At 68.1% G+C, this 57671-nt stretch carries 40 protein-coding genes and 1 tRNA gene (2 of these 41 running past the window's edge); 21 read left to right on the top strand and 20 right to left on the bottom strand.

Features of this window, described 5'->3' with window-relative positions:
* A protein-coding gene (locus tag AC0T5L_RS11410; RefSeq protein WP_476165397.1) for a SigE family RNA polymerase sigma factor crosses the window boundary here: on the top strand, window positions 1–381 show its 3' portion. It extends 147 nt beyond the left edge of the window; 381 of the gene's 528 nt are visible here — the last part of the coding sequence; the start codon falls outside the window, past its left edge; it ends in the stop codon at window positions 379–381.
* 239 nt (window positions 382–620) lie between these two features.
* Window positions 621–707: transfer RNA gene (locus AC0T5L_RS11405), tRNA-Ser, on the top strand.
* Window positions 708–1239: 532 nt separating this feature from the next.
* Here AC0T5L_RS11405 and AC0T5L_RS11400 read toward each other — a convergent pair.
* Window positions 1240–2310, bottom strand: coding sequence for a cytochrome P450 (locus AC0T5L_RS11400; protein ID WP_476165396.1), 1071 nt, complete (start codon window positions 2308–2310; stop codon window positions 1240–1242).
* A 374-nt stretch (window positions 2311–2684) separates the two neighbouring features.
* On the opposite strand from AC0T5L_RS11400, the gene AC0T5L_RS11395 reads away from it, so the two are divergent.
* The gene (locus AC0T5L_RS11395; protein ID WP_476165395.1) at window positions 2685–4283 is read left to right on the top strand and encodes a DUF885 family protein; all 1599 of its coding nucleotides are present in this window, start codon (window positions 2685–2687) and stop codon (window positions 4281–4283) included.
* Window positions 4276–5184 (top strand): formylglycine-generating enzyme family protein, encoded by a 909-nt coding sequence (locus tag AC0T5L_RS11390; RefSeq protein ID WP_476165394.1) that lies wholly within the window; start codon window positions 4276–4278, stop codon window positions 5182–5184. Before AC0T5L_RS11395 ends, AC0T5L_RS11390 begins: the two co-directional genes overlap by 8 nt.
* A gap of 595 nt (window positions 5185–5779) precedes the next feature.
* Here AC0T5L_RS11390 and AC0T5L_RS11385 read toward each other — a convergent pair.
* The 9 genes from AC0T5L_RS11385 to AC0T5L_RS11345 all read right to left on the bottom strand — a co-directional run bounded on the left by AC0T5L_RS11385 (window position 5780) and on the right by AC0T5L_RS11345 (window position 28634).
* Window positions 5780–6838 (bottom strand): cytochrome P450, encoded by a 1059-nt coding sequence (locus tag AC0T5L_RS11385; RefSeq protein WP_476165393.1) that lies wholly within the window; start codon window positions 6836–6838, stop codon window positions 5780–5782.
* A gap of 194 nt (window positions 6839–7032) precedes the next feature.
* Window positions 7033–8826 (bottom strand): non-ribosomal peptide synthetase, encoded by a 1794-nt coding sequence (locus AC0T5L_RS11380; protein ID WP_476165392.1) that lies wholly within the window; start codon window positions 8824–8826, stop codon window positions 7033–7035.
* Between the two features lie 18 nt (window positions 8827–8844).
* Window positions 8845–11232, bottom strand: coding sequence for a penicillin acylase family protein (locus AC0T5L_RS11375; protein ID WP_476165391.1), 2388 nt, complete (start codon window positions 11230–11232; stop codon window positions 8845–8847).
* Entirely contained in the window at window positions 11219–16204 is a 4986-nt protein-coding gene (locus tag AC0T5L_RS11370; protein WP_476165390.1) for a condensation domain-containing protein, read from the bottom strand. The genes AC0T5L_RS11375 and AC0T5L_RS11370 overlap by 14 nt, the downstream gene beginning before the upstream one ends.
* The gene (locus tag AC0T5L_RS11365) at window positions 16201–16452 is read right to left on the bottom strand and encodes a phosphopantetheine-binding protein (RefSeq protein WP_476165389.1); all 252 of its coding nucleotides are present in this window, start codon (window positions 16450–16452) and stop codon (window positions 16201–16203) included. The genes AC0T5L_RS11370 and AC0T5L_RS11365 overlap by 4 nt, the downstream gene beginning before the upstream one ends.
* Window positions 16453–16485: 33 nt before the next feature.
* Window positions 16486–19647 (bottom strand): amino acid adenylation domain-containing protein, encoded by a 3162-nt coding sequence (locus AC0T5L_RS11360; protein WP_476165388.1) that lies wholly within the window; start codon window positions 19645–19647, stop codon window positions 16486–16488.
* The gene (locus AC0T5L_RS11355; RefSeq protein ID WP_476165387.1) at window positions 19644–26408 is read right to left on the bottom strand and encodes an amino acid adenylation domain-containing protein; all 6765 of its coding nucleotides are present in this window, start codon (window positions 26406–26408) and stop codon (window positions 19644–19646) included. Before AC0T5L_RS11355 ends, AC0T5L_RS11360 begins: the two co-directional genes overlap by 4 nt.
* A gap of 3 nt (window positions 26409–26411) precedes the next feature.
* On the bottom strand, window positions 26412–27401 hold the full coding sequence (sbnA, locus tag AC0T5L_RS11350; protein ID WP_476165386.1) for a 2,3-diaminopropionate biosynthesis protein SbnA: 990 nt from the start codon (window positions 27399–27401) through the stop codon (window positions 26412–26414).
* 45 nt (window positions 27402–27446) lie between these two features.
* Window positions 27447–28634: a class-II aminoacyl-tRNA synthetase family protein gene (locus tag AC0T5L_RS11345; protein ID WP_476165385.1), complete on the bottom strand. Its 1188-nt coding sequence runs from the start codon at window positions 28632–28634 to the stop codon at window positions 27447–27449.
* 415 nt (window positions 28635–29049) lie between these two features.
* Here AC0T5L_RS11345 and AC0T5L_RS11340 point away from each other — a divergent pair, with 415 nt between their 5' ends.
* The 6 genes from AC0T5L_RS11340 (at window position 29050) to AC0T5L_RS11315 (ending at window position 33520) form a co-directional block, all read left to right on the top strand.
* Window positions 29050–29265: an MbtH family protein gene (locus AC0T5L_RS11340; RefSeq protein WP_476165384.1), complete on the top strand. Its 216-nt coding sequence runs from the start codon at window positions 29050–29052 to the stop codon at window positions 29263–29265.
* Complete coding sequence (locus AC0T5L_RS11335; RefSeq protein ID WP_476165383.1) at window positions 29262–30209, top strand: ABC transporter ATP-binding protein; 948 nt, start codon at window positions 29262–29264, stop codon at window positions 30207–30209. Before AC0T5L_RS11340 ends, AC0T5L_RS11335 begins: the two co-directional genes overlap by 4 nt.
* Window positions 30206–30973 (top strand): ABC transporter permease, encoded by a 768-nt coding sequence (locus AC0T5L_RS11330; protein ID WP_476165382.1) that lies wholly within the window; start codon window positions 30206–30208, stop codon window positions 30971–30973. Before AC0T5L_RS11335 ends, AC0T5L_RS11330 begins: the two co-directional genes overlap by 4 nt.
* A 109-nt stretch (window positions 30974–31082) precedes the next feature.
* Complete coding sequence (locus AC0T5L_RS11325; RefSeq protein ID WP_476165381.1) at window positions 31083–31760, top strand: ABC transporter permease; 678 nt, start codon at window positions 31083–31085, stop codon at window positions 31758–31760.
* A 63-nt stretch (window positions 31761–31823) separates the two neighbouring features.
* Window positions 31824–32306 carry a DinB family protein gene (locus tag AC0T5L_RS11320; protein WP_476165380.1) on the top strand — a complete coding sequence of 161 codons (483 nt, stop codon included), beginning with the start codon at window positions 31824–31826 and terminating at the stop codon, window positions 32304–32306.
* Between the two features lie 551 nt (window positions 32307–32857).
* A complete protein-coding gene (locus tag AC0T5L_RS11315) occupies window positions 32858–33520 on the top strand; it encodes a TOPRIM nucleotidyl transferase/hydrolase domain-containing protein (protein WP_476165379.1) in 663 nt (220 codons plus the stop codon).
* 5 nt (window positions 33521–33525) lie between these two features.
* Here AC0T5L_RS11315 and AC0T5L_RS11310 read toward each other — a convergent pair whose 3' ends face one another.
* The 4 genes from AC0T5L_RS11310 to AC0T5L_RS11295 form a co-directional block, all read right to left on the bottom strand.
* Entirely contained in the window at window positions 33526–34236 is a 711-nt protein-coding gene (locus AC0T5L_RS11310) for a thioesterase II family protein (protein WP_476165378.1), read from the bottom strand.
* Window positions 34237–34378: 142 nt separating this feature from the next.
* Window positions 34379–34531 (bottom strand): hypothetical protein, encoded by a 153-nt coding sequence (locus AC0T5L_RS11305; protein ID WP_476165377.1) that lies wholly within the window; start codon window positions 34529–34531, stop codon window positions 34379–34381.
* Between the two features lie 1223 nt (window positions 34532–35754).
* Window positions 35755–36591: an ABC transporter permease gene (locus AC0T5L_RS11300; protein ID WP_476165376.1), complete on the bottom strand. Its 837-nt coding sequence runs from the start codon at window positions 36589–36591 to the stop codon at window positions 35755–35757.
* Window positions 36588–37571 (bottom strand): ATP-binding cassette domain-containing protein, encoded by a 984-nt coding sequence (locus tag AC0T5L_RS11295; protein WP_476165375.1) that lies wholly within the window; start codon window positions 37569–37571, stop codon window positions 36588–36590. The genes AC0T5L_RS11300 and AC0T5L_RS11295 overlap by 4 nt, the downstream gene beginning before the upstream one ends.
* A gap of 303 nt (window positions 37572–37874) precedes the next feature.
* On the opposite strand from AC0T5L_RS11295, the gene AC0T5L_RS11290 reads away from it, so the two are divergent.
* The 5 genes from AC0T5L_RS11290 (at window position 37875) to AC0T5L_RS11270 (ending at window position 43273) form a co-directional block, all read left to right on the top strand.
* Window positions 37875–39437: an MFS transporter gene (locus AC0T5L_RS11290; RefSeq protein WP_476165374.1), complete on the top strand. Its 1563-nt coding sequence runs from the start codon at window positions 37875–37877 to the stop codon at window positions 39435–39437.
* A 68-nt stretch (window positions 39438–39505) separates the two neighbouring features.
* The gene (locus AC0T5L_RS11285) at window positions 39506–39676 is read left to right on the top strand and encodes a hypothetical protein (protein ID WP_476165373.1); all 171 of its coding nucleotides are present in this window, start codon (window positions 39506–39508) and stop codon (window positions 39674–39676) included.
* A gap of 2 nt (window positions 39677–39678) precedes the next feature.
* On the top strand, window positions 39679–40665 hold the full coding sequence (locus AC0T5L_RS11280; protein ID WP_476165372.1) for a hypothetical protein: 987 nt from the start codon (window positions 39679–39681) through the stop codon (window positions 40663–40665).
* Window positions 40649–42958 carry a heavy metal translocating P-type ATPase gene (locus AC0T5L_RS11275; protein ID WP_476165371.1) on the top strand — a complete coding sequence of 770 codons (2310 nt, stop codon included), beginning with the start codon at window positions 40649–40651 and terminating at the stop codon, window positions 42956–42958. The genes AC0T5L_RS11280 and AC0T5L_RS11275 overlap by 17 nt, the downstream gene beginning before the upstream one ends.
* A gap of 48 nt (window positions 42959–43006) precedes the next feature.
* Window positions 43007–43273, top strand: a complete 267-nt coding sequence (locus tag AC0T5L_RS11270) for a hypothetical protein (protein ID WP_476165370.1) — start codon at window positions 43007–43009, stop codon at window positions 43271–43273.
* A 260-nt stretch (window positions 43274–43533) separates the two neighbouring features.
* Here the strand turns inward: AC0T5L_RS11270 and AC0T5L_RS11265 are convergent, their stop codons facing one another.
* Together AC0T5L_RS11265 and AC0T5L_RS11260 are read right to left on the bottom strand one after the other, a co-directional pair.
* Window positions 43534–43770 carry a CDGSH iron-sulfur domain-containing protein gene (locus AC0T5L_RS11265; RefSeq protein ID WP_476165369.1) on the bottom strand — a complete coding sequence of 79 codons (237 nt, stop codon included), beginning with the start codon at window positions 43768–43770 and terminating at the stop codon, window positions 43534–43536.
* 34 nt (window positions 43771–43804) lie between these two features.
* The gene (locus AC0T5L_RS11260) at window positions 43805–44017 is read right to left on the bottom strand and encodes a heavy-metal-associated domain-containing protein (protein WP_476165368.1); all 213 of its coding nucleotides are present in this window, start codon (window positions 44015–44017) and stop codon (window positions 43805–43807) included.
* Window positions 44018–45087: 1070 nt separating this feature from the next.
* Here AC0T5L_RS11260 and AC0T5L_RS11255 point away from each other — a divergent pair.
* From AC0T5L_RS11255 to AC0T5L_RS11230, 6 genes are read left to right on the top strand one after another with little or no spacing between them, the layout of a single operon-like run.
* Window positions 45088–48120: an amino acid adenylation domain-containing protein gene (locus AC0T5L_RS11255; protein WP_476165367.1), complete on the top strand. Its 3033-nt coding sequence runs from the start codon at window positions 45088–45090 to the stop codon at window positions 48118–48120.
* Between the two features lie 7 nt (window positions 48121–48127).
* Window positions 48128–48937, top strand: coding sequence for a leucyl/phenylalanyl-tRNA--protein transferase (locus AC0T5L_RS11250; RefSeq protein ID WP_476165366.1), 810 nt, complete (start codon window positions 48128–48130; stop codon window positions 48935–48937).
* Window positions 48934–49701 carry an N-acetyltransferase gene (locus tag AC0T5L_RS11245; protein ID WP_476165365.1) on the top strand — a complete coding sequence of 256 codons (768 nt, stop codon included), beginning with the start codon at window positions 48934–48936 and terminating at the stop codon, window positions 49699–49701. Before AC0T5L_RS11250 ends, AC0T5L_RS11245 begins: the two co-directional genes overlap by 4 nt.
* 39 nt (window positions 49702–49740) lie before the next feature.
* The gene (locus AC0T5L_RS11240) at window positions 49741–50778 is read left to right on the top strand and encodes a methyltransferase (protein ID WP_476165364.1); all 1038 of its coding nucleotides are present in this window, start codon (window positions 49741–49743) and stop codon (window positions 50776–50778) included.
* Between the two features lie 37 nt (window positions 50779–50815).
* Window positions 50816–52657: an acyl-CoA dehydrogenase family protein gene (locus AC0T5L_RS11235; RefSeq protein ID WP_476165363.1), complete on the top strand. Its 1842-nt coding sequence runs from the start codon at window positions 50816–50818 to the stop codon at window positions 52655–52657.
* Entirely contained in the window at window positions 52647–53333 is a 687-nt protein-coding gene (locus AC0T5L_RS11230) for a hypothetical protein (protein ID WP_476165362.1), read from the top strand. The genes AC0T5L_RS11235 and AC0T5L_RS11230 overlap by 11 nt, the downstream gene beginning before the upstream one ends.
* A gap of 7 nt (window positions 53334–53340) precedes the next feature.
* Here the strand turns inward: AC0T5L_RS11230 and AC0T5L_RS11225 are convergent, their stop codons facing one another.
* The 4 genes from AC0T5L_RS11225 to AC0T5L_RS11210 form a co-directional block, all read right to left on the bottom strand.
* Complete coding sequence (locus tag AC0T5L_RS11225) at window positions 53341–53898, bottom strand: pyridoxamine 5'-phosphate oxidase family protein (RefSeq protein ID WP_476165361.1); 558 nt, start codon at window positions 53896–53898, stop codon at window positions 53341–53343.
* A gap of 111 nt (window positions 53899–54009) precedes the next feature.
* Window positions 54010–55296 (bottom strand): cytochrome P450 family protein, encoded by a 1287-nt coding sequence (locus AC0T5L_RS11220; RefSeq protein ID WP_476165360.1) that lies wholly within the window; start codon window positions 55294–55296, stop codon window positions 54010–54012.
* Window positions 55297–56082: 786 nt separating this feature from the next.
* Complete coding sequence (locus AC0T5L_RS11215; RefSeq protein ID WP_476165359.1) at window positions 56083–56412, bottom strand: ArsR/SmtB family transcription factor; 330 nt, start codon at window positions 56410–56412, stop codon at window positions 56083–56085.
* Between the two features lie 64 nt (window positions 56413–56476).
* A protein-coding gene (locus tag AC0T5L_RS11210) for an MFS transporter (RefSeq protein ID WP_476165358.1) crosses the window boundary here: on the bottom strand, window positions 56477–57671 show its 3' portion. 164 nt of this gene lie beyond the right edge of the window; only the last 1195 of its 1359 coding nucleotides appear in the window; the start codon falls outside the window, past its right edge — the gene reads right to left on this strand; the stop codon is at window positions 56477–56479.

Below are 57671 nucleotides of genomic sequence, written 5' to 3'. Positions count from 1 at the left end.
GTCAAGACCTTCCTCTCCTGGGACCGGATCACCAATCCGAAGGCCATCGACGGGTACGTGCGCCGGGCCATGGTGAACACCCAGATCTCCGAGTGGCGACGCAACCGGCTGGAGATCTACCCGACCGACGAGATCCCCGAACAGCGTGTGGACGACCCCACCTGGCGCAGCGACCTGGCCGACGTGGCGAAGCGAGCCATCGACCGGCTGCCCGACCGGCAGAGGACCACGGTGGTGCTGCGCTACTACGACGACCTCACCGAGGCGCAGATCGCCCAGCGGATGGGAGTAACCCTGGGGACGGTCAAGAGCACGCTGTCACGCGCGGTGGAGAAGATGCGCCTCGACGCCGACCTCATCATCGAGCGCACTCTCGGCTGACCCGGCGAAGCATGGGCGACCCAGACAATATGAGTGATCCAGGACACACCAACCTTGCGAAACCGGACAGCCGCTCCCGTTCGAGGGGCCGGAGCCCTCGAAGGCGGAGGCCCGAAGCCCCCGCCTGACCGCATGAGCAGCCCTGTTGCGGCTCCAGCGCCGGCTTCACCGGCCGGGACACCCGCGCGGGCATTCGTTTTGCGCAACCGTCCATGGTGTCTGTAGGCTGGTTCAAGCCGGGAGGATTCGCCTAGAGGCCTAGGGCGCCGCACTGCTAATGCGGTTGGGGAGCAATCCCCTCCGGGGTTCAAATCCCCGATCCTCCGCGCTCTGGCCTGGGGCTTCTCGCATCGCGAGGAGCCCCAGGCCTTTTCATGCCCAGGGGCCCGCCGGCACAGGATCCGCGCCGGCCACACACGCCGGACGCCCCACGGCCCGCCGCCCCTGGCCGCTGAACCGCGAGGACGAGCCCTCCGGGCAGCCTGAGACCGAGGGTGCCGCCAAAGGCATGCGGTGGAATCCAGCTCTTCAGAGTCTCGAATCCAGGCCGAATCCGGGCGACCTTGCATCAAGCGAGAGTGGCCTGCACCACAGCCAGGATGGACACGCGTCTAACCAATGTGCGTGGCGGCTCTCGAAACTTCGAGCATCCGGCCGCACGGCGAGACACGACCCTGGCCAACGAGCGAGGCGGCTTGCCGCTTGCAGGCGACCTCGGAGGCGAACCTACGGGTCAGCCAGGACCTGCGGGCCTCTGGACGCACGAAACGCCCGCCCACTCCTGGCGTGGGCCTCACCAACGCGGGCCACCGGCTGCACGCTGATCTGCTGCCGCGGACTGGCCACATGAGACGGGCCCTAAGGAACCCGGTGCGAAACAGAGTCCGCGCGCGTTCCGAGGTGCAGGGGAAGCGCCTCGACGCGCCAGGTGCCCGGATCCCTGACCCGGCGGACCTGGGATGGCGAAACTGCGAGCGCCAGCTCGGGGAAGCGTTGCAGCAGCGCGGTGAGCGCTACATCGATCATCACACGGGCAAGGGCCGCGCCGATGCAGATGTGCGGCCCATGGGCGAACGTGAGGGACGTGGGCGTTCCTTGGGGGCGATCGAAGTCGAGCCGGTCCGGGTCCGGGAACTCCCGCGGGTCACGGTTGGCGGAAACCAGCGCCGCGACGACGGCTTCGCCGGCCCGGATCGACACCCCGTGCAGCTCGACGTCCTCCCTCGCGTAGCGGGGGATGCTGAACACGTTCAGTGAGCACCATCGCAGCAGCTCCTCTACAGCGTTGGGGACCCGGCTGTAGTCGGCGCGCAGCTGGGCCGTCTGTTCCGGATGGGTGAGCAGCGCGAGCACCGCGTTGGCCACGAAGTCCGCGGTCGTGGAGGACGCCACCATCAGTAGCCAGACCAGACCGGTGATCTCGGTATCGCTCAGCCGGTCGCCGTCCTCGGCCTGGATCTGCACCAGGTCCGTGATCAGGTCCGTGCCCGGCGAAGCGCGACGACGGGAAATCGCTCGCTGCGTGCTCTCCAGCACCCCGGGCATCACGTCATGCCACCTGTGGCCTTCACCAGACGAGACCGCCGCACCGTAATCGCGCCACGAGTCCCGGTCTTCGCTCGGGATACCCATCAGGGCACACAGCACGTCCATTGGCAATGGGCGCGCGAAGTGTTCCAGCAGGTCTACCCTTCCATCAGCGACGTGGGAGACCATTTCCTGGATCAGGGTGTCCGTGACGGCCTTAATCACCGGGCGGAATTCCCGGGACCGGCGGGGGGTGAAAGCCGGAGCGACCAGGCGGCGCAGCCGCCGGTGCTGGCCTGGATCGAGCAGAATCGACTCGAGGTAGGGAAGTCCGGTGTCGGGTAGGTCCGGACGTACGGTCAGGCTCTCGACGGTGAAGCCGAACTTCTGGGAGTTGAGCATCTCCCGCGCGTCCTGGTACCGGGTCAAGGCCCAAATCGGGGCCATACCAGGAGCTAATAACCGTGCCACCGGATATATCTCTCGCGCCGCCCCGTAGGAAGCGAAGGGGTCTTTCAGCACTACGGGATCAACGAGGAGCATCCGCGGAACCGGGCTGCCTGGTACGACGTTAATGCCTGCCGCTGTGGTATCCATCAGCCGCCAGCCTAATACGTTGGGTCAGGATTGACTAGAAGCGGAAATAAAAAAACTAGATGATTGCATGCCCATGTTGGTCGGTGCTAACATGCGGCGAAGTTCATCAGGTGCTTGGTTGACGATTACAGGGTGGATGTCATGGTGTTGGCACGGTCCTCGACAGTCCTTAAACACCTATGAGCACGGGTGCACTGTCCGAGGTCCTCGAATCCTATTTCGAGTTTTATCCGAGTTCGGCCCGTGACATCGGCAGGGACGACTACGACGCCCGGTTCCCCGAGGTGCTCCGACCACCGTTGGAGACCCTCCGAGATCTGCGCCTGCGGGTAGCCCCGTTGGAGTCCGCGACCGATCCGGAGGTGCGGGCCGACGCCCGCACCCTTCTGGCCTGGCTGGACCGGGAGGCATTCCGGAGCGGCGTCGAAGGACGCGAGCACCGCGGTCCGCTGGAGAGCCTGAACGAGGCGGACGTCTGGAACTACATCAAGAAGCCCTACGCTACGGTCCAGGCGAAGTACGCCGCGATCGAATCGCACCTGTTGCGCGTGCCCGAGTTCCTCAAGCAGGCAGGTCAGCTTCTTGAGTCGAGCCTGCCAGCGGGTGAACGGCTGCGCAGCATGGAGTATGCGAGCGCGCTCGCCGCGGACCTGCGGGCCGTGGTCCCCCTGCTAGCGAGCGAGCATCCGGACTCACCGCCAGCCGAACTGGCGACACCCGCGCACGCCGCGGCGCAGGCATGCGAACAGTTCGGGAAGACCGTTGGCGAGACCGCATCCGAGACGGGGGTGCTCGGTCCGGAACGCCTGCGCGAGTGGGTGCGTGTGTCCGAGGGTATCGACATGTCGCCGTCGGACATGGTCGAAGAGGCGCAGGCGGAGTTGGACTCGCTTATCGCGGAGCTGGACTCACTCGCCGCGCGGTTCGGGGTCCAGCGCCGGCAGGACCTGTACGGCCTGATGGAGAGTCTGGCGCCGGATGACACGGCTGTCGGGTACATGCGGCGTACCGTCGCGCACCTGCGGGGATTCTGGAAGGAGCGGGACACGGTCGGGGTAGAGACGGTCAATCCGTTGGAGTTCCGGCTCCGACCGCGCATGGCGGCCGCGGCTCAGTTCAGCCTGTCCGGCCCCTTCGACCAAGCCGGCCCCCACCCGCACTACCTCTACCTTCCGGAGCGTGCCGATTCCCCCAACGGGGTGAATGGCGAACAGCGGATCGGCCTGCCAGTACTGGAAATGCTGGCTGTGCACGAAACCTACGCAGGGCATTACCTGCACACGGAGGCGGTGTTTCGGGGACGGCGTCATGGACCGCGCACACACGTACGCATCTGGGCGGGCTTCGTGGAGGGGTGGGCGCACTACGCCGAGGAGCTGGCCATCGAGCACGGGCTCGGCGAAGGAAGGCCCCTGGTGTACGCGGCCCAGCAACTGGCCGCGCTGGAGGCGGCGACACGGCTGCTTGTCTTCGTTTCGGTGAATTCCGGGAGATGGACCTTCGCGGAGGCGGTTCAGCGCGTTTCCGATATCCGTGAAATACCGAGCCACCGAGCGGCCCGAGAAGTCCTGGGCGCGGCGTCGGACTGGCACGCGAGTCTCTACACCTTCGGCAAGCTCAGGATTCGCCAGTGGCGCCGGTCGGCGGGTGTGGGCAGCTCACCGCCGGAGCAGAAGGCTTTCCATGATCGCCTCCTCCGGTGCGGTTTCGCACCGTTGGGGATCGTGTGGCAGTACTACCAAGACATCGAACGTCACGAGGGAGCGAGCCATGCCTGATCCGACCCAGCGAACGTCGAACGTCGCGGAGAGCGACCGGGGTGTGGTGAATGTACCGGACGAGTCGTCGTCTTGGGTGAGGATCGACGGCGGCCCTTTCACCATGGGCGCCGATGAAGTGCGGCGTGATGGCCGCCCCCGCTCCTACGCACCGGCCCACACCGTGCACGTCGACACCTTCCACATCGCTCGTCGGCCGGTTTCGGTAAGCCAGTTCGCCGTGTTCGTCGACGCCACCTCATACGTGACAGTGGCTGAGCGCGTAGGACACAGTTGGGTGTGGACCGGCACCGAACCAGAAGAGAAGTTTCCGGGCAATGACGAACTGTGGACCGAGATGGAGGGGGCCCACTGGCGTGCCCCGCGCGGCCCGGGCTCGGACATTGACGGCAAAGCCGATCATCCGGTGACCCATGTGTCGTACGAAGACTGCATCGCCTACTGTGCCTGGTCGGGAGCCCGGTTGTGCACGGAAGCGGAGTGGGAGAAGGCGGCACGGGGAACGGACGCGCGCAGGTTCGCGTGGGGTGACGAGCGACCGACGCCGTCGAAGTGCAACTATGGAATGCACATCGGCGACACTACGCCGATCGGCCGGTTCCCTGAGGCCTTCGGACCGCACGGGCTGGCCGACATCGTCGGTAACGTCTGGGAGTGGACGGAGACGAGATGGCATCGATACCCGTATTCTGAGGAGAAGTCGCGTGCCATCGTCACCCGCGAGGGCAAGTACGAGCTGATAACGATGCGCGGTGGATCGTTCTTCAACGACTGCGGCCCACTGGGGCTGGAGGCCATGAGCCGGTTGTACTCGCTTCCGAAATACACTGGTTTCGATGTCGGCTTCCGAGTCGCCGTGGCCGAGCCATCGGACGATGAACCGCAAAAGCGTGACGGGTAGGGATGCGGATCACCAGGTGCGCGGGCCCGGTACCCGGCGCGGCTTTCCAATAGCCGGACGAGGGGTGACTCCTCCCGGGCCCGGCCGTGGACGGTGAACGCATCGGCTGAGGGGCCCGGGTCCACGAGAACCGGCCGGGGTACGCGGGGAGCGGTTTGCTGGAGGCGGAACGGATGCGTTCGTCGACCCTCCAGACCCCGGCGGCCCTGACGCCGTGCATCGCACCGGGCAGCGGCCAGGACGAGCGCGGGGTGGGCAGCGGGCGGGGGATCTCGTCTTCGGCCCAGTTGACCGGCTCGGACGGGAACGGGCTCGTCCAGGCGGTGAGCCCGGTCGGCACAGCTTGGCGGGCGGGGCGCCTCGGGCGACGCATGCGAGGCTCCCCGCCCCACCTCGGTTTCCCGCCCAGGGCGCATGGGTGTTCCGGTGCCCCCTGGGGAAGGCGATCGTCGAGGTGGCGCTCACCCGGGTGTCCGAACGGTTCCCCGAGCCCGGCCTCGCCACCGCCGACGGCCGGCGGTTGCCGCGCGTACCCGGTCCTGGGACCTATCGTCCGCAAGCTCCGCCCGTGGCCCTTTGGGCATCGGCGCCACGGTCACCGACGGTGCGCCGTCAGCGGAAGGTGCTTGATGCCGCCGGTGAAGTTGGAGCAGAGGTGCTCCACTTCCCCGGCCTGCTCGAATCGGGAGACCTGCGAAAAGATCTCGTCGAGGGTCAGCTCCAAGGTGATCCGGGCCGCGGTCGCGCCGATACAGCGGTGCGGCCCGAAGCCGAACGAGATCTCCCGGTTCGGACGCCGCCCGATATCGAACCTGAACGGATCGGGGAAGACCTCATCATCCCGGTTCGCCGAGGCGAGCCAGGCGACCACGCCGTCACCGGCCCGGATCCGTTGGCCACGGATCTCCACGTCCTCCACGGCATAGCGCAAGAAGTGGACGACCGGTGAGGACCAACGCAGCGCTTCGGTCAGCCCGGTCCGCCGGTAACGCGGGTCGCTCGCCCAGAGGTCGAACTGCTCCTGGTCGTTCAGCAAGTGCAGGACCGCCGCGGAGATCACGTGTCCGGTGTTCACATTCGCGCCGAGCAGCATGGAGTAGCAGTTCGACACGATCTCGCCGTCGGTGAGCGGGGAGCCCTCCACACGCATGGTCATCAGTCGGTCGATGATGTCCGGCTCACCCGGTTTGGCCGCCTTCGGCCCCTGGCGCCGTCGACGCACCTGTTGGGCGAAGTAGGCGAAGAGGTCGTGGTGCGCCTTCTGAAGGGTGGCCTCCGGACCGCCGTCGACCTGGAACTCCTCGTCGTCCGGGGCGACGGTCATGAGACCGCTGCGCACGAGGTCGGAGTAGTCCGAGCTGGGAAGGCCCATCAGGATTCCGGAGACCACCATCGGCAACGCGGTCATCGCCGCGCCGAGATCCCACACGCCTTCACGGACCATCGGGGCCAACAACTCTTGGACGCCGGCGCGGATCCGCGGAATGTGCGGCCGCAGCGCGGTGGGGGTCAGCATCTCCTGCAATGGTGCCCGCAGGTGGGTATGCCGTGGCGGATCGGTGACAGCCATCTGGTGCCCGCCGGCAGGATCCGGCGTTCCGAGCATCTTGAGGATGGCTCCGCGCTGGGAAGTGAACTCAGTGTGCTCACTCAACACGCGTCGGCAGTCCTCGTATTTTGTCACTGACCAGAACCCCCGCCCATCCGAGAGCTGCTGCCAGAAGACGGGCTGCTCCTCCCGAAGGGTCAGCCAGAGCAGGTGTGGGTTCCCATCCGTGTACAACCAGGGATCGTATAAGTCGATCTCGTTGAGAGGGACGCGGTCAGACAGTAGCGGTGATGTGATCTTCATTCAGCAACCGATCGGTTGAGGTGGTCGTCAACGGCGAGTGCGAACTCGCGCACGGTCGGGTGGAGCAGCAGCATGCGGATCGGGAGTTCGACCCCGAAGACGGTTTCGGCCTTTCCGATCAAGTCCATCGCGAGCAGCGAGTGCCCGCCGAGCTCGAAGAAGTCGTCGAGCACACCCACCCGATCGATCTTCAGTGCCTCTGCCCACAAGTCGCAGACCAGCTGTTCGGTCGTCGACGCGGGCGCGACGAACGCGGCGTCACTGCTGCGCGCGTGCCGGTCGGGAACGGGCAGGCGGGACCGGTCGACCTTGCCGTTGGGGTTCAGCGGCAGTTCGGTGACTGGGATGAGCACCGACGGCATCAGGTGCGGGGGGAGCCGGAGGCGCAGTTCGCGACGCACCTGTGTGACCAGCTCATCGTTGTCGTCGCTGTCGGTTCGCTCCGGAACGACGTAGGCGGCCAGCTCCGCCGGGCGCGTCTCGTCCATCATCGTCACCACGACCGCCTCCCGCACTCTCACGACGGAGCGCAGCACCCGTTCGACCTCAGTCGGCTCGACCCGAAATCCCCGGATCTTGACCTGCCGGTCGGTACGGCCCAAGAACTCGAGGTTGTTGTCGTCCGCATAGCGCACGCGGTCACCGGTGCGGTACATCCGAGCGCCCGGTGCGGTGGCGAACGGATCTGGGAGGAAGAGGGCCGCGGTGGCCCGCATGTCGGTCACGTAACCGCGGCTGAGGCCGGCTCCCCCCACATAGAGTTCACCGCGGCCGCCACGCGGAACCGGCCGTAGACCGGCGTCGAGGACATAGAGCGTCGTGCCCGCGATCGGCCTGCCGATCGGCACGTACCCGTCGCAGGCCGGTTCCGAGACGGTGTTGCAGCTGGAGAAGGTCGTGTTCTCGGTCGGACCATAGCCGTTGACCAGCCGCACGGACGGGTACCGCTCTCGGAACCGGTTCACCCGGTCCGGGTCCAGCACGTCGCCTCCGGCCAGGAGTTGCTGTAGCCCGCCAAGCGCGTCGATATGGTGATCGACCATCCGGTGGAAGAGCCCGCTGGTCAGCCAAAGGGCCGTGACCCGCTCCCGGGAGAGCACCCGTGAGAGCTCGGCCGTATCGACCGGGTCAGGCGGGTAGACCGCTAGACGGCCACCGGTGAGCAAAGGCGTCCAGACCTCCAGCGTGGACGCGTCGAACGACACGGGCGCCAACATGAGGAACACCTGGTCGGGGCCGGATCGCGCCGAGTCCCCGAGGACCAGCCGGGCGACGGCCCGGTGCGGGACCCCGACCCCCTTGGGCACGCCGGTCGAACCGGACGTGAACGAGATGTAGGCCAGGTTGTCCGGCCGGACCTCGGGCACGGCCGTCTCCGGCCCTACCGGGTCCAACGCGTCGGGCGTCAGCACGGGCAGGTCGAAGCCGGGGACGTCCCTCTCAGCGACCAGGGCCGAAGCCCGTGCCGCGGACATGATCTCCTTCGCCCGGCTCAGCGGCGTTTCCGGTTCGATGTGCAGGTACGCGCCGCCGGCCTTCAGGATGCCGAGCAAGCCGACCACGAGGCCGAGCCCGCGCGGGAGTCGGACCGCCACGACCGACTCGACACCGACACCGTGTCGTAACAGCCAATCCGCTACCGCGTCCGACCGGGCGTCCAGCTCTGCGTACGAGAGGCACGCGTCGGCGCACGAGACCGCTACCGCCGTCGGCCATCGCCGCGCCTGGACCGCGAACAGTCCGGGAATCGTGTATTCCCAGCGTTGATCGGAATGCTCGTAGGTTCTCATCGACCGTCCTGTCCGCCCTCAGTCCTTCGGAGCTCTTACTGGTTCGCGGGTGATGACGAATTCGTCGGTGATCCGCTCCCGCGGTGGGCGGCCGGACGAGGTCGCGCGCGCCCACTGCGGGTGCCGATCAGCGAAGTGCCGGCTCAGCGGATGGCCGGACTGCCCGCCCGGTATCTCGAACCGGGCCACCGGGTCGGGGCCGGGGGAGAGCACGGCTCGGCCGGCGGCCCCGAATCCCGGGGCACAGGTCCGCACGCAGTGCAGCGCACCGGGCTGTGGTCGGGGGGAGATGCTCAGCAACCGGTCGGCCCATCCGGCCAGTAGCGTCAACGGGTGCGCGAGCCCCACCTCGTTGAGCCGGCCCCAGCGCCGCACCCTACGGCTCAGGACCGTCCGAGGAAGCTGCCCGGCGGCTTCCTCGGCACACCGCGCCACGAACCCCGGCCACCCTCGGTGCTCTTCGCCGGGAGGCAGCAGTGACGTCTCTCCCGAGCGGATGACGGACAACAGCGGCGAGTCGATCGACCTTGTCGAGAAGACGAAGGTCGGATCGTGGTCACGGCAGGCGGTGAAGTACGGGGAGAGCACTCGCTCCGCGAGAATCGCCCGGAACCGGACCAGGACCCCGAAGGCACGCGAGTCCGCCCCGGCCGTACCGTCCCAGCCCGTCAGGAGCCGGCTCACCGCGCCCCGGGCCAGTGCCGCTACCGCGAGGTCTCGATACGGCAGGTACAGCTCGGCGGCCACGTCGTGCTGGAGCGCGCGCATCTCCGCGGGGGTGGTTTCGCGCCGCTGTTCCAGCAGCTGCCGGATCCGGTGTGCGCGGTAGCCGGGGTCGGCGTCGTAACCGATCCGGAATTCGTCCTGCGGCAGCGCCTCGTCGTTCGCCGAGACCAGTATCCCCGACGGGGGGTCCACGATCCGCGGCCGCTCGGCACCGGCCAGGTACCCCTCGGGGGTGGCGGATGGCGCCTTGACGCACCGCCGTGGGAGCAGTCCTGAGGCGAGGTGGGCCATTCTCCCTGCCTCGTCGGCGATCAGTACGTTGAGTGCGATCCCGTCGGCGCCCTCGACCACATCGATGCCCTCCTCAAGCGTGCGGGCGTGTGCCAGGCGCTGAAACTTCAAGTCACCGGCACGCGGGGAGTGACCGGTCCATCGGATCGCGGCCCGCGCGCCCATCAGCGGTGTCCGCGCGACCGGCGAAGACCCGTCACCGACCATCTCGAATGAGCGCTCCCCCTCTCCCCGCACACCGATCCGCTCGGTTCGGGTCCGGAGTTCGTGCGCGGGCTCCTCCACGGGTACGAGGTCCAGGACATCCGCGGCAAGGTCGGTCACGCCCCAGGCCACGTGCCCGTTGGTCCCCGTCAGGGCGACCGGGAGCCCGGCGACCGCGAGCCCTCGCAACCGCCGGCCCGGCCAGCGCAGGTCCAGCTCGTACATGAGGTTCGGTGCCATCAGCGGCAGATGCAGGTCGCATGCGAGCAACGTGCGGTCGGCGTCCCCCACCACCCAGCAGTTCGAGCCCGCCGCTGGCCTATCCGCCGCGACCACGCCGTCCGCCACCTCCGTGGACCGGAGTCCCGCCAGATCCGCTGGCGGACTCGGCGGCACCGACCGGCCGCTAGCGAGGAAGAACCGCGTGATCGGCTCCGGGAAGGTGTGCCGGATCACCGCGTCGGCCTGCTTCTGGCGCTCGGTCCAGGAGAGCGTGTGGAACATGAACAGCGCTAGCAGGATGCTGTCCTCGATGGTCCAGGGCTGCGGCCGGTAGGACAGGAAGCGGCACTCGAACGGCGGCCCCAGCTGCGCGAGCGCGGCGTTCGCTCCCGCGGCGAACGCGGTCAGGAGGTCGCGTTCGGGCTCCTCGAGTCCCGCCGCCGCGCGTTGCGCCGCCGTCACCAGGTCAGCGGCCCGGTACTGCTCGTCGCTGGCGAGGGCTCGCCGGCCCAGCACCTCCGAGAGGCGACCCGAGCCGGTCCGTCGCAGCAAGTCGAGTTGGAAGCCACGGTCCCGCATCATCACGAACCCCAGCGCCCGCACCCCGTCCAGCCAGGAAGACGCGTCGATTCGGACCACTCCGGCGCTCGTGGTCTCAGCGTGGACCTCGCTGGTGAGCTCGGGTATGTGCACGTTGCCGCGAAACGCCGTCGAGCGCAGCAGGGCTCGAGTCATATGGAGTTCGACTGCGAGCCGCTGGCGGTGGCGCCGGAAGTAACCGACGGTGGCGGCCACGCCGCCGAGAACGACCGGAGCCGATACCCACGGTGGTCCCAGCGCTACCGCCGCCACCGCGGTCGCGGCGGTAGCGGCGACCGCGACCAGGAGCGCACGTGCTGACGGCAGCAGAGCCAGGCGCAGGTACCGCGGACGGCTCGGCCGGTAGCGCCTACTCCTGGCCATCGAGGGTCTCCGCGATGCCGGTCGACTGGGCGACGATATCGCTGAGCAGATCCTGTGCGGCCGCGTCCGCCAGTGCGACCGGCTTGTACTGGAGATTGAGTTCGATCCCGCTGGGGCCAGTGGTAGCGGCCAGGACGAAGTTCACCGTGGTGGGTGCGACCGTGGTGCTAAGGATGGCGCGCTGTGAGCGGTGCGGCGTAAGGCTCAGCCCCTCGCCGACCTCACTTCCAGTCAGCTCGTCCTGCATGAGGAGCATCGCCTCGAACAGCTGCCCCTCCCGCTCCGGAGCGGGTGACTTCGCTTTCAGCGACTCGAGCACCTCCTCGAACGGGACCTCCTGGTGATCGAACGCGTCCAAGCACACGGCCTGAACGTGTCGGCTGAGGGTGTCCGGATCCTGTGCCGAATCCAGCCGAAGGCGCAGCACCGCGGTGTTGGCCAGCAGGCCGACGACCTCTTCCGCGCCCGGCTCACCGCGGTTGGCCAGCATCGTCGCGATCCTGATATCCGGTTCGCCGCTCCACTCCGCCAGTGTGGCCGCGTACCCCGCCAACACGAGCATGAACTCGGTCCGCCCGGTCGCGGCGGCCACCCTGCGCAGGGTCGAGACGGTGGAGTCCGGCAGCCATCGCCGACATGACCGCGACTTGAACCGGTCGAGCAGGGACGCCTGCTCGACCCGCGAAAACCGGCTGTCGGCATGGTCCGACAGTGTCGGCCACGGCGGCGCCAGGCGCTCCACCCAGTGCTGGCGCTGCTGGTCGGCGGCGGGCGTACCGGCCCAGGCGATGCGGTCGCGGGTGAGCTCGCCGCTGCCGGGCGGCAGCGGACGCACCGCAGGGCTACCCGTGACCAGCTCCTGGTAGAACTGCGTGACCTCGCTCTGTAGCAGTGCCATCGACCAGCCGTCGCACACGATGTGGTGGACGTTGATGTGGACGATATGGACGCGCTCGGTGATCCGATACACGACGACGCGCAGCAGTGGTGCCCGGTCGAGCGCGAACGGCTCACGTGCGGCGGCTGCCATCCGGATGTCGCATTCGGCCATCGGATCCGCGTGCCCGCTGAGGTCGGACCGTTCGATCGCCAACGTGACCTGCGGCTCGACGACCTGCTCCACACCGGCCGGCGTCGACTCGAACCTCGTCCGCAAGGCTTCGTGGCGGGCGGTGAGCCTGGCGAACGCGGCCTCGAGCAGGTCGGAGTCGACCGGACCGTCGATGCGGAACGCCCCGGGGATCCCGAACAACGGCAGCTGCGGTAGCCGGGTCGCCAGCGACCACAGCTGCTGCTGGGTCGGTGATACCGGGTAGCGCAGCGGGTGGACGGGAGGTGGCGCCGATGCCGGCGCCGCGCCGGCTGGTGACAGCCCGCTTGCCTCTCCGGCCAGCGCACTGGCCGTGGCCGCGATCGTCGGTGCTTTCGCGAATGTGCGCATCGAGAAACTGCCGTGTTTGGCACGCAGCCGGCTGACCACACGCATCGCGGTCAGGGAGTCTCCCCCGGCGTCGAAGAAGCTCTGGTCCAGCGTGTAGTCTCCGGGGCCCAGAACCTCGGTCCACGTCTCCCGGACACTGTGCACCAGTTCTTCCGAGGGCTCCCGCGCTTCCGTGCCGCCCACGGACGGCGGGCCGGTCACCGAGGGGGATCGCTCGCGTGGCGCAGAGCTGCGGGGGGACCGTGCGCCGGCCGGCTCTACCTGTTCCTCCAGAACGCTGACGGTGCTCTTGGTGACTTGAGCCAGCTCCAGTGCCCCGGGAAGGCTGACGCGCCGACAGGACGCGCCCTGGTCGGTCCGGACGGCGCGCACCGTCCGCTGGATGGCCTCCGCGGTGGACAGCATCGTGGAGCGGTCAAGCCGCGCCGAGTCGTACTCGACGATGAGCCGTAGCTCGCGGCTGCGGGGGTCCACCGTGAAGTTCACGCCGAACGCGTAATGGGTGAACTCGAACTCGAGCGCGTCGAGCAGCTCCAGCTCTTGGTCCCGGACCAGCTTTTTCGTGGTGTGGAAGTCGGTGAAGTTGAAGTACGAGTCGAACAGGTCACCTTCGCCACGGCGGCTCAGGATCGCGGCGTGCGGATACCACCGGTGCTCCAGCATCGAGAGCTCTTCCGCGTGGACCTGACGTGCCAGCTCCGCCCACGTCGGATCGTCGAGGCGGACCCGCATAGGCAGCTCGTTGAGGAACAGGCCCAACAGGCGGTCCGCGTCCGGTCCGTCCGGTCGGCAGGTGAGCACAAGGCCGGTCACGACCTCGTCATGCCCCATCAGCCAGGCGAGGATACGGACGTGCACAGCCAGCAGCAGTGCCTTCAGGGGTACGCCGACCTCCGCTGCCACCCGGCGCAGGTCTGTGATGGTGCCGGGCGGGAAGTCCAGGCTCAGCCGACGCATCTGCTGCTCGGCGGAGGCTTCCGGAGCCAGCAGCCGGTTGCCAGGTGGGGCATAGGTGAGCCAGAACGCCTCCTCGGCCGGGTCGGCCAGCGCCTTCTGCTCCAGCTCCACGTAGTCCGCCAAGCCACCACGTAGCGGGGGCAGCACCTGGTCGTGATCGCCGATGAGCTGTGCCTGGTAGTAGCGGTGAAGGTCTTCGAAGAGGACGTTCACCGACCATCCGTCCAGCAGGATGTGGTGGTGGCTGAAGACGAGCTGGTACTCGGCCGCCGAGAGCGTCAACACCGCGAACCGCAGCAAGGGCGGCGTCGTCACATCGAAGTCGGTCCGGCGCTCTTCGTCGAGCACCTCCTCGATCCGGAGTGCCTGCTCCCGCGCGGTCAGGCCGGTGAGGTCCTCGAACCTGACCGGCACCTGGACGTCGTTGTGCACGCGTTGGACCGCGCCGACCGGGTGGCCGACGTCCACGCTGGTACGCAATACCGGGTGCCTGGCGGCGACCGCCTGGACGGCCGCGCGGAACTTGGGCGGCACCATCTGGCCGCCGACCCGGACGCTGAGCAGGTTGTGGTAGATGCGCGAGGCAGGAGCGAGCTCCTGGTGGTAGAGCATGCCGACTTGCAGCGCTGTCATCGGGTATGCGTCTTCGACGTCCGGCGCGAACGAATCCGCCGCACCGGATTCCAGCAGGCGAAACGGTGGTCCCGCGGTGACGTCAGGCCGGCCGCCCGCATCCCGTGTTGATGGGGCTGTGCCTTCGGCGAGGGCCGTGCGGGTGGCGAGGTCCCCCAGTACCGGGACGTCGTAGATGTCGCGGAGGGAGAGCCCCAGCCCGCGTTCCTGTGCCAGACCGACCAGCTTGATGGCCAGCATCGAGTCGCCGCCGAGATCGAAGAAGTCGGCGGACGCGCTGACGGCGTCCGTCTCGCCGGGTCCGGGCGCGGGACCGAGCCGTAGGACCTCTCGGACCAGTTCCACCAGCGTCGCGACGGCCGGACTGTCATCCGGCACCGGTGGCGTGGCCGTCTGCGCGGGGACGAGCTCCGGCGGACGGCCGACGGACGCGGCGACCTCGTCAGCGGGCCGGGACGGGTCCACCGTGGCTTGCGCGAGCAGGTCGGCCACCGCCGCCACGAGCTCGGTGACGCTTGCCTCGCTCACCGCGCGACGTTCGAACTCGACGTCGATCCGGATGCGGTCATCCGCTACACGGACCAGGAAGTTCAGGTCGAACTTCGATCCGATCTGCGGGACCTCGACCTCGGACACGGTGAGGCCGGTGAAGGCCGGCGGTGGGAGCGGTGCCCCGGCATCGGTCACCAGGACGTTGAACAGGCGCCGTCCAGCGGGGTCCACCGGCTCGGACCCGTCCCCGTCCGGTAAGGCGAAAGGATGTGTCAGCGCTCCGAGCACGGTGGTTCGGACCCGTCGGGCCAGCTCCCGGAAAGCAGGCCGATCGCGGAGATCGAGGCGGACTGGCACGGTGTCGATGAGCGGGCCTACCAGCTGCGACAGCCCTTCCCGGTCACGCCGCGCCACCGGCATCCCGACGACCAGGTCGTCGTGGCCGGTGAATCTGGCGAGCACCGCGGCGATCGCGGCGGTGACGACGATGAACGTGCTGGACCGGGTCGACTCGGCGAGAACACCGATCGCCTTGGTCACCCCCGGATCGAGGTCCGTGCGGTAGGCCGGGCCGCGTTCGGTCCCGGAGCCAGCGGCGGGCGACGGTAGCCGGAGCATCCCCTTCGGGCCGTCGGCGAGCGCGTCGCGCCAGTACCGCCGGGCGGCCGCCAGGTCACCGTAGCGGAAGAGGTCCTGCTCCCACCGCGCGTAGTCGACCATGTCGATGGCGTGCGGGCGGGGCGGTACCGGGTCGCCGGTCAGGCGCGCGTTGTAGAAGTGCTCCAGGTCGTTGATCAGGATCTGGAAGGACACACCGTCGGCGACGACGTGATGCAGGCTGACGAAGAAGACGTAGTCCTCCTCGGCCAGTCGGTAGAGGTACATGCGTACCGGTGGTTCGGTGCCGAGCGGCAGCCGGCGGTCAGCGGTCTCGGCGCATTCCCGCAAGCACTCCGCGAGCGCCTCCTCCGGCGGAAGCCCTCGCAGGTCCCGGTGGGCCATTGGTACGGGAGCTCCGACCCGGATCCGCTGTACCGGTTCTCCCCGTTCGGCTACGAAAACCGTGCGTAGGGAAGCGTGTCGGTGATGCAGGTCCGCCAAAGCGGCTTCGAAGGCGTCCTCCGCCAGCCGGCCTCGCAGCCTCAAACCGCCGCAGAGGTTATACGTTCCGTCGTCCAGCATGTGATCGGTCGCCCAGAGCACCCGCTGCGATGCCGAGAGCGTCCCGGACCGGTCGGCGTCGTCATCGCCGCCGGTGTGCGTGGGTGACGGTGTCAGCCGCTCCCGCCGCTTCACCAGCTCCACCAGCTCGTCGCGGCAACCGCGCATCTCCTCCCGTAGACCAGAGGTGAGCCGTCCGTGCGGGTTGCGGTAGCGGAGTCGGCCGTCGACCACTTCGAGCTGGACTCCGAGCTCGTCCAAGCGGCCGAGCAAGCGTCGGGTCGTCACAGCTCTCCTTCCTCCGCGACCGCCTCGGGTGCCCCCGCGCGCAGTGTCGAGAGCCGATCGACCTCGGCCGCGATCTCCCGCGCCGTGCCGAGGTCGAAGAACGAGGCCAGCTCGAGCGGGACGCCGGTGCGTTCGGAGAGTTCCTGCACCGCCTGGACCGCTAGCAGCGAATGGCCGCCCAGCGCGAAGAAGTCCTCGGTGGGATCGATCGACTCCACCTTCAGTAGCTCGCACAGCACCGTTGCCACTACCGTCTCGGTGGGCATCGCGGGGTGGTTCACCTACTCCTCCAAGGAAGTTCGTGATGACGCCGCTGTCGCGGTCGGGAACCGGACCACCAGTGGAGCGGCCGGGTCCGCGGCACCGGAACACAGCACGTCGTGGAGGCTGTCAAGCCAAGCGGCGGCGGTTCCGTCGTCGAGTAGTTCCGGGCGGTAGACCAGTTCCAGACGCAGCCGGTCGGCCTCCTCGGAGACGTCCAGCATCAGATCCAAGTCGGTGACGGGCTCCGACAGCATCGTTGGGACGACGTCGACGCCCGGCAACGCCAGGCTGTCCCGCCATGTGCCCTGATGGGTGACCTTGACTTGGAACAACGGGAACCGGTCGGACCTTCGCGGCGGGTTGACCGCGGCGACGATCTTGTGGAACGGCAGCCGGTCGTGGGCGTAGACGGCGAGGCTCTGCCGCCGCACCAGCGCCAACAGTTCGCCGAAGGACCGTGGCCCAGGGGCGGAACGCAGCCGCACCGGCAGCTGGTTGACGAAGGTACCGATCAGCTCCTCGCTGCCGGGCCAGGAGCGGTTGGCGGCGTCTATCCCGATGACGATGTCGCTGGTCCCGGTCAACGCCCGTAGTACCGCGTAGAGCGCGGAGTTGACCGCCATGATCGGCGTCGACCGCTCCGCTTGGGCCACCGCTCTCACCTGTGCCGTCTCGTCCGGTGCCAGTGTGCGCACCGCGCTACGAGCAGCGAAGCCGGGTGTGGAGGGGCGCGGGCGGTCCAGCGGAAGGTCGATCAGCGTGTCGGCCCCGGAGAGCTGGTCGCGCCAGAACTCCTCGCATGCCGCCGCCTCAGGGCCGGCCAGCCAGTTCCGCTCCTGGGTGACGTACTGGCCGTATGTCGTGGACGGTAGCGCGACCTCGGTGTCCCCGCGGAGATAGCGCTCGTAGTAATGCCCGATCTCCCTGCCGAGCACCCCGAGGGAGACACCGTCGGCGATCAGGTGGTGCAGGACCAGGCCGAGCACGAAGTGGTCCGGGGCCGGCTCCGCGAGGTGCGCCACCAGCAAAGGCGGCCTCTCTTCCCGCGCGGAAAGACCGTCCGCGGCGAGCTGGTACGGGTCCGGCGCGTCCTCTCCGGCCGTCCTCTGCAACACGATCTCGGCGTGCGGCACGGTCCGGGCGGACGGCACGCCCCGCTCCTGCGAGAAGACCGTCCGCAGCGGCTCGTGGCGGCGCACGACCGCGGCCAGTGCGTGCTCGAGCGCGGGCAGGTCCAGCGCACCGCGGAACACCAGCTGGAACCGGATCAGCTGCACGTACCGGGAAGGATGGAGCTGCTCCAGGAACCACAGCCTTTCCTGACCGGATGAGAGCGCGGATGCGGCGGCCCCGCCCTTGGGGCCCGGCGATCCGTTCGGGACTGTCCGCTCGGCCGCGGCCAAGGCCGCGAGCAGCCCGCGGGGAGTCGGCTCCGCGAGGAACTCCCGCAACGACACGTCCGGCACGCCGAACCGCTCCCGGACGACCGACACGAGTTTCATGCCGAGCAGCGAGTCGCCGCCGGCAGCGAAGAAGTCATCGTCCGGCGCGACCGCGGGAGTCTCGAGGACCTCGGCCATCACGGCCTGAACCGCGTCGAGGGAGCGCGCTCCCTCCCCTGCCCCGGTTCCCCGCGCCGTATCAGCGACACGGCGTTCAAGCGCCCCGTGGTCGGTCTTTCCGCTACTGTTCGTCGGCAGCTCGTCCAGGACCGTCACCGTATGCGGAACCAGGAACGCCTGCGTGCCGTCCCGCATCGCGGCAAGGACCGAAGCGGGGTCCAGCGTGACGGCGAGGCCGGACTGCGGGCAGACGAAGGCGTGCAGTCGTTCCTGCACGAATACCGCGGCGGCGTGCGCTACCCCGGGGACCCGCTGCAATTGTGCCTCGACGTCGCCCAGCTCGACTCGCTGACCACGGATCTTGACCTGGCGGTCGCGGCGACCCAGAAAGTCGATCGTGCCGTCTGCGGCTCGGCGCCCGCGATCGCCTGTTCTGTACAGACGGCCGCCGGATTCGCCGGAAAGGTGGTCCGGAACGAAGGCACCCGCGGTCCGGGCCGGGTCGCCGACATAGCCGCGCCCGACCCCCGCGCCGCCGACCAGTATCTCTCCTTCCTCCCCGGGCACCACTTCGCGGCCGGCGGAGTCCACAAGGTGGATACGGGTGTTGATGACCTCACGGCCGATGGAGGGCGGCCGGCCCCTCGCGCATTCGGCGGCGGTGACGACATGGTGTGTTACGTCGTCTGAGCACTCGGCCGGACCGTAGGCGTTCATGAGCATGGTGCCGGGAAAAGACGCGTGCCAGCGCTGGGCCAGCTCCAGCGGTAAAGCCTCACCCGTGGCGATCAGGCACCGCAGTGTCGATAGCGACCCCGTCGGCCTCTGGTCGAGCGCCAGGTCGTCGAGCAGCACGGCCATCAGCGACGGCACGAGCTCGAGAACGGTCACTCCGTCTCGGCGGATCCACGCGAGCAGTTCTGCGGGCTCGGACATGTCGACGGGCGAGGCGACCGCGACGCATCCGCCGACCGTCAGGGCGGCCAGCGCCTGCCACACCGAGATATCGAACGACAGCGGAGCGGTGAACCCCACGACATCCGACCGCCCGAGCGCCAGGTCACCGACCTTCGCCGCGGTGTGGTTGGAGAGGCCCCGGTCCGTCACCATCGCACCCTTCGGGGTACCGGTGGAGCCTGAGGTGAAGATGACGTACGCGAGGGCGCTGGGGTCGCGGTCTGGGAACACGGCCGCCGAGGAACCGGACCGCGCCACCGCGGACACGATCCGCCGCGGATCGTCGACGAGATCGACCGCGTACGTTTCGTTCCCCGGCTGTACGAGGAACACATGGGCATCGGCGTCGGCGCACATCTTGCGGGCCCGCTGCCGCGGCGTACCGAGGTCGAGCGGAAGGAAGGCGGCGCCGGCACGGAGCACACCGAGCAGCATGGCAATGTACTGTCCGCTCCGCGTGGCCACCACGGGTACGACGCTTTCCCGGCCGACGCCGCGGCTGGCGAGGACCGAGGCGTACCACGTGGCTTCCGCGTCGAGTCGGGCATAGGTCCATTTCTCCTGCCCGTCGACCACCGCGGTGGACTCCGGCCGTTTGGCGCAGTTAACCGCGAATCCATCGAGAAGGTCTTGGACCGCTTGCGCCTGCCGATCTGTCACCCGACCTCCCAGCTCGTCTTTTTAAGCTGACCCACTGTCTGCCTGGGGTTTTGTACGAGCGTTGAGGACATTTTCCGCAAAGCCGAGTCCAACGCCTCGATATCGGTGTGCCCATACCGATTCGGGGCGAATCGGTATCCTAAACGATAGCCATCGTTCCACGCCTCAACATTTATCGTCAAGGGATAGGGAACGTCTTCCGGTTCGACCTCGGTCAGTGTGACCGTCAATCCGTCGAAGTCCGGCGTCTCCGTAGCGGGCTGCATCACCAACATGACATCGAATGGCCCGCTGTCCTCACTAATGGATTCTCCATCCGCGCGGGGGAGCATCCGAACGAGTTCCTGGAATGGCAGGTAACGGGACCGGTACGCGCGAAGGGCGCTCTCGCGGGTCAGGTGCAGGGCATCGGCCCCGGCATCGTCCAGTCCCAAGCGGGTAGCGAGAACGGCCACATTCAACAATGGCCCTACGACCTGCTGTAGCTGTGGACGGTCACGTTGGGCGATGAGGGTACCCAGAAGCGTCGTCTCGCGCCTTTCGGTACCGCTGTGGACCAGCATCGACAACACCGTGGCGAAGACCATGAACGGCGTTACGCCGAACTGCTCGGCGGTGCGGCGGATCTCAGCGGCCAGCCCTGGTTCGATCCATCCGACGTGCTGGCCCGATCGGGTCCCGGCGGCGGTGGCCCGGTTCGGCGTCGGGGACACCGACACCGGCCCGGCGGTGAGGTCCCGCCACTGGGCGGCCTCTGAGACGCGCGACGCCTGGTCGCGCCCCCGCCGCCAAGCCTCCTCCTGGAGGCAGTAGTCGGCGAAGGTGTACGCGGGCAAGGCCGGCGCCTCCCCCGCCGAGTCCCCGCGCACCCGCCGGTTGTAGGACTCGGCCAGGTCGGCCAGGAACAGCGACATCGAGACACCGTCGCTGGCGATGTGGTCGATCGTGACCAGCAAAGCCCACTCCTCCTCCCCCAGCCGGACCAGTGTCGCCCGGCAGGGCACCTCGCGACGGAGGTCGAACGGTCGAGCCGCCTCGTTGTCCACGTACTGGTCGAAACCAGCATCACCGAGCTCGGCCAGCACTCCCCGCAGGTCGAGGTCCTCGGCGGGGGACTCCTCAGGGGAGGACGCGGCCCAGGTCAGCTTTCCGTCCTCCTGGGTGAACCGCGCCAGCAGGACTGGGTGGCGGTGAAGCACGTCCCTCAGCGCGCTTTGCATGGCCGTCGGGTCGAGGACGCCCTGGAACCGCAACACGCCCGGCATGTTGTAGGTCGGGCTCCCCGGGTCGAGCTCGTGCAAGAACCAGAACCGCTGTTGCGCCGCACTCGCCGGGATCGCGATGGGTCGATCGGCGCCTGGACTCCCGTCGGCCGGCGCCTCTACCGCACCCGACTGGGCAGGGGCCTGAGGACCCGCCCGCCGGACGGCCTCGGCGAAGTCGCTCAGGCGTGGATGCGCGAAGACTGTGTCCACCTCGAGGTCTGCTCTGCACACCCGCCTGACCTGGTCGAGCATGATGAGCGCGAGCAGTGAATGCCCACCGAGGTGGAAGAAGTTGTCGTTCCCCGTCAGCGCTTCCCGCTCGAGTACCTCGCACCAGACCGCCCTCACCGCCGTGTACACGGGATCATCGGGACGGTCGCCGCCATCCGCGGGTGACTGCTCCGCACGCGGACGGGGAAGCGCGGCATAGTCGAGCTTGCCATTGGCCGAGCGAGGCAGGCGAGGTATCCGGACCAGGACCGTCGGGATCATCTGGCGCGGCAGGCGTTCCTGGAGCACAGTCCGCAGCGGATGCTCTTCGACCGGGTCGAGCACCCGTGGCTCGTCCGTGCACGGTCCGCGTCCCGGTTCCTCGGCGCCGAAGACGACGTATCCCGTCAGGGCCGGACCGGAGGTCCCAGCCGTGACCCTCACCACCGCGGCGCTCACACCCGGGCAGGCCCGCAGCGCCGCCTCCACCTCACCGGCCTCGATCCGGACCCCGTGAATCTTCATCTGCGGATCGGATCGGCCAAGGAACTCGAGATCGCCTGAGGGCGTCATCCGACCGAGGTCGCCGGTGACGTACATACGCGAGCCAGGCACCCGCGACCAGGGGTCCGGGACGAAGACCTCGGCCGTACGGCGCGGGTCACCGAGGTAACCGCGGCCGACGGCGACTCCGCCGACGCACAGCGTTCCGATGACGCCCTCGGGGACCGGGACGAACTCCTCGTCGAGCACCTGCACCGTGGTATTGGCCAGTGGCCCGCCGATCGAGCCGGAAATCGGTGTGTCCGGCCCGTACGCGCACACACCCATCGTGACGTCGTCGCTGCACTCCGCTGGACCATACGCGTTGTAGAGCGGGACCTGCGGCAGTTCGTTCCGCCATCGGTCGGCCATGTCGTGTGTGAGCGAGTCACCGGTGGAGATCATGACGCGCAGTCGGCCAGGGGCGTGCGCGAGTCCGGCGTCGAGCAGCGCGGCCATCATCGATGGGACGAGTTCCAGCACGGAGACGCCGCCGTCGTGCACGGCGTGCAACAGGCCCGATGGAGATCCCGCCGCCGGCTCGGGCACGATCCGGACCCGAGCACCGACGGTGAGGGGTGCGAGGAACTGCCAGACCGAGATATCGAAGGAGACCGGCGCCGTCTGCGCGATACAGTCCCGCGGCCCGACGTCGAAGTGCTCCAGCATCTGCCAGTTGTGGTTCGTCATCCCCTGGTTGGTCACGACCACCGACTTCGGCGTGCCGGTCGTTCCGGAGGTGTGGATCACCAACGCCGCCGCATCGGCGGGGCAGCGGTGCTCCAGGCGGTAGCCGGTCCGGCCGCCGGTCAGCTCGGGCAGGTCAAGTATCCGAGGCTGATACGGCAGCTCGGCGTGGGACAGGGCGGTGGTCAGGAGCGCGGCGCCGGCTTCGTCGACGACGCAGGCGATCGGGCGCACCGAGCGGAGCATCGCCGCCGCGCGCCTCGGCGCCTCGCCCGGGCTGATGGGGACGTAGCAGCCGTCGGCCTTGTGCACGCCCAGCATCGCGGTCAGGTAGCCGGCAGACCGCTGCGCGCACACCACCACGGCGCCGTCCACACCGACGCCCTGCTCAGCGAGCCGGACCGCGACGTGGTTTCCTCGCTGGTCCAACTCGGCGTAGGTCAGCCGTTGGTTGCCGTCGTCCACGGCAGGTGCGTCCGGGCTGGTGTCGGCCAGTCGCTCGAAGGACTCCAGGTAGTGCTCCGGGCGGTCGACCACAGGACCGCTGCCCGCCGCGACCCGGTTCGCTGTTTCCTCTTGCGTGCTGATCGGAAGCGCTTGGAGCCTCTGCCGCGGGTCCGCCGCTATGTTTCGCAGCAGGGTCGCCAGCGCCCTCGCGAGCTGCTCCGCCTGGGTCCGGGACACCTTTCCGGCGTGGAATTGGACGGCGAGCCGCACCGTATCGTCGACTACCGCGACGTTGACTGAAACATCCGATTGCGCGGTGTGCTCCGGCGCCGGCTCCGCCCGCAGTACGCCGGCGCCCATCGGCAACGACGCCGTCGGGTCACCGAGCACGATCGCCGCGGCCTCGTGTCCACCGGGCAACGTGGCCGTGTAGTACTCGAACATCGCTTGGAACAGCGGAGTCGCCGCGTCCAGCCGCTCCGGATTCACCGACCGGGTGATCGTCGACAGCGGCAGGTCCCGGTGATCGAGCGCGTCCAGCATGGTCTGCTGTGTCCGTAGCGCGAACTCGCCGAAGCTCAGCTGCGGCGAGTAGGTCGACCGCACCGGCACCGTGTTGATCAGGTAGCCGACCCAGGAATCGAGGCGGCGGTCGTCACGGCCCATCGTGGGAACACCGACCAGTAGGTCCGTCTGGCCCGTCATGCGGTGCAACAGCACCTGGTAGGCCGCGAACAGCACATTGTGGTACGTCAGCCCCCTGGACCGCGCGTAGCTCCGCAGCGCCGCCATCGTCGACTTGGGCACCGCGACGGGAACGGTCGACCCGGCACCGCCCTCAGGCTGGTCTGATTCGGCGGGACCGCCGGACCGGGGCAACGCGAGGTTGGGCAGGTCCCCGGCGAGCTGACGGGCCCAGTAACCGGCGAGCCGGTCCCCTTCTGCCTTGAGAACCGCGCGCTCCCGAGCTCCGGGCAGGCCCGCGGCGTCAGGGGCGGCAGTCTCGGGCTGGTGGGTCCGCCCCTGGGCGGCCGCGTCATAAGCCTCCGCGAAGTCGGACACGATGATCGCCAGGGAGGCCAGGTCGCAGGCGATGTGGTGCAACGACAGGAGCAAGCTCCAGCCGGTCTCCCGGCGGAGCAGCGCGGCACGCAGCAACGGATCGTGTTCAAGGTCGAACGGCTTGGTGGCGAAGGCACGGTGCCAGTCGGAGACCCGCGCGTCCGTCCACGAACGGGCATCGAGGCTCACAGCATCGACACCGCGGTCCGGTTCGACCACGGCCCGGGGCCTGCCGCGCTCACTGCGTACGGCCATTCGCAGACTGGGGTGCTGCCGGGTCACTGCGGCCAGCGCCGTCCAGACCGCGTCCACATCGATCTCGCCGGCCAACCCGAACGCCCGCGTCACGTTGTAGGCGTAGCTGTCCGGGGACGCACGCTGCAAGAACCACAGCGCACGCTGAGCCTCGGTGAGGTCGTAGGCGGTCTCGTCGGCTGCACCGGGCACCACTGGCGGCGGCACCGGCGCAGGGCCACCGCCCGTCGGCAGTGCCGCCGAGACCGCCTCCGCGAACGCTCGGACCGACTGCGCGCGCAGGATCAGCGTAGCTGGCAGGTCGGCGCTGAGCGCCTCCTTGATCTCGTTCTGCATCTGTGCCGCCAGTATCGAGTCGGCCCCCAGCGACGCAGGCGTCGCGTCCGCAGCCGGGGGGACCTGGAGGCCGAGCTTCTCGCCCAGATATTCGCAGAACACCCGGGTCAGGGCGTCGATGCGCTCCGCGTGCGGCAGGTCGGTCCGCCAGCACTCCCGAACCAGGTCGGCCAGGGTCGATGACACCGACGGTGCGGCCTCCAGCACACTCGAATACAGCGTCTTCAGCGTGCCATCGAGAAACCGGCGCTGAGCGGCGTGGCGCTGGATCTTCCCACTGGTGGTCAGGTCGAGGCTGCCCGGCGGCAGCAGCACCACCGCGTATGCGGCGACTTCGTACTCTCGGGCAACCACGGCCCGGATCTTGCCGGTGATCTCCTCATAGCGGCCCGCCGCGCCCTTCGGGCGGACCTCCTGGCAGATGACAACCGTTTCGTCCCCGTCGCGGGGCGCTGAGAAGGCTGCGCATCGTCCCGGCCGAACCGCCGGATCGATGTCCGCGACATCTTCCTCGATGTCCTGGGGATGGATGTTCCGGCCACGGTGGACGATCAGGTCCTTTGCCCGGCCGGTCAAGTAGAGGCGCCCGTCATGCACGAAGCCGAGGTCGCCCGTACGCAGGTAGGGCCGGTCACCGCCCCCGGTCCTCACCTGGAAAGTCGCAGCGCTGGCAGCCGGGTCCCCCCAATAGCCGGAGCCGTTGCTCGGTCCGGCCACCGCGAGCTCGCCGATCCGCCCGTCGGCGACCGACTCACCGGTTTCCCTGTCCAAGACCCGGACCCGGGTGTGTGTCGGCAAGTCGTAGGAGACCAATTCCCGGGTGCCGGGTTCACCCGCTGGCGCCTCGCACGCCCGCCCGTGCTCAAGCGAGGACTTCGTGAAGGCGGTCCCGGTCGTGGCGGTCCGGCTCCCCCTGGCCACGAGCAGGGTCGCCTCGGCCAGCCCGTAGCAGGGAACATGTGACGATGACCGGAAACCAACGTCACGGAACGCGTCGCTGAAGGCCCGCAGGGTCTGCGGGGAGACCTGGGCGGCGCCGTTGAACGCCACCCGCCACGGGCTCAGATCAAGATCGCGCTTCTGGTCCGGCGTGATCGTGCGCAGGCACAAGTCGTACGCGAAGTTCGGGGCGCCGCTGATGTCGGCCGCTTCCTCGGAGATCGCCCGCAACCAGGACACGGGCCGGCGTATGAACGACCCCGGATCCATGAGTACAGCCCGAGCACCTGTGTAGAGCGGCTGAAGGAGTCCGCCGATAAGGCCCATATCGTGGTGGAGCGGCAGCCAGCTAAGGATTGCCGAGTCGGTGGAAACACCGAACGCGTCCTGGATCGCGGCTTCGTTCGCCACCAGAGCGCCGTGCGAGACCATCACACCGCGCGCTGCCGACGTCGAACCGGATGTGTACTGTAGGAACGCGATGTCCTCGGCGGCTGTGGCCGCGGGCAGCCGGCCCACGCCCCCGGCGTCATCCTCGGCATCTGTCAGCACCCAGGTGAGCTCGCACAGCTTCTGCAACTCGGGCGGCCCGGAAACGACCGAGTCGTAGCCGGACCGGGTGGAGATGATCCCCGTAGGAGAACTCTCCCGCATGGCGCCGAGGACGCGGCGCGCCGTCACCTGGCTGTTCGGCACAGGCAACGGCACCGCGACCATCCCGGCCGTGAGGCAGCCCAAGAAGGCGACCGCGAAGTCCGCGCCAGTCGGCAGCAGGATCAGCACGCGCTCGCCCACGGCCAACCGCCCCGAGAGCTGGCGGGCTATTCGCTCCGCCGCCAGCGCCACGTCCGCATAGGTCATGTGCTGTGACGGCTTGTCCTGGTGAGCGGACCGGAAGGTGAGTGCGAGACGGTCCGGAGCCGCGTCGGCGTGCGCACGCAGCCGCGTACCGAGGTCGACGAACTCTCCGGTGACGCGCTCCGGCGGTTTCGCTGGGACAGTGGGGGTGCGCTTCATCGGCTACGCCTCGCCAAAGGTAGGAACCAGGGACGGCTTGAGGTTCGCGGCGACCCAGGCGTCGTCGTAGACGGTATCCCGGTACACGTCGCCGCCGTCCATGCACAGGAACGCGACCACCGGTGCCGGCCCACGGTGGGACGCGAAGTAGCGTTCGACCGCGGTGAACACGCCTCCGGTCGATCCACCGGCGAAGATGCCGTGCTCGCTGAGCAGTCGGCGGCAGCCCACGACCTCGTCCAGTTCAGAGATGGTGACCACCTCGCTGATGGCGGCCTGGTCGACCAACGGTGGGCGGATACTCGATCCGATACCCGGAATCAGCCGGCGGCGCGGCTCCGATCCGAACACCGCAGAACCGGCCACGTCGACGGCTACGACGGCGACGTCCGGGTCCGCTTCCTTCAACCGTCGCGATACACCCGTGATGGTCGCGCCGGTGCCGACCCCTACGAACAAGTAGTCGATGTGTCCGAGCGATTCCACCAGCTCAGCGCCGGTCAGCTCGTAGTGACCGCGGGCACCGTCAGCATTCGAATACTGATCCGGCCAGTAGGCGTCATCGATCTCCTGTAGGAGCTCGGCGACCCGAGCCAATCGTGTGAGCAGGAAGCCGCCCGATTCATCCCGCTCCTGAACGGTCTCCACCCTCCGGCAGGTTCGCTGAAGGCGCTGCACAGTAGCCGTGTTGGTGTTGGGGTCGATCACGGGGATGAAATCGATCTTCATCTGATGGCAGAAGGCGGCCAGTGAGAGCGCGAGGTTCCCCGACGACGACTCCACCACCGTGGTCTGCGGGCGGACACGGCCAGCGCGGACGGCTTCTTGCAGGATCCAGACAGCTGATCTGTCTTTCGCGCTACCGCTGACGTTCGACGACTCGGACTTCGCGAATAACTGGAGGCGGGGATGCTCCAGCCGCACCGTTTCGGTCGGCCGCATCTGGCTTCGGACCTTTTCCATCTGGCGCCAGAGCTCGCCGCTGGTGTTCAAGTCCCTTGTCCTCCATCGGAGCTGACGCTCTAGACCCGACATTCATTATGTGCGCCGCACATACTCTTGGACCGGCGACGGCCACCTGCGGGTGTCAAGTCCGTGATGGCACAAGAAGGCATAGGCCAGCCGCTCCAATCCGAACCCGACACAGGCAGTGTGTACCGCCGCTGAGCCCCCAGGAGTGATGCCGAACGCGCCAGCAAAGAAGCGCTCATGGAAATTGAACGACCCGACGGCTACCGTCTCCTGCGCACTGACGTTCAACCGAAGCTCGTACTTGAGTTCTAGCTGCCGCTGCGACCAGGCCTGCTCCGCGCTCCGGCCGAGAAAGAAAGGATCGTTCGCAACTTCGCAGCAGCCGGTCAGCCCGAGCCGGTCGACCAGGGCCAGAGAGGCGTCCAGCAGCCGTTGTCGGCAGTCGAGCACGAACTGACGGCCTCCCAGGAAGACCACCTCCCGGATAGTGAAGTCCCACAGGCGCTCCAGTGTGCGCCGATAGCGGGACTCGAATCGGAAGGACTTACCACGGGAGGTGACGACCAGCTCCGGTGCCGGCAGTGGCGCATCACTCAGCTGCTGGTAGGTGTGGAAGCACATCGTCGGCGGCAGGCAGTAGTCACTGTTGCGGCAGTAGGCGAGCACGTCTAAAGCAGCACCCGCGCTTGCCGCCTCCGATATGAAATTATCGTATTCATCCACATCAGAGTGCAGTCGGGTCACGAACATCAGCTGTTGCGGAAACGAGCCGAGGTGCCCGGAGCGCTGTAGGGCGGACCGGGGCAGCAGCGTCGGATACCGGTATTCCACGGCGCCGAACTCGCTGCGGGTGATGGCCCGGATCTCCTCGTCGAGGTAGTCCATAAGGCCGAGCACCGGTTCGCCGACGGCGACCTGGCCTTCCCCCGTCTCTGCCGCGGCTCCGCTGGCGAGAAGCTGGTCGAACACCCGCTCCTGGAGGGCGGTCGGCGGACGCGACCGCCACAACTCCCGCCTCGGTGTCACCTGCTGTGGAAGCACATCCTGGGCCAGCACAGAGCGCAGTTTTCGCGAGACGTCCTGGCTGTGGGCGCCTGCCGCCAACCCCACCTCGACCCCGACGATCCGGCCGCCGGAGCGCACCAGCGAAAAGTCGACGATCGCATCGGTGACGAAGAAGACCCGCTTGGCCAGCTCGTCAGCGAGCTGCTCCGGAAGGGACTCGTCGAACTCTATAAGCTCGCGGCTCATCATTTTATTGCGTTACGCTGCATCGATGCGCCACTGGCCCCGGTGGCCACGGCCGGTGCCGCATCTGCTCCACGCATCTGGCCAGGTATCACACGACAGCAGATGTCAAGACTGCGGTCAGGGCTGATTCGCTCAATATTGAGCGGCGCCAACAGCTGAATTATGGGCATGCGAAATGCTGATGACGTCGCTAAACTCATGACCGATCCTCGCTCCCAACCGGTGTCAACTATCCGCCGGCTCCTACGGTATCGACAAATCGTGAACCTACGCCATGGAAGCAAAAGGCGTCAAGAGTATCACCTGGTGAATATATTGCTTGACAACCGGGTGGGCGGCATCCATACTGACGGCCACACAGCCTGAGACGTACGCCCCCTGAGACGGTCATCATTTGTCATGATCCGGGAGTCATACAGTGCCGGAGCAAGAGTCTGAACAGGACAATCTCCTGTACCACGTGGTCGTCAACCACGAAGAGCAGTACTCCATTTGGTCCGCTGACAGCGCCCCGCCTGCGGGCTGGACCCGGGTCGGAGAAGCGAGAACCAAGTCGGAGTGCCTCGACCACATCGAAACGGTGTGGACAGACCTACGACCATTGAGTTTGCGCAAGCGAATGGAGGGGGTGTGAGCCCGCGGCCGCTGGAAATAGCCGGCCTGTCACGTTCGTTCGGCCGCGGAGAGAAGAAGGTCCAAGCCCTCAAGAAGGTGGACCTGGCTCTGGAGAAAAGCGAGACCGTTGGCCTGCTAGGAGTTAACGGTGCCGGCAAGACCACCTTGCTGAAGGTCGTCTCGACACTGCTGATTCCGACCGAGGGGTCCGTGCACGTCGCGGGTTTCGATGCCGTACGTCAGACTCGGCAGGCGCGACGGCACCTGTCTGTGGTACTCGGCGGAGAACGCGGCTTCTACAGTCGGCTCGGCGCGCGGGACAACATCCGCTACTTCGGTCTTCTCAGCGGGCTCTCACCCCGCGAGGCGGCCTCACGCGGTGAGGAGGCCCTGGAACGGGTGAACCTGGCAGGCGTGGCGGACCGCGCCGTCGAAACCTACTCCAGAGGTATGAAGCAACGCCTCCATATCGCTACCGGTTTGTTGGCGGAACCGGCTTTGCTGATGCTCGACGAGCCGACCGTGGGACTGGACCCCATCGAGGCCGAACGAGTGCGCCAGTCCATCGCAGAGCTTCGCGGTAGCGGCGTCACCGTCCTTCTGACGAGCCACTATCTTGGCGACATCGAACGCCTCGCCCAGCGGGTCGTCATCCTGGAGAAGGGCCAGATCACCCACGACCTGCCGCTGGAGCAGTTGCTCGAGCGTGCCAGCGCGGCCGCCGAGGTGAAGCTCTCCGGTTCCGGCGCACCGCCATCGATCACCGCCTCCTCGGCCCACGGCGTGCGGGTGCTGCGCAGCGAGCCCACCGAGGCCGACTGGACGGTCACATTCGAGGTGCGCGACTGGTCACCGGCCGCGTTGCGGGCTCTGGCCGACCTCTGGCCCGAAGCCGATATCAGTGAAGTACGTGTGCTTCCGGCTAGCCTCGAACGCGTATTCGCAGAACTAGCAGGAAAATGAACACGTTCCACACGTTCATCGCTTCGACGGTCCTACAGCTGCGCACACAGCGTTCGCTGGTGCTGATCATCATCGGCATCGTGCAGCCGGCGGTCTTCCTCACCGTCGTACTACTGGCCAGGTCCGCCGACAGCCAGGTGGATCCGACCGAACTGGCGTTCGGCATCATCCTCGTCGGGTTGTGGGGATCGACCATCTGGCAGACCGGCTTCGTCCTCCTCAACGAGCGCAATGAGGGAACACTCGCTCCGGTTCTGGTACGACCGGCCAGTCTCGGTGCCGTGGTCACCGGGAAGGCGCTGGCGTCGACTATCCGGTCCGTGCTGTTCGTGGTGCCGACCGTCGCCCTCGCGATGCTGATCATCGGCGACTCGTTCTCCGTCGGATCCCCGGTCGCCATGCTGGTCGCCGCATTCGCGGTGATCGTCAGTGCCTCGGTGTTCGGCATGCTGGTGTCCTGCTTGTTCGTACTCACCCGGGCCGCCTACCGTATCGCTGAGGCGGCGGCCTATCCCGTGTTCATCCTCGGCGGGCTCGTAGTCCCGTTAACGCTGTTGCCAGGCTGGCTGCACCCGGTCTCCTACGTGGTGTCACTGCGCTGGGGTGCCGAACTGCTCCGGGCCGCCGCCGCAGGCACGGCGCCGCCGGCACACGCCTGGCCCATGCTCATCGTTACCACCGCAGCCTATGCCGTTATCGCTGCACTTCTTTTCGAACGGATGGTGAATCGTGTCCGCCGAGCCGGCACGCTCGAGTTCGTCTGAGCCCGGCCCGGCTCCGCTCGTAGGCTACTGGGCTGCCGCTGTCATATCAGCCCGCAACTATATGAGCCTCTATCCTCCTCGGATTATCGCACTCACCATCCTTCCACGGGTGCTGCTTCAGGTAGCGTTCCTCTCCTACCTGGGCTACTACGCTGCCGGACCAGAGGGACGGGTCTTCGCTTTCATCGGTGCCGCGGCCCACATCATGACCATGGCCACCGTCGCGAAGGGCCCCGACGCCATTCTCGACGAACGCGTGCTCGGAACCCTCTACCGGGTCCGGCTCGGGGTGTTCGGGCTCCCGGGTATCGTCGCCGCCCGCTGGCTCGTCTTCGCGCTGGAGGGCTTCGGCGCCTCGATGGTTGCGATCCTGGTGCTCGCCGTACCGTTCGGCGGCCTCGACCTGCTTCTGCGGCTGCTCGCGGCGACGCCGCTGATCGCGCTGCTAGCGCTGACGACCAGTGCGTTCGGCCTCGCCATCGGCTCATTCGCGCTCTCGTACCGGGCCGACGTGCTTATCGTCAACTTCGCCACTTATGCGCTGCTCTTCGCCTGTGGGGTCGTCGCGCCGCTGACCGCCTTCGGCCCTGTCGGCGAGATGGCGGCCAGAGCACTGCCGCTCACCAACGGCCTGCTGGCGGTGCGCGGCGCCGTGGACGGCACGGCCTGGCTCGGCTATGCGGTGCTCGAATTAGCGGTAGGAGTGGCATGGGCGGTCGTGGCAGTCGCCCTCTTGCTGCGCCAGGACCACCGCGCCCGCCGACTCGGCACCGACGAGTTGCTATAACCCGCGATAGTTCCCGCCCCGCCATCCTCCCCTTTCACGCGCGACCAGTCGTAGCATGTGGGGATGGACGATTCCAGCTACCACTTAAAGTACACCGAGCGCTATGTGCTCTTCAGCTACCTCGAAAAGATGCGCGACGCGGTCGTGCGCACCTCTGAAGGGCTGGACGATGAGCAGTCGCGCAGGCCGGGAGTTTCCTCCGGAACCAATATACTCGGAATCATCCAACACTTGACGGGGGTCGAGGAACAGTGGTTCCAGCAGGTCTTCCTCGGCGAACAAGTACTCCCCGACAAGTCAATGCAGGTGCCGTCGAACGCCACCGGCGAACAGGTGGTGGCCGCATACCGGCAGACGTGCGCGCGCAGTAACGAAATCGTCGATGCCTGCCCCGACCTGTCCACACGTGCGGCGGTACCCAACGTCGGCGAGGACAAGCGGGACTCGCTCCGGGTCATCCTCGGCCACATGATCGAGGAGACCGCCCGGCACGCGGGCCACGCCGACATCCTCCGGGAGCAGATCGACGGTACTACCGGTCTTTGACACGGGGTCCGGTCATCGGCGAAGCGGTAGCCGGCCCAGCCGACGCGTTCGGCCGGGCACCGGGGCCGGCTACGCCCCAACGGTGCAGCGCCGCCCCACCGGCCGTGCGATCGCCAGTCGTTCGAGTGCGGCGGCCAACGCGACGTCGTTGGCCGCCGCACTCGAACGGGTCGGGGGAACGCGCTGTCGCCCAGCCCAAGGACGGACGGATTCTGCGCAAGCTCCGCCGCCGTCCGCGGCAGGCGGGCGAGGCCGCCCGAGCGGTCCTCGTACCTCAGCTACGAGAAACCGGATGAAAAGGGTTCAGTGAACGCTGGCCGTCCGGGAGGGAAATGAAGCTTTTCCGGTCGGCAAGACGGAAGGACAGGGCGGCGGCTGGCCACGAGATCACCATATAAGCCAGCTGCGCCAATGTCTTTTACCACGATCCCGATTAGACCGTTTCAGGGGCATCGCAATCGGCTACCCCATACGAACGTGTGCTAATGTAGTGGTTATTTCCCGAACTATAGACCAACACCACCGTTCCCGCCTACCCTGGATGGACACAAATGGATGTTGTGACGCGCCGGCGGCTCGCCCACCAGGCCCTTGACGGATACGAGAATGGTCCTACGGCGACTGAGCGCGCAACCGCCAAGGCTCTGGAGAAGACGGATGGCGCCGACGCCATCATTCTCGTCGAGGGTGTCAGCGACCAGATCGCCGTAGAGACCCTTGCCGCCAGACAGGGCCGGGAGCTCAACGCTGAGGGGGTCGTGGTGCTGCCGGTGGGTGGCGCGCACGCGGTGACCCGATACCTGCGTCAGTACGGGCCGACTGGCGAGGACCTGCGATTCGCGGGCCTATGTGACACCGGCGAGGAGGAGGTCTTCCGGCGAGGGTTGGTCAAAGCGGAGGTCGGTGCCCCGCGGACCCGGGCGGACATGCAGCGTCTGGGTTTTCATGTCTGCGTCGATGACCTGGAGGAGGAACTTATCCGGGCGGTGGGCGTCGACAGGGTCAAGGAGACTTTCGAGGCGCAGGGTGACTTGGGTTCGTTCACCACTCTGCAACGGCAGGCGGCTTGGCGCGACCAGCCGGTCGTCGCGCAGATGCATCGTTTCTTCAGCTCTGGTGCTCGGCGTAAGCTTCGGTACGCCCGCTTGCTGGTGGAGGCGGTGGACGTGGACCTCGCACCGGAACCGCTCGTCGCGGTGCTCGATGAGGTCTGAGGCCGCTAGCGGACTCCAGTGAGATCGTGTTCGATCTCGGCGGTCAATGCCGTTGGTGCACCGAGAAATGCATAATGGTCTCCGTCCAGGAGTGCATAACGGCAGTCGTCGGTCAGATCGCTCCAGCCGCTCATCCATTCCATGGGAACCTCTTGGTCGTCTGTCCAGCCGAGGACGGTGACGCCGCAGGGCAGCGGTTGCGGTTCCGGTACGCGGTAGCGCCGGTTGGCCTCGATGTCCGCGACCAGTAGGTCGAGGCCGAGTTCGACCAGCTGAGGCACCGGCTTCCCACCGAGCTTGACGATCAACCGGCGCAGCTCGTCGGCCAGCTGGTCACGGTTCAGGTCGAGGAATCTCCCGGCCGGACCATCATGCGGTGCGGACTGCGACGACACGAAGAGCCGCCGGGGCAGGGGGAGCCCGGCTGCGGCGAGCTGTTGCGTCAGCTCCGCTCCGGGCAGCGCGCCCGCGCAGTGGCCGAAGAATGCATAGGGTTTGTCCAGATATGCAGGCAGCTCGTCTAAGAGCGACCGTGCGAGCTCCTGGTATGTGTCGTAGTGGGGCTCGCGGATCCGGTTCTCCCGCGCTGGTGGTTGGATCAGGCAGACGTCGACCCCGCCGATCCGCCGCGGCCAGCGATAGTACATGGAGGCGCCGCATCCGCTGTAGGGGAAACAGAAGAGACGAGCCGCCGCGTCGGGGTCGGGCTTTCGCAACAACCAACGTGGCTTCGCAGCTGGAGGAGAATCGGCCGTAGGCATACTATTGTCGTCGATCGTGACGGGGGGAATTGATCCTGGGAAAGCAGCCTGGGCTCCCCCGAAACCAGCACGAAGGAGGAACCCAGTTGCCTGAAAACTACGAACCAGCTGTCGTGTGGGTGTCGATGTGCTCGTTCGAGCTGAACACGATCTGCTCGTCCAGATCAAGTACCAGGGAGCGCAGCTCTTCCGCAGAGAGAGCAGCGAACTCGTCGGAGTCGATGAGCTGAGAAAGGACATTTTGGAACATGCGTTCCTCCTGTAGATCTCGGTATGCGAGCATCCTCCATTACACTATCAACGCAGCGCTGCCATAAGTCAAGAGTACGGGCGGAACGGTGTCATGGACCGTGTTTCTCATCCGTTATACCGCGTTGATCTCGATGAACAGCATGGTACTCAGGCCCGGGCTTGGGTTTGCGCTTCAAGTGGCGCAGATGGGTAGACAGGTCGCTGACTATGCCCCGGCGACAGGCGCCAGCAGCCCCTTCCCAACCTGAATATGCAGGTCATAGGGCTCGTCTCAAAAGCCCTGCGAGGCTTGTGCGACCACCCATCGTGAATGATGTGGCGCCGCACCGCTGGTTCCAGACCTGGACCGAGACGGGCCTGTGGCCCCGGATTCACCCCCACCTGCTGTGCGACGGCCAGGTATTACCGCTGACCTGCGCAATCTTGGCGGCCAACGCAAACAATGGCGAAACACTCCGGCCCCTGGTCCGAGGAATCCCCACAATGCACTCACGTCACAGTTCCAGCTCGTCGGGGCCCGGCACGTGACCGGCCCCGCCATAAGGGTTTTGGTAGAGCCTTCCGGGGCCCCTGCCGCGCACCCGTAGAGCTGGCAGCGGCGCTCCGCCCCAGGGGATTGGGGAGAGCCTCCAGGAGACCCCGGCCAGGCACCCGTAGGGCCCGGGCTGACGAACAACCACAGTTTTGGTTACTCGCCGTTGTGAGCTCTACGGGTGCGTGGCTGAGGTTTGCTGCGCGCTCTACCCACCCCCTGCGGCGGGCCACCGCTCCACGCTTCCCCAACCCCCTGTGGCGGAGCGCCGCCTGCATGCTCTGCACCCCGCTTGTCCCCGCACGGCGCGCGCCCAAGCTAGGGGCTTCCCGGTGACCGGCGTCCTATATTCGTGTACCCCCGCCCCCAGGCGGTGCAGGACCCGCTCCCGGGAGCGCTACCCCCGCACATGGCGGGCGGGCCCAGGAGCGGACGCCTAGCTTCTCCCATTCCTGCGGCCTCCGGGGCCAGGGATCTCCCTCAGTTGAGTTCGCCAGACGAACTCGCCCTCGGTCGGTCCCACCCCCCTGTGGTGACCGCACCGCGCCAGAGAACCCCACTCCCCCACCCCCTTCGGCGCACCACCAGCGCAGGTGCACGGGCGCACGGCCGGGGTCTGCTGCGCGCCCTACCCCCCTTCGGCGGACCACCGCTGCACGCTGCCTGGACGGAGAACCAGCGTCCGTCGGCTACTGACCGAGCCTTCGGAACCGTCGGACACAGAGGGGGAAGAAGACCGCGGCGATGATCAGCGGCCAGACGACGGCCATCAGCGTCGCGTTCTGCACGACCCAGCTGTCGCCGCCCCAACCGGGATTGCCGAACAGCTCACGGGTGGCGGCGACGGTCGAGGACAACGGGTTCCAGTCCGCGATCGTGCCCAACCACAGGGGCATGGTGGCGGTCGCCACGAAGGCGTTGGAGAGGAACCCCAGGGGGAACTCCAGCGTGTGCACGGCCATGATGGCGCTCTCGCCCCGCATGACCAGACCGACGTAGACGCCCATCCAGACCAGGGAGAACCGGAGCAGCAGGAGCAGCCCGATCCCGGCGGCGGCCTCACCGGCCGTACCGTTCCACTGCCAGCCCACCAGCAGACCGCAGCCGATGAGGAGGAACAGGGTGATGGTGGACTTGAGCATGTCCGCGGCGCACCGGCCGACGACCACGGCGGAAGGCGCCATCGGCATGGACCGGAAACGGTCCGTGACCCCGCGGGAGGAGTCGTGGGCGACGGCGGTGACGGTCTCCCCGATACCGAAGACCATCGCCATGGCGAACATGCCGGGCATCAGGAACTCCCGGTAGTTCCCGCCGCCGGGGACGACCATCGCACCGCCGAACAGGAACCCGAACATCATCACCATGACGACGGGGAACATCAGTCCGGCGATCAGCTGGCCGGGTTGGCGCAACCAGTGGATGAGGTCCCGGCGGGTGACGGTCCACCCGTCCACGAGTGCCCACCGGAGCCTGTCACCGGTGTTCCGCGGCCCGACCGGGACCGCGGTTCTGGTGTCGTTCATCGGACGGAAGCCTCCTGAGCGGTCTCGGGGGCGGACGTGTCGTCCCCTGTGAGGTGCAGGAACACCTCGTCCAGGGTCGGACGCCGCAGGGCGATGTCCTCCACGGCGATCCCGGCGTCCTCCAGCGCCCTCGCCACCTCGGTGAGCGCCGTGACGCGGTTGTCCACACCGACGCTGACCCGCCGGGTGTCGCTCTCGACCGACGGCCGTCCGCCGACCACCCGCTCGATGATCCGCGCGGCCTCCTCCAGCGCCTCGGTGTCGTGCGGCACCGCATCGATCCGGTCACCGCCGATCCGGGCCTTAAGATCGCCGGGGGCCCCCTCCGCCACGACGGTGCCGGAGTCGATCACCGAGATACGGTCCGCGAGCTGGTCGGCCTCCTCCAGGTGCTGGGTGGTGAGGAGCACGGTCGTGCCCTCCGCGACCAGCTGGCGGACCGCGCCCCACACCTCGTTGCGGCTGCGGGGGTCCAGCCCCGTGGTGGGCTCGTCCAGGAAGAGCACCGGCGGGGAGAGAACCATGCTGGCCGCCAGGTCGAGGCGGCGCCGCATCCCCCCGGAGTAGGTGCTGACCGCCTTCTTCCCCGTGCCGGTGAGCCGGAACTGTTCGAGCAGCTCGTCAGCGCGGCGCCCGGCCCGCCGCGCGCCCAGGTGGTAGAGCCGCCCGAACATCTCGAGGTTCTGGCGACCGCTGAGTACCTCGTCGACGGCCGCGTTCTGTCCCACCAACCCGATCTGGTGCCGCACCTGGACGCCCTGGGTGGAGATGTCGTACCCGGCGATCCGGGCACTTCCCTCGTCGTGGCGCAGCAGTGTGGTCAGGATGCGCACCGATGTGGTCTTGCCCGACCCGTTGGGGCCGAGCAGTCCGCAGACGGTGCCGCGCCGCACGTTCAGGTTGAAGTCCTTCAGCGCCCAGGCCTTGCCGTACCTCTTGCCCAGGCCTCGTGCCGTGACCGCGAACCCGGTCGAATCCAAAGCATCCTCCTCAGCGCCACCAGCCGCCCCTGCCTGACGTACGCTGTACTGTACAGAACACTGAACTGTTGACACAAGCGTTTCACCAAAAATTCCCGTACGCCGTACGGAACAGACTTCCGGCCCGCCCACGGCAGGCGCTGGGGAGCGGAGCCGGCGGCGCATCCGGGGAGCGCTTCCCCGCGCCCTTGTGACTCCTTCCTTGACTGATATACCCCCCTGGGGTGTACTCTGCGCTCACGCCTATACCCCCCTAGGGTAAGTCAACAACCACAGGAGGAGAGTCGATGAAGGAGACACCTGATGTCTGAGAAGAACACGGCGGCCCAGCGTGCCGGTGCGCGCCAGTGGTGGGGGCTGGGGATCCTGGTGCTGCCATCGACACTGCTGTTCATGATGCTGACGGTCCTGTTCCTGGCCGCGCCGCACATGGCGGCCGACCTCCAGCCGTCGAGCACGCAGCTCCTGTGGATCCTGGACATCTACGGCTTCGTGATGGCCGGCTTCCTGGTCGCCATGGGGGTCCTGGGAGACCGGGTCGGCAAGCGGCTCCTGCTGATCCTGGGCGCGGTGACCTTCGGAGCCGTTTCGACGGTGGCGGCCCTGACGAGCGACCCGGCGTTGATGATCGCCTGGCGAGCCGTCCTCGGCCTGGCGGCGGCGATGATGGTTCCGGCCACGCTGGGCCTGATCTTCTCGCTCTTCGCCGACGCGAAGCAGCGGGGCGTGGCCATCGGCGTGTGGGCCGGTGGCATCTCCGCCGGTGTCGCGCTGGGTCCGCTGCTCAGCGGAGTGCTGCTCGAGGTCTTCTCCTGGGAGGCGACCTTCCTGGTGGCGGTACCTGTCATGGCGATCGTCGCCATCGGTGCCCCGGTCCTGCTGCCTGAGCAGCGTGACACCAGCGGTGGCAAGCTCGACCTCCTCTCCGCACTGCTACTGGTGGGCTCCCTGCTGGCACTCATCTACGGCATCAAGCGCTTCGCCGCCCAGGAGCCGGTCGGCCCGTCGATCGCCTTCCTGGCCGCGGGCCTGCTGGTCGGACTCTGGTTCGTGGTGCGGCAGCTGCGCGCGGAGCAGCCGCTGCTGGACGTGCGCCTGTTCGCCAACCGCACCGTCAGCGGGGCCCTGAGCGTCTTCCTGCTCTCCGCGGCCGCGCTGGGCGGGGTGTACTTCATGTTCACCCAGTACCTGCAACAGGTACAGGGGCTCTCCCCGCTCCAGGCCGGACTGGCGATCCTGCCGGCCGCCGCGGTGCTCATCCTCGTCGCGACCTTCTCACCGGTCATGGCCAGGCGGTTCCGCCCGGGCAACATCATCGCCACTGGTCTCGCGGTACAGGTGCTGGGCTACCTGGCCTTCACGCAGCTCGACGCCGGGACCGGTATGGCCCTGGTGATCGCGAGCTTCGTCGTGGTCTACCCGGCCGTGGCCCCGTCGATGGCCCTGACCACCGACCTGGTGGTCAGCTCGGTGCCGCCGTCGAAGGCGGGCGCGGCCTCCGGTCTCGCGACCACCGCGAACGACCTGGGGATCTCCCTGGGTGTGGCGGTGATCGGCAGCATCGGTGTCGCCGCCTACCGTCACCGGACGGAGGGCTCCCTGCCCGACGGCCTTCCCCCGGAAGCCGCCGCGGCCGCCAGCGACAGCATCGACGGAGCGCTCGTCACCGCGGAGACCCTCTCCGGGCAGGCCGGCGAGGCGGTGCTGACCGCCGCGCAGGAGGCCTTCGCCAGCGGTCTGAACACAGCGGCCACCGTCTCGGCGGTGATCGCCGCGCTGGCGGCCCTCATCGCCGCCGTCCGGCTGCGCCACATTCCGCCGACCGGTGCGGCGAACGAGCCCGCGGCGCAGGAAGCCGCTGAGTGAGCCCTTCCCAGGAACACCCCCAGGGAGTGAATCGTGTGGCGAGCGACAAGGAAGGAGGTGCGAGGACCATGGGCACGAACGGCGACGGATCCGGTACCGCACGCGGGTACCGCGGACGTGTGGTCCGGGCCGGGGACGACCGGCTCCCCGACGCGCCCCGGACCACGGCCGAGGCCCTGACCGGTCGAGCGGCCGCGGGTTCGAGTACCGATGATGTGGCCGGAATCAAGGTGGTCTGAAAATGCGTGCTTCAACCAGGCTCGGTCTGTACGGCGCCCTCTTGGCGGCCGTGTTCGCCGCGGCGTTCGTCACGGCGGGCGCGATCGTTCCGGAGGAGACCGTGGAGAGCTGGGCAGAGGAGACGGAAGGTCACCCGGAAGAGCATGGCGTGAACGGCGGCGAGCACTCCGGTGGCGGCCAGGGCCACGGGTCCTCCGCCTCCGGGCTCACCCTGGAGTCGGAGGGTTACCGGCTCACCGACTTGGCAGCCCCGGTGGAGTCCGGTGAGGAGGGTGAGCTCACGCTGTCCATCACCGGAGCCGACGGTCTGACCGTGACGGACTTCGACCTGTCCCACGAGAAGGAGATGCACCTGATCGTGGTCCGCTCCGACGGCGCGCAGTTCCGCCACGTCCACCCCGAACGCGACGGCGAGGGCCGGTGGTCGGTCCCGTGGGAATGGGACGAGGGCGGCAGTTACCGGGTCTTCGTCGAGTTCGTGCCGACGGGGTCGGAGGAGAGCGTCACCCTGTCGAGCACCGTGCAGGTCGCCGGCGACACCGACCCACAGACGGTGGACGGTGAGGTCACGACCGCGCGGGCCGACGAGTTCGAGGTCAGCGTCGCCGGCGGCCTGAGGGCCGCGGAGAGCTCCATGCTCACGGTGACGGTGAGTCGCGACGGAGAGCCCGTGACAACGCTGCAACCGTATCTCGGTGCCTACGGCCACCTGGTGGCACTGCGCGAGGGCGACCTGGCCTATCTGCACGTGCACCCCCACGGTGGGGAACCGCGTTCGGGCGAGACCTCGGGCCCGGAGGTGGCCTTTGAGGTCACCGCGCCCACATCGGGCCGGTACCTGCTCTACCTGAACTTCCAGGTCGACGGCGAGGTGCGCACCGCCGAGTTCGTCCTCGACACCGAGGGCTCCGGGGACGAGGAGTCGCCGGCCCCGTCCGAGGACGGCACCGGGCACGAGGAAGGAGAGAGCCATGACCACGGCGAATGACCAGTCGGCCCCCACGGCCAGCGTAGAGCTGCAAATCGGTGGTATGACCTGTGCCGCGTGCGCCAACCGGGTCGAGAAGAAGCTCAACAAACTGGACGGCATCGTCGCCAGCGTGAACTACGCCACGGAGAAGGCCAGAGTCACGGGGCCGTCCGACCTGGATCCGAAGATGCTGATCTCCGAGGTGGAGAAGACCGGCTATACCGCCGCTCTGCCCGCCCGGGCCGACTCCTCCTCGAACGAGCAGTCCGAGGAGGAGTCGGCCGAGGACGCTGAGCTCACCACCTTGCGTCAGCGGCTGATCGGCTCGGCGGCCCTGTCGGTGCCGGTCATCGCGATGGCGATGGTCCCGGCCCTGCAATTCGACTACTGGGGGTTCGCCTCCCTCGTCCTGGCCGCCCCCGTCGTGGTGTGGGCCGGCTGGCCCTTCCACCGCGCCACGTGGACGAACCTGCGCCACGGTGCGGCGACGATGGACACGCTCATCTCGGTCGGCACCACGGCCGCGTTCCTCTGGTCGGTGGTGGCGCTGTTCTTCGGCACCGCTGGCCAGCCGGGAGTGGTGCACCCCTTCGAGCTGGCCATCTCGCGGTCCGACGGGATGGGCCACATCTACCTTGAGGTGGCGGCTGGCGTCATCACCTTCTTGCTACTGGGCCGCTACTTCGAGAAGCGTTCCAAGCGCCGCGCCGGTGCGGCGCTGCGCACCCTGCTCGAACTCGGCGCCAAAGAGGTCTCCGTGCTTCGTGACGGCAAGGAGCGGCGCGTACCGGTCGAGGAGCTCTCGATCGGGGACGAGTTCGTCGTCCGCCCGGGTGAGAAGATAGCCACCGACGGCGTCGTCGCCTCCGGCAAGAGCGCGATCGACGCCTCCATGCTCACCGGTGAGTCGGTACCGGTCGAGGTCGCCGAGGGCGACCCCGTCACCGGTGCCACCGTCAACGCCGGTGGCCGCCTGCTGGTGCGCGCCACCCGGGTGGGGTCGGACACCCAGCTGGCGCAGATGGCCAGGATGGTCGAGGACGCCCAGTCGGGCAAGGCCGAGATCCAGCGTCTGGCCGACCGGGTCTCCGGAGTGTTCGTGCCGATCGCGATCGCGATCGCCGTGGCCGCGCTCGGCGCCTGGATCGGGGCCGGTTTCCCGCTCGTCGCCGGTTTCACCGCCGCGGTCGCGGTGCTCATCATCGCCTGCCCCTGCGCGCTCGGACTGGCGACGCCCACCGCCCTGTTGGTGGGTACGGGTCGGGGCGCCCAGATGGGCGTGCTGATCAAGGGGCCCCAGGTGCTGGAGTCCACGCGCCGTATCGACACGGTCGTGCTGGACAAGACCGGTACGGTCACCACCGGCAAGATGACCCTCGCCGAGGTCATACCCGCCTCGGGTGTGGAGCGCGAGCAGCTGCTCCGCCTGTCCGGTGCGCTGGAGGACGCCTCCGAGCACCCCATCGCCCAGGCGATCGCGGCCGGAGCCACCTCCGAGGTGGGGGATCTGCCGGTTCCCGAGTCCTTCGAAAGCATCGAGGGCCGCGGCGTCCAGGGGGTCGTCGATGGCCATGCCGTCCTGGTCGGACGCGAGGCGCTGCTGGCCGACTGGTCCCAGCACCTCGACGAGGACCTACGCGAAGCCAAGAGGGCCGCCGAAGCCGGGGGCAAGACCGCTGTCGCGGTCGGCTGGGACGGTCGGGCCCAGGGCGTGCTGGTCGTGGCCGACCAGGTCAAGCCGACCAGCGCGCAGGCGATCGCCCAGTTCAAGGACCTTGGTCTGGCCCCGGTGCTGCTGACCGGTGACAACCAGGCGGTGGCCGAGCAGGTTGCCGCTGAGGTCGGCATCGACCAGGTCATCGCCGAAGTCCTGCCCAAGGACAAGGTCGATGTCGTGGCCCGCCTCCAGGGCGAGGGCAGGACGGTCGCGATGGTGGGCGACGGAGTCAACGACGCCCCTGCCTTGGCCCAGGCCGATCTGGGCCTGGCGATGGGGACCGGTACTGACGTGGCCATCGAGGCGGCCGACATCACCCTGGTCCGTGGTGACCTCAGGGCGGCCGCCGACGCGATTCGGCTGGCACGCCGAACGCTGAGCACGATCAAGACCAACCTGTTCTGGGCGTTCGCCTACAACAGCGCGGCCATCCCTCTGGCGGCCCTCGGTCTGCTCAACCCCATGCTGGCCGGTGCCGCGATGGCCTTCTCCAGCGTGTTCGTGGTCAGCAACAGCCTGCGCCTGCGCTCGTTCAAGGCACGCGCGGACGGCTCAAGCCCCGAGCACGTCCGGGCCCCCGCCTCGGTCAGCTGAGCGCGCCAATCCCCGGATACCCACTGAAGGACGACGAAAGGTCAGACGATGTCCACGTGTGACGGCCCCGGCCAGAACCAGGCGAACAGCAGCACGGGCTCGTGCTGTGGCCACGACAGCACCGATGAGGAGCCGGCCCCGTCCAGTGCACAGGATGTGGCCGAGTGCCCCGTCATGGTCGGCAATACCGTGATCATGTCCGAGGCGGAGGAGGCGGGACTGTTCCGGGACTACCAGGGACAGCGGTACTGGCTGTGCTGTGACTCCTGCGGCCCGCTGTTCGACGCGGACCCCGAGCTCTACGTCTCTCCCTGAGACCTTCTCGGAGTCGGGGCCCCGGCCGTCGGCCGGGGCCCCGAACTCTCGGTATGTACCCCACGGGGGTATAAACGCACGGCATGGGCACAGACCACGGCCGTCATGAAGACCCCGGTGCGAACCCGCGTCGGCACAGGCGGATGTGGGACCGCCGTCGGCGCCGGGCACGGACATCGCCTTCGGCCCGCCTCCAGGACAGGAGACGGGCCGAGTTCCCACCGTTGAACGACGACCGCGGCGAGGGCGTCCGCACCGGTTCAGGGGTCCGGCGTATCCTCCGCCTCGGAGGCCACCCACCGCCTCCGTACGTGCGAACCGTCGCAGAACGGCTTGTCACGGGAAAGGCCGCAGCGGCACAGGATCTGGGTGCGGCCGGGCCCGAGTTCATACTCCTCACCCGCGTGGTCGACGACGCGTACGGGCCCCTTGACCTGATAGGGGCCGTTCTCCACGGCCTTGATGACCACGGGTTCTGATCGAGGAGAGTCGCTCATCGGGGGATCTCCCTCAGGCATCGGTGACGGGGGCTCAGGACACGACCTCGTAGCCCGCGCCGCGAATCGCCTCACGCACCCGCGGGTCGTCCACCGCGGAGGGGGTGGCCAGCTCCATGGTGCCGGTGCTGACGTCCACGTCGATGTGGTCCGACTCGATACCCTCGATGGCGCTCACGGCCGTGACCACCTTTTTCACACAGCCGGAACAGGTCATCCCCTTGACGGTATAGGTGACTGTGTTCACGAAAATCTCACTCCTCTACTTCGCTAAACCCTACAGGGGCAGGGTATTGGGCACGACCACGCGGGCACGGACCCCTGGGCGGGACCAGCGCCGCGAATCGCCCGACGGGCAGCCGGGGGTTCGACCGGACAAGGATCAAGATACCTGTAGGGGGTATCTCGGGCAAGACCTCGGCGGAGCGGCTCGCCCCCTGGGCCCACATGCGGGCCCGTGAGGCGTTATGCCCGCACGGGCACTCGCCCCCCTCACCCGCCAGGGCCGGACCCGGCGCGCATGGGCTTCCCCGCGGGACCGCGGCCGAGAAGCACACCCCGGGAGGGCACACACGGCCGCGGCCGGAGACAAGGGAACTTGACAGCACCAATCCCCTTGGGGTAATACCCCATAAGGGTATATGGTAATCGGCGTAGCGGGCGAACTTGACAAGGTTGCACACGAAGACCGGAAAGAGCGGACGTGAACGTTTCGGCCACATCAGCATCCTTCTCCCCAAGTATTCCCACGGGCTTCACGGGACCCCGCAAGGCCGACCAAGCCGGCCGTACGCCCCACGAAGAAGCACGGCCGTCCACCCCCGGCCACGACGAGCGACCGACCCGCCACCCCGGTCCAGCGCATCCGAACGCCTTCCCGGCCTGAGGACCGGGGTCACGCGATCCCGCCCAACCGGCGCCCCACCGTCGCGCCCGAGGACCGGGGCGCCCGTACCCTCCGCCGACCGCCGCACCTCCTCCCCGGCACGCCAGGGCCGGGCCGACCGGCAAATCGGGTTCGATCGGAAAGTTCAGTGACAGCCATTGACAGCCATGCCCAAATAGGGTTTCCTCTTACAAAAAGAGACACACACCCTTGGGTCCGCTTGTGCAATAAAACCCCCCACTATCGGTGCATAAACTGATACCCAGTCCCCCAAGAGGGATCCAATAGCAAGTCCTTATTGACACTTGCGAACTGGTGCGACCCTACTTCGAAACCACCTGGGCCAAAGAAGTTCTTCGTCGAATAACCTGCCCGAAAGATTTCTCAACCGGAGCCACCCGGAGAAGAACAAGAAAGGCAAACGAGGAGACATGGAGCCACGAACGGCAACGGTCGGCGAGCGCTTGTCCAGGCGCGCCGCCACCCAGCCCGACACCACAGCGATCGTCTGTGGTGATGAGCGAGTCACCTACTCTGAGCTGGATAAACGATCTGACGCGTTAGCCAGGGAGCTGAACCTTCGCGGCATCGGCAAGGGTTCCGTGGTTCTCTCTCACTTAGACAGGTCAATCGACTTGGTCACCACTCTGGCGGCCATATGGAAATGTCGGGCAATCTATCTTCCGGTGGAAACCGGGGCACCCATGGCCCGCATCTCAAAGTTCCTGGACGAGAACTCCTGTGCCGCGATCGTCACCGCAGACACAGAAGACGGAAGCCTGAGGGGGCTCGGGGTACCGACACTGTCCCCGAGGAGTACACTCCCCGATCCGGGACCCTGTGGAGAACAATTACCGAACGGCCGACCACAGGAAAACGACGCCGCTTATATCATCTACACCTCTGGATCCTCCGGCGCCCCGAAGGGTGTCCTGGTCGGACATGATTCCCTCGGTTGCCTGTTCGACGAAATCAACGGTCGCTACGGCATAGGCCCCGGGGACCAAGTCCTACAGTTCGCGTCTACGGTGTTCGACACCTCGCTGGAGCAGATCCTCGTCACCCTGCTCAACGGCGCAACCCTCGTCCTCCCCGACCGGGTCTGGGCCCCCAGCGAACTGGCGGAGGAACTGGTTCGGCACCAGGTGACGGTCATGGACCTGACCCCCGCGTACTGGCGCGCCTTCCTTGAGGAGCTCGGGCGGAATCCTCGCCAGCTCCCCGTCCGGCTCACCATCGTGGGCGGCAGCGCCGTACACGTCGAAGACTGCCGGGCCGCGCTGCGTCTCATGCCCGCTTCCCGCCTGGTCAACGCCTACGGGCTGACCGAGACGACCATCACCTCCTGCACCATGGAGATTTCCTCCGAGGTCCTGCCCGACCACGGTTGCGCACCGGTGGGCCGGCCGCTGCCGGGCACCGTCGTCGAGGTCCTGGACGATGACCTTCGTCCGGTCGGTCCCGGAATCCCCGGGGAGGTCCACATCAGAGGGCTGGGTGTGGCGCGCGGCTACGTCTCGCCAGGTGCCGACCGCGGGCGGTTCCGAGTGGACCCCCATGCGAAGTCCCCCGACGCACGCGTCTACCGCACCGGAGACCGGGGGCTGTGGGGCACCGACGGGAACCTGGAGATCCTCGGACGGGTCGACCGGCAGTTCAAGGTACGCGGCTTCCGCGTCGAACCCGACGAGGTGGAATCGGCCCTGACCGCCCACCCGGGAATCGTGGACGCGGCGGTCAAGCCCTTCCCGCGTCGCGGCGACGTCCGGGTCGTCGCCTACTGCGCGACCGAGGGCGGCACACTCCCCGAGGTACGCTCACTGCGCGCTTTCCTCGCCGAGCACCTGCCCTCCTACATGATCCCCGAGACGTTCGTAGGGCTGGACGTACTCCCGGCGGCCCCCAACGGCAAAGTGGACCTGAACTCCCTCACCGAGCCGGAGGAGTCCGCGCCGACGGATCAGCGCACCGGAGACGGGGCCGAAACGGTGGACGCCCCGGCCGTCGAACGTGTGGTCGCGGGTCTGTGGTGCCAAGTACTGGAAGTCGGGTCCGTCGGACCACACGATGACTTCTTCGCGCTCGGCGGCGACTCGATCATGGCCGCCGAGCTGGTGGCGAAGGTCCGCGCCTCCCTGGGCGTCCTCATCGACCAGGTACGGCCACTCATCCGCGGCCTGCTCCAGGACCCCACCCTGCGAGGGTTCTCCCTGGCGGTGGAGACCGCCAGGTCGGGAACCCTCGGTGACGCCGTCCAGCGCGTTGACTTCACGGCGGAGACCGAACTGGACGTCCCGATCAGTTCCGATCCCTCGTCGGAACCCTCATGGTCCGCCCCCGAACACGCCCTGCTCACCGGGGCCACCGGCTTCCTGGGCGTCCATCTGCTGCGCGAACTCCTGACCACCACCGACGCGACCGTGCACTGCCTGGTCAGGGCACGGGGACGCGATCACGCGGTCGACCGTGTGCGGGAGAGCGCCCGGCTCTATCTCCAGGACGAGCTGACCCAGTACTTCGACTCCGGCCGGATCGCCGTCCTCCCGGGCGATCTAGCCGAACCGAACCTGGGCCTGTCCGAAGAGGTATTCGACGACCTGGCCCGCCGTGTGGACGTCATCCACCATCCGGGTGGACTCGTCAACTTCATCTACCCCTACTCCCACATGCGCCAGGCCAACGTCGAGGGCGTGCGTGAGATCATCCGCATGGCCGGCCGCCACCGTGCCGTCCCGGTGCACTACACCTCGACGATGGCGACGGTCTCCGGGTTCGGCACCGCAGGCGTACGGCACGTCACCGAGGACACCCCGATCGACCACGTCGACCACTTGGGCGTGGGCTACGTCGAGAGCAAGTGGGTGGCCGAGGCGCTCCTCCTCAAGGCCGCCGAACGCGGTCTGCCCGTGGCGATCTACCGGGCCGCGGACATCTCCGGTGACCAGAAGACCGGCGCGTGGAACACGTCGACCGAGATGTGCGCGATGAAGCGGTTCATCGTCGACTCGGGCACGGCCCCCGTCGCCGAACTCCCCTTGGACTACACCCCCGTGGACTGCTTCGCGGCGGCCGTCCTCCACATCTCGACCAGGAGGCCCGCGCGCGGAGACGTCTACCACCTGACGAACCCCGACAAGGTCAACGTCGCCCTGCTCGTCGAACGCCTCCGCGTCCATGGGTACCCCGTCCGCGAGATCCCCTGGGACCAGTGGGTGGAGGGCGTCCTCCAGACGGCCGTGACCGACCCCGAGCACCCGATGACCCCCTTCGCGCCCCTGTTCATCGACCGGTGCCCCACTGGGGAGATGAGCGTTGCGGAGATGTACCTCGAGACGACGTTCCCCGCCTTCTCCCGGGACAACGTCGAGGCCGCCCTTGAGGGCAGCGGCATCGACATCCCCCCGGTGGACGAGGAGATGCTCGACCGCTACATCGGATACCTGGCAGACGTCGACTTCCTGTGAGGCAACCATGTTGAAGGCACCGACCCGGCCCCCGCCCACCTGGAGCTTCCTCAGCTCGGACTCGGCACCGGAATCCGGCCCGATCGCCTTCGGGAACGATCTGAGCCCCCAGGCACTGATCGACTCCTACCGAAAGGGCCTGTACCCCTTCCCCTCCCCCTCGATCGAGCAGACCCTCGTCAACGAAGTGAGCTTCGAGTCCGAGGTCACCGCCGGTCGGATCGGGCTGCTCCCAGGATCCACCGACCCCTACTCCGTGGCGTGGCACTGCCCGGACCCCCGCCCCGTCATCCCGGCCGTCGGCCATCGTCCGCAGAAGAGCATGCGGTCGTGGCTGCGCGACCGGACCGAATGGCACACCACAGTCGACACCCGCTTCGAGGAAGTGGTTCACCGGTGCCGGGAGAACCGTCCTCGGCAGTGGTTGACCGACGGCCTCCTGTCCTCCCTCGTTCGCCTCCACGACTGCGGTTACGCACACAGTGTCGAGGTCTGGGACGGCGATGAGCTCGTGGGCGGAGTGTTCGGGCTGCGTATCGGCGGGGTCTTCAGCGCCGACTCGCAGTTCACCCGGCGAGCGGGCGCGGGCAAGGTCGCCGTCTGGGACCTGGTGCGCAGGTTCGCGGGCGCCGGCGGTCAGGCCGTCGACGTGCAGCACGACGGCGGCTACGTCCGTTTGCTGGGCGCCCGACCCATGCGTCGCAGGCAGTACCTGTCCCTGCTCCGCGACCACTGTGTGACCGATCCGCTGCCCTCGGCGCGATTTCCGGTGAGCAGGCTCGCCGCCCCCGGCACTGACCCCACGGGGGCCTCATGACCACGGCCGCCGAACCCCGGGCGATCACCCTCGCGGAACGCCCGGAGCTGACCGAGGCCGTACTGACGATGGAGTCGTCCTGGCCTCCCTACATCAACCCCGACCCGCTCCTGGTCCACTGGGCCTTCCACCGGTACCCCGACCACCAACTCGCGGTCCTGGACGAAAGCGGCGAGGTGGTCGCGCGCGCCGTCGGCGTCCCCCTCTCCTGGAGCGGTGACCCCGAAGAGCTGCCCGACACGGGCTGGGACCAGGCTCTCCGGCAGTGCCTGACCGACACCTACACCGGACGCGACCTCGACACTCTGTGCGCTCTGGAGGTCTCCGTGGACCCGGCGCACCGCGCACGCGACCTGTCCGGCATCACCCTTCGGGCGTTCACCGCGCACGCCCGGCGCACCGGCCACCGAGACGTCGTGGTCCCGGTCCGCCCGAGCCGCAAGCACGACCACCCGACGATGCCGATGGGGCAGTACACCCGCCTCACACGGGACGACGGCCTCCCCGTGGACCCGTGGTTGCGCGTCCACGTGCGAGCAGGCGGCCAGATCCTGAAGGTGTGCCCGGCCTCGATGACGATCTCCGCCGGACTCGACCAGTGGCGTTCGTGGACGGGGCTGCCCTTCGACACCGACGGCCCCCTGGAGGTACCCGGCGCGCTGACCCCCGTGACCGTCTCGGTCGAGCACGACCACGCCGTCTACGTCGAACCCAACGTCTGGGTGCGCCACCCCTTGGCGGACACCACCGAACCTTCCCGGTAACGACCGGTACAACGGTCCCCGAAAGAGCTGAGAGAGGCCATGAGCGAGAAGACCGAGCGGATGGAACTGCGGACATCCCTGATCGAGCTGATCGGCGGCTACATGACATCACACGCCCTGGGTGTGATGGCGGAGCTCGGTGTCGCCGACCACATTGGCGACGAGCCCCGCACGAGCGTGGAACTCGCTGAGACCACCGGTGTCCACGAGCTCTCCCTGCGGCGGCTGCTGCGCATGCTGGCTACGGTCGGCGTCACCACCGAGCCGGAACCCGGCACCTTTGGCCTGACCTCCGTCGGGCGGCAGCTGCGCACTGATTCCCCCGACTCCTTGCGCTCCTTCACCCGCATGTTCTGCCACCCCCTCCTCTTCTCCAACTGGCAGAGCCTGGAGAGTGCGATCCGCACCGGTGAGAGCCGTTTCGAAACCGACCACGGTACCGGCTTCTACTCCTACGTCGCCCAGAAGCCAGAGCTGAACGCCCTGTTCAACGAAGCGATGAGCGAGGAGTCGAGGATCGCCGCCGAGGAGTTGGCGACGGGATACGACTTCTCCGGTGCCGGGAAAGTGGTCGATCTGGGCGGCGGCGACGGCACCCTCTTGGCGTCGATCCTGACCGCCAACCCGCACCTGGAGGGGATCGTCTTCGACAGCCCCAGCGGTGTGGAAGGCGCGGAGGAGACCCTGCGCAAGGTCGGCCTGGAAGACCGCGCTGAGGTTCGACCCGGCGACTTCTTCCGGGACATCCCCACGGACGGCGACCTCTACATCATCAAGAGCGTCCTCCAGGACTGGAACGACGACGACTCCATCGCGCTGCTGCGCTCCTGCCGTATCCAGCTGCCAGCATCGGCGACCCTGCTCATCGTCGGTTCGGTGCTCCCGGACACGGCCACCGACGCCGGAGCCGTCATGTTCTTCACCGATCTGAACATGCTCATCAACACCGGGGGACGCGAGCGCACCGAGAGCGAGTTCAGGGCGATGTTCGCGGAGGCCGGCTTCACCATCGAGTCGGTGGAGCTCGGCGCGTCAGGGCCGCTGTCCGTCATCCGAGCCGTTCCCGCCACCGCGTAGCGGATCCACGCCCCCGCCCCCCACCTCGGAGATGATGATGACCACGCACGTCGATCACGCCCAAGAGGGACCGGACGCCGTGACCCGCTCCCCGTCCTTCGGCGCGGACCTGTTCCGCGGCCGGGCCCGCCTCGGCGACCTCGGTACCGACCCCGCCGAGACCGCCCCGCTCCCCGCACACGAAGAGAGGTTCCTCTCCAGGCTCCGCTCGTTCTGCGAGAACGAGGTGGACGGTCATCTGATCGAGCGGCGGGACTCGGTCCCTGACTCGGTGATACGTGGATTGGCGGACCTCGGTGCCCTGGCCATCCGGATTCCCGAGGAGTACGGAGGGCTGGGGCTGTCCGTCACGTGTTACTACCAGGCGCTGGCGATGGTCAACGGCGCCCACTCCGCGTTGGGCGAGCTGGTGGCGGCTCACCAGTCCATCGGCGTACCGCAGCCGGTCGCCCTGTTCGGCACACCAGAGCAGAAAAAGGCGTTCCTGCCGCGATGTGTTCGCGGGATCTCCGCCTTCGCCCTCACCGAACCGGACGTCGGCAACGACCCTTTCCGGATCCGCACGACGGCGGTTCCGGATCCGGTGGCGGGGGCCTACACCCTGGACGGGGTGAAGTCGTGGGTGACCAACGGCGTCGTCGCGGACCTGCTCATGGTCCTGGCCCGGGTACCGGCCTCCGAAACCGGCCCCGGTGGGCTGACCACCTTCGTGGTGGACGCCGACGCACCGGGCGTCACGGTGGAGCACCGGAGCTCCTTCCTGGGCCTGCGCGGTCTGGAGAACGGTGTGATCCGGCTGCGAGGGGTGCGGTTGGGCGTGCAAGACCGCGTCGGGGACGAGGGCGCCGGGCTGGAGGTCGCCCTCGCCGCCCAGGACACGGGGCGTCTGTCCCTTCCAGCTGTCTGTGCCGGCGCGGCCAGGTGGAGCCTCTACGTCGCTCGCCGGTGGGCCGGGGAACGCCACCAGTGGGGGCGCCCGATCGGTGAGCACGACGGCGTGGCCTGCAAGCTGGCGGACATGGCGGCGACCACGTTCGCCTTGGAGGCCATGGTGGAGATCGGCGGCCGCAGGGCTGACCTGGGCCTCGACACGGGGCTGGACGCCGAACTCGCCAAGCTCTTCGCGTCCGAGCAGACGTGGCGCATCGTGGACGAGTTGGTGCAGATCCGCGGCGGACGAGGCTACGAGACCGCCGAGTCCGCCGCGGCCAGGGGGGAGCGCGGGGTGCCTGTGGAACGGCTGTTCCGTGACCTGCGCGTGGGCAGGATCTTCGACGGTTCGACCGAAGCGCTGCGCTCCTTCATCGCCCAGGACGTGTTCGAACAGCTCGCGGCGGAGGGGCCGCTGCCCACCGCCGCGAGGGCGGACACCGGCGCGGGGCCCGCCCGTGTACTCGACGAGCACCGCCGTTTCATCGAGGAGACGGCCAGCCTGCTCCCCGCTCTGATGGCGAAGGAACGCGGTGCGGGGGGCACGGACTCCCCCGGGCGCTCATCGGGACGGATCGTCGATGTCGGCGCGGAACTGTACGCCATGAGCGTCAGCTGCGCCTACGCGACGGCCCGCACCGGAACTGACGGGACGGCCCCGGAACTCGCTGACTCCTTCTGCCGCCGGGCGCGGCGCAGGATCGCGGACGCCCTGGCTGCTCTGGGGGACAACGACGACGCCCACGACCGGGAGCTGGCCCACCGGGTGCTCACGGGACGCTATCCGTGGTTGGAGGACGGGGTGATCGACCCGTCCATCGAGGGGCCGTGGGTCGCCGACGTCGCAGCGAAACCTCCGAAGGGCCCGAATCTGCGCCGCAGGGTGCTGTTGGGCGGATCAGACGGGCCGGTCGGCCCCGCGCGAGGAGGGACCGACGATGACCGCTGACGTGGCCACGCTCGTCGCCGACGCACGGCGCCGGATCCAGGCCCGGGCGGACCGGGACCGCTTCGTCCCCATGCTGGAGGCCGAGAGGGTCCCGACGGCGTCACTGCGGGACCTGGCCGGCGCCCTGTACCACCTCGTGAGCAGCGATATGCGGAGTTTCTCGTTCCTGGCCTCGCGTTTCCCCGAAGGCCCCGCGGGCGAACTCTTCGCGACCATGGCGGAGGGGGAGAAGGAGGCTCTGAGGCTCCTCTTCGACTTCGCCGCGGTTCTGGACCTGGACGAGGCCGATCTGCGCGCCCATGAACCGGCGCCGGAGAGCCACGCGTATCCGGCCTGCCTGGCACGCGCGGCCCTGTCGGGCGGCCGTGGTGACGTACCCCTGGCGTTGATCGTGAACCATGAGGAGTCGGGACGGACCTATGCCCGGGTCGCGCGGGCCCTGTCCACGCGGTACGGGATGTCCGATGACCAGCTCGGGCACTTCCACTTCTTCGCGCACACGCCTCCGGATCTGGTCGACCAGGCGGTGGCCACCGTGGAGGACGGTTTGTCCAGGGGGGAGGATCCGACCAGCCCAGTGCGGCTGGCGCACCTGGTCCACGGCTGCGAGACCATGTTCTGGAACGCGCTGGTCCCCGAGCGTGGGCGGCCCTGGGCCGCCCACCCGGGCGGCTGAGCGCCGTTCAATCCGAGGGGGACCCGAATCCGGGCACCTCCACCCTTCGGTCGACACGGTCCTCAGCCCATGTTCGGGTATCGACCAGCCACCAGCGGCTCACTCGCAGGAGGTAGAGCCGATGGGGCGCCTGACCGCGCAGCGCGGAGGAGGGCAGGGCCCATCGTTCGCGTTCGCCGGGGTCGGGGAAGACCGACGTGTAGAAGAACGACTGATAACGGTCCAGGTCGTGGGTGACCTCTTCGCACTCGCCGGTGAACTGCGCACCGTCGATGGTCGCGGGGAAGGTCCCCGCCGTGTCGGCGACGAACAGGGAACCGCTGACCAGACGCGAGGCGGCGATGTCGCGGCCGTGGCGGGAAGCGGTCGCGGAGCCGAACACGAGTCGCAGTGGATCCGCGAGCCAGGCGTATTCGAGCGTGGCCGCCCAGGGACCCTCCGAGGGAGAGGCGGTCGCCAGGGTGAAGTAGCGGGCCCGGTTCAACAGGTTCCGGCTGCGTGCGACCAGGTCCTGCGGGTCCGGGGACACAGTGTCGCGAAGCGTCGGGGCTTTTCTGTCCGTCACGGCTTCCTTCTGGGTCGATGGCGGGTCGATGGGCCGGGTTGTTCTCGCTGACCCACGGCGCGGAGCCCGCGGGACCCGGCACCACTCGCCGGGCCCCGCAGGCCCTGTTCGTCAGCGGTCGAGGAACACGGGGAGGCTGGTCACCCCGTTGCCGATGAATGTGGGTTCGGCCGGGATCTGTTCCGGCGTGACGGCGAGATCCATGCGGGGGAAGCGCTGAAAGAGCGCCTCCAAGGCGATTTCCGCCTCCAGACGGGCCAGACGTGACCCCGGACAGAAGTGCGCTCCCAGTCCGAAGGCCAGGTGGTCCTTGTCGGCCCGGTCTATGTCGAACCGCTCCGGCTCGTCGTGGACCTGCGGGTCCCGGCCGTGTGCGCCGTAGCAGATCAGGATGGCGTCACCGGCACCGATGACGACGCCTTCGCCCAAGTCGATGTCCTCGGTCGCCCAGCGCATCGGCAGGTGCATCACGGGGCAGTGGACCCGCAGGGACTCCTCGATGGCCTCCGGCCACCGCGTGGGGTCCTTGAGCAGCACGTCCCGCTGTTCGGGGCGGGTGAGCAGTTCGCGCACCGTGTGGTCGATCAGGTTGATGGTGGTGGTGCTGCCTCCACCGATCATCAGCAGCAGGGTGGAGATCAGTTCGTGTTCTGTGAGCGGGTCCGCCCCCTCCTCACGCGCGGCCAGCAGAAAGCTGGTCAGGTCCTCCCCCGGGATTTCACGCTTGGTGGCGATGAGGGTCCGCATCGAGGCGACCAGGGCCTCGTTGACCGCCAGGGACTCCTCCTCGGTGACCCCGGTCTTGCCCACGGCCCTGAACAGGCTCAGCACCCCGGGTCTTTGACCGTCCGGAACTCCGAACAGGTCACAGATGTACTCGGTCGGCACGCGGTAGGAGAACTCGGTGTGCAGATCGACCGCCGTACCCGGCTCGTGGGATTCGAGTTCGTCGAGCAAGGAGTCGATCAGGGCACGGACCTGGCTCTTCATCGCCGCTACACGACGCGGACTGAACGCGGGTGTGATCAGCTTGCGGAGCCGGAGGTGTTCCTTGCCCTCGGCCGTGGCCATGGAGTCGACATCGACCCACGGAGACAGCCAGGGCACGGAACCGGGCTGGTACGACGGAATGTTCTTCTTGAGGTTGCGGGACACCCCGGGGTGGGTGAGCAGGAGTCGGGCCACGTCGCCTCGGGTAACGGACCAGGCCGCTACGCCTTCGGGAAGCTGGACGGGTGTGGCCGGCCCCATGGAGCGCAGCCGGCCGACCTCCGCGTACATGCACTGACCGCCCTCGTTGCCGAGTGTCGTGCTGGGAGGAACGCTGAACGGAAGAGGGGGCGCTTCGCCGGAGGCCGGTTTCGTGGGCTCCGGGGTGGACGGGTCGGTTTCGCGCATGGATGTGACTCTCCTTCCAGGACGGTGACGGCTGCTCTTGCGGGCCGGATCTGGCACGAGGACGGTGAGGCGGTCCTGAGCCGCAGAGGCGACGCGGCGCAGCGTCCGTATCGGTGTCGAGGCCGCGGGTGAAGCCGATTCGGGCTGTGCCCGCCACCCCGGTGCCCGCCGTGCCGGAAGTTCGTGGCCGAAGGGCCGCGCCGACGACGCCGTCACCGGCGACGTGCACGGCATCCTCGGTCACGCCCCAGGAACGGAGCCGAACATCGGACCGCGTTACCGGGCGGCGCCGAAACCGGCGGTGACGGGGGTCCGGCCGTGGGGAGGGACCGTGGCGGTCCGGGTCCACAGCGTCCGAGCGCCGGCGGGGGACAAGATCCGGGGCCGTGGGGGAACTGCCAGGGCCCGGGCGGTGGGCGGCGTGAACGGAAACCCCCTGTCAGCTTCGCCCCGGACAGTGGCCGGAGAGAACGACTCGCAAGCGCAGGCACAAGCCCAGGATGCGAAGCGGCACGGCGAGTTCCGCGGAACCGGAGCCGCAGAAGGAGTTGCAGGAGGTCACAGACCTTGTCGGATCACTCATACCCGAAGGATACCCTCCAAGGGTATAAATCGAACGTCGGGCGGGAGGATTATCCCCGACGCGCGCAACCTGCTCCCACGCCGAGAACCCCGGCGCTGTCGGGCGACCGTGCCCGTTGGGGCGCTCCACCGCCGGGACCGTCGCGCGGGCACCAGGACGAGGGTGCTTGGAGCTTGGTCTCCGCCGCCTGCACAAGGCCTCGGTCAGGCGTGGAAGGGCTCACCGGTGACCCGGTGGTCAGCGTGGGAGAGCCCTTCGTCGACCAGGCGGCGCAAGTGCCCGTCGGGCAGGGAGTAGACGACCTGCCGGCCATGGCGTCGGCGCGTCACCAGCCCGAAAGCGTACAGCTTGGCCAGGTGCTGGCTGACCGAGGTGCGTGAGGCACCAGAGGCTTCCACCAAGGTGGTGACGTCCGCCTCCCCTCGGGACAGAGTCCACAACAGGTGCAGCCGTGTGGGCTCGGCGAGCATGGCGAACGTCTCGGCGGCTGTGGTGAGCCTGTCGAGGTCAGGGGCTCGACCATGGTGTCCCACACGCGGGATTTTCCCGTTCTCGGCCGGCATCCGGATCCCTTCGGGCAGCGGTCTTGGGCCCCGCTCAGTCGTCGACGGACTGACGGCCGGGCCTGGGCCAGCGGCGGTGCAGATCGTCGATGACCAGGGCATGAGCGTGTTCGCCGTCCCGAGCACGGCCCTCGCGCAGATGCGGGTGGTCCGCGAGCAGGCCGGTGTGGACGTGTGCGACCAGGCCGGGTTCGCCCGAACGCCACAGGTGGACCGCGGCACCGCTCGAGGCCAGTGCCAGGGCGGCGAAGAGCGCCAAGGTTACCGGAAGGCCCAGGAGAACGCCGAGCCAACCAGCCGCGGGATAAGTGATGAGGAAGCAGGCGTGCGAGAGCGAGAACTGCGCCGCGAACATCGCGGGGCGGTCCTCCTCCGCGCAAGAGCGGCGGAGCAGCCTGGCGGCGGGGGTGAGGATCATGGACGTGCCCGTTCCCATGAGGAACCAGAGTGCCAGCATCACGGGCCACATGACGGACGGCGGCAGCCACGGTACCGTCGCCGCACCGGCCGCCAGAGTGGCGGCCAACAGGAATCCGGCGGGGAGCATGACCGTCCGGTCGGGGACCCGGTCCAACAGACGAGGCAGGGCCAGGGCGACCAGCATGGATCCGGCGCCGTAGCAGGCCAGGGCGATCGCGACGTCCTCCTGGCCTCGTCCGAGCAGGTCGCGCACGGCCACGATGGTGTTGACGATGACCACGGCGGTCGCGGCGGCCACGACCATGTTCAGGCCCAACAGGGCGCGAAGGCGCGGGGTGGCCAGGAAGATCCTGGTGCCCAGGGTGGTCTCCTGCCGGAAACTCCGCTTGCGCTCCTTGCGCCGCGGCTTGGGCAGGGTGGCCGAGAGGACCAGGAACGCGGAGGCCGCGAAGCCCGCGACCGTCCCGGTGAACAGGCCCTGGTAGGTGGTCACCAACAGCAGGCCAGCGGCGACGGTGGGGCTCAGCAGGTTCTCCAGGTCGTAGGCCAGGCGTGAGAGCGACAGGGCGCGTGTGTATTCACGCTCGTCGGGCAGCACGTCGGGGATGGTGGCCTGGAAGACGGGGGTGAAGGCGGCCGATGATGCCTGAAGCACCAGGATGAACAGGTAGACCTGCCACACCGCGTCGACGAAGGGCAGGCACAGGGCCGCGGAGGCGCGCAGCAGGTCGGCCGCGACCAGGAAGGCACGCCGTGGCAGCCGACTGGCCAAGGCCCCGACCACGGGGCCCACGCTGACGTAGGCCACC

It is taken from the genome of Nocardiopsis sp. TRM 82005, assembly GCF_056312425.1.
The sequence above is the reverse complement of the archived record's forward strand: the minus strand, read 5'-3'. Positions and strand labels throughout refer to the sequence as shown.

Excerpts from the sequence above, each read along its gene's own strand:
- AC0T5L_RS11305 (WP_476165377.1), bottom strand. The coding sequence starts at position 34,531 with ATGTTCCAAAATGTCCTTTCTCAGCTCATCGACTCCGACGAGTTCGCT.
- AC0T5L_RS11375 (WP_476165391.1), bottom strand. The coding sequence starts at position 11,232 with ATGGCCAGGAGTAGGCGCTACCGGCCGAGCCGTCCGCGGTACCTGCGC.
- AC0T5L_RS11245 (WP_476165365.1), top strand. The coding sequence starts at position 48,934 with ATGACCACGGCCGCCGAACCCCGGGCGATCACCCTCGCGGAACGCCCG.
- AC0T5L_RS11220 (WP_476165360.1), bottom strand. The coding sequence starts at position 55,296 with ATGCGCGAAACCGACCCGTCCACCCCGGAGCCCACGAAACCGGCCTCC.
- AC0T5L_RS11285 (WP_476165373.1), top strand. The coding sequence starts at position 39,506 with ATGGGCACGAACGGCGACGGATCCGGTACCGCACGCGGGTACCGCGGA.
- AC0T5L_RS11255 (WP_476165367.1), top strand. The coding sequence starts at position 45,088 with ATGGAGCCACGAACGGCAACGGTCGGCGAGCGCTTGTCCAGGCGCGCC.
- AC0T5L_RS11320 (WP_476165380.1), top strand. The coding sequence starts at position 31,824 with ATGGACGATTCCAGCTACCACTTAAAGTACACCGAGCGCTATGTGCTC.
- AC0T5L_RS11275 (WP_476165371.1), top strand. The coding sequence starts at position 40,649 with ATGACCACGGCGAATGACCAGTCGGCCCCCACGGCCAGCGTAGAGCTG.
- AC0T5L_RS11280 (WP_476165372.1), top strand. The coding sequence starts at position 39,679 with ATGCGTGCTTCAACCAGGCTCGGTCTGTACGGCGCCCTCTTGGCGGCC.
- AC0T5L_RS11240 (WP_476165364.1), top strand. The coding sequence starts at position 49,741 with ATGAGCGAGAAGACCGAGCGGATGGAACTGCGGACATCCCTGATCGAG.
- AC0T5L_RS11390 (WP_476165394.1), top strand. The coding sequence starts at position 4,276 with ATGCCTGATCCGACCCAGCGAACGTCGAACGTCGCGGAGAGCGACCGG.
- AC0T5L_RS11250 (WP_476165366.1), top strand. The coding sequence starts at position 48,128 with ATGTTGAAGGCACCGACCCGGCCCCCGCCCACCTGGAGCTTCCTCAGC.
- AC0T5L_RS11235 (WP_476165363.1), top strand. The coding sequence starts at position 50,816 with ATGACCACGCACGTCGATCACGCCCAAGAGGGACCGGACGCCGTGACC.
- AC0T5L_RS11300 (WP_476165376.1), bottom strand. The coding sequence starts at position 36,591 with ATGAACGACACCAGAACCGCGGTCCCGGTCGGGCCGCGGAACACCGGT.
- AC0T5L_RS11315 (WP_476165379.1), top strand. The coding sequence starts at position 32,858 with ATGGATGTTGTGACGCGCCGGCGGCTCGCCCACCAGGCCCTTGACGGA.
- AC0T5L_RS11355 (WP_476165387.1), bottom strand. The coding sequence starts at position 26,408 with ATGAAGCGCACCCCCACTGTCCCAGCGAAACCGCCGGAGCGCGTCACC.
- AC0T5L_RS11230 (WP_476165362.1), top strand. The coding sequence starts at position 52,647 with ATGACCGCTGACGTGGCCACGCTCGTCGCCGACGCACGGCGCCGGATC.
- AC0T5L_RS11270 (WP_476165370.1), top strand. The coding sequence starts at position 43,007 with ATGTCCACGTGTGACGGCCCCGGCCAGAACCAGGCGAACAGCAGCACG.
- AC0T5L_RS11345 (WP_476165385.1), bottom strand. The coding sequence starts at position 28,634 with ATGATGAGCCGCGAGCTTATAGAGTTCGACGAGTCCCTTCCGGAGCAG.
- AC0T5L_RS11265 (WP_476165369.1), bottom strand. The coding sequence starts at position 43,770 with ATGAGCGACTCTCCTCGATCAGAACCCGTGGTCATCAAGGCCGTGGAG.
- AC0T5L_RS11400 (WP_476165396.1), bottom strand. The coding sequence starts at position 2,310 with ATGCTCAACTCCCAGAAGTTCGGCTTCACCGTCGAGAGCCTGACCGTA.
- AC0T5L_RS11395 (WP_476165395.1), top strand. The coding sequence starts at position 2,685 with ATGAGCACGGGTGCACTGTCCGAGGTCCTCGAATCCTATTTCGAGTTT.
- AC0T5L_RS11290 (WP_476165374.1), top strand. The coding sequence starts at position 37,875 with ATGTCTGAGAAGAACACGGCGGCCCAGCGTGCCGGTGCGCGCCAGTGG.
- AC0T5L_RS11330 (WP_476165382.1), top strand. The coding sequence starts at position 30,206 with ATGAACACGTTCCACACGTTCATCGCTTCGACGGTCCTACAGCTGCGC.
- AC0T5L_RS11380 (WP_476165392.1), bottom strand. The coding sequence starts at position 8,826 with ATGAGAACCTACGAGCATTCCGATCAACGCTGGGAATACACGATTCCC.